Genomic DNA, 57,331 nt, shown 5'->3' with positions numbered 1-57,331 from the left:
CGCCTCGATGCCGGGTTTCTGTCCGCCCAGTTGCACGACCGGCTGGCGCCGGTGTTCCGTTGCTACGGCGTGGCGCCGTCGCCTGACGAACTGAGTACGCTCGTCGAGCGGGCGCTCGCCGACCACCGGCGGCTGCGTGCCGAGGTCGCCGATCTCGCCGCCGGTATGGCGGAGGAGGCGCTGGCGGAGGGGCGGCCGGTGGCGCTGGTGGTCGGACGCGAGTACATCCTCAACCCCGGTATCTACGACAGTCATATCCGTCGTCTGCTGCGCGACAAGCAGATGACCGTCATCCCGTCCTACGTGCTGGACATGGACCTGGACGAGGATTTCAGCCATATCTACTGGCGCAACCCGCATTTCATCGTGAGCCTGCTGAACGCGGTGGCGCACCGCAGTCTCCACCTGCGCCTGCGCCACGCGCGCCTGCGCGAGGTGTTTCGCCGCATCGAGACGGCATCCGCTGACAGCATGCTGCCGGTGGTGCAGGTCTCGACCTTCAGCTGCGGACCGGACAGCGTCACCGCGCACTACATCTCCGCGATCATGAAAATGCGGCCGTTCCTCTTGATCCAGTCCGATGCCGTCATCAAGGAACTCGCGCATCTCGAAAACCGCGTCAACACCTACGTGAAGCAGCTGGAGCAGGGCCTGCACGGCAGTCTGCAGGTCACCGGCGGCGAGGCCGGCTTCGAGATGCGCAAGATCGACAGCCTGTCCAGCCAGGCGCCGCTCAACCGCGAGACCGATGTCCTGTATTTCCCGACCCTGTCCGACAACCGGCCGCTGTGCGCCGTGCTGCGCGGCGCCGGTTTCACCTGCATCGACAACTACGACGACGACACCTATAACCTGCCGGAACTGGTCAAGCGCGGACGCCGGGCGGCGGGGGATGCGGTCTGTACCCCGCTGGCGAGCATGTATGCCGACCTGCTGCGTGCGCGGGAGGATTTTGTCCGGCGCAGCCAGGCCGGTGACCCGCGCGTGGCCGGTAAGCAACGCCTGCTGTTCTTCGACAGCCAGGGCGCTGGGCCATGCCGCCAGGGTCAATATCCCCACGTCCACAGGCTTCTCTACTACCAAGCGGCCAGGGTGGGGGACGGGGCGGCCGCGGACAATCCGGCCTGCAACGCGCTGCCGGGCGGGGGCATCATCCAGCTGTTGGTCGGCAAGGAGAACGAGGGTTACGACGCCGGGTTCGACGAGTGGGTGTTGCTGCGCGCCTACCAGGGGGTGATCCTGCAGGGGGTGCTGCACGGTTTGCTGTTCAGGGGCGGCGCGCTCTGCCGCGACTACGCGGAATACCGGCGCTTCCTCGCGGATTACCGCGCGCTCAAGCAGGAGATCTACCGACGGCTGGAATCCTTCCATGGCCCGGGGCCGACCGGCAGGCGCCTCTTGCAGACCGCCGGTGGCAAACTGGTGTTCGGCATGCCGCTCAGGTACCTGCTCTATCGCCTGCACGGCCGCGAGTTCAACGCGCCGCTGCGGCGTTTTGCCGATACCTGGATCGCATCACGCCCGCCACCCGCTGATCCCCTGAAGATCTGCATCACCGGCGAGGGCTACATGCGTGTGTCCCAGGCGGAGGACATCTTCAGGATCCTGCTGGCCACGGTCGGCTTCCGGCGTTTCAGCCTGGAACTCACGCCGCTGATGAGCTTCCTCGAATACCTGCTCGACGAGGCCGAGCTGAACAGCCGTGCCGCCATCGATGTCGCAGGTTCCGATGCCGCGGCCCTGGGCAGGGAAAAAACCCGGTTGCGGCGCATCCGGCTGCTCCGTGTCGTGCTGCGCCAGGTGCTCGCGCGGCCGCTCTATCGGGCGGCGCGGCTGGCGCGGCCGGGCGCCCGCGCCCGGCGGGTGGAGAACGCGCAGGTACGGCTGCCCCCCCAGCGGCCGCTGGGCGAACTGGCCCCCTACGTGGGCGAGGCACTGACCGAGCTGCGGCACGGCGTCGACGTGCTGCTGAACGTGGGACCGAACGGCTGCATGGTCTCATCCATGGGCGAGGTGCTGACACCCAGAATCGTGGAGGCGGCGGGCGCGGCCAAGGGCCGCATCCAGAACCTGTTCTCCGCCGACGGTGACGTTAACGAGGAGCTGCTGACCCTGGTGGTCCTGAAGGCGATGGGGCCGGAGCGCTTCTACAATGCACGGTTCGTCGCGCAGACCGCCTGAGGTGCAGGTCTGTTGCGGGCGTCCGGTGGTGCAGTGATGAAGTTCCCGGACTGTTCCGTCAGTCCTGCAGGGGCAGCAGCCAGCGCGTGTACAGGACATCAGCGACCTGCTGCGCGGCGCGGATGCGGACGTCGAGGTCGGCGCCCATCTGTGCCGCGCTCTGCACCGCCGGACCGGGCACCTCGAGTTCATGCCGGTACAGCTGTGCCCATTCGCCGACCATCGGCGCCAGCATCTCCACGTGACACTGCAGCGCCAGGGTGTTGCCGAGCACGAAGGCCTGGTTGGCGCAGTGTGCGCTTTCCAGGATGTGCTCGGCCTGCGGCGGGATGGAAAAGGTCTCGCCATGCCAGTGAAACAGCGTGACTGCATCAGGCACATCCTGCAGCCAGCGCTGTGCCGTCGCATTGTCGCGCCGCCTTACCGGATGCCAGCCGATTTCCTTCACCGGGTTGCGCGTGACCTCGCCGCCGAGCGCCTTGCTGATCAGCTGGCCGCCGAGGCAATGGCCGAGCACCGGCATGTCGACCGCCTGCGCCCGCCGGATCAGCTCCAGCTCCGCCGGGATCCAGGGCAGGGCATCGTTCACGCTCATGGTGCCGCCCATGAACACTAGGCCGGCGCAGCCGTCGATCGAGCCGGGAACGGCGGCGCCCGCATCGACCGCGATCAGTTCCCAGGGGATGCCATGCCGCTCCAGGACCCCGGCGAGGTAGCCCGGTCCCTCGCATTCGACGTGGCGGAATATATACAGGGGTTTCGGCATCGGTCGATGTAGGGTGATTAAGGTGAATGTCGTGAACCTGGCCCTGATTATACGCATCCCGGTGCTGTGTGCGCTGCTGGCGGCTGCAGCCGGGCTGCAGGCGTCGCCCGACGTGCGCGTCGTGGGCCTGTTCAGCGGGCGTGCCGTGGTGCAGATCGATGGCCGCCAGGCCGTATTGCGGGTCGGCGAGACCGGGCCGCAGGGTGTCAGGCTGGTCGCGGCGGACAGCGAGACGGCCGTGCTGGAGATCGACGGGCAGCGGCTCGAGGCACGGCTGGACGGGCGGGTGAGCGCGCGCCGGCGCGATCCGCAGGTGCAGGAGTTCCAGGTCTGGCGCAACAGCAGCGGCATGTACACCACGGTCGGCAGCATCAACGGCCTGCCGGTGCCGTTCCTGGTCGATACCGGGGCCACCGACGTGGCGCTGAATTCGGCCCAGGCACGGCGGTTGGGCATCGATTACCGCGTGAACGGCACGGCAGCCGCGGTCACCACGGCGTCAGGCGTGGAGCGGGCCTGGCGGGTGCGCCTGGACAGCGTCAAGGTCGGCGAGCTGGAAGTGCGCAACGTCAGTGCAGTCGTCATCGAGGGGGCGCAACCGGCGACGACACTGCTGGGCATGAGCTACCTCGGGCGGCTGGAGATCGTCAACAGCGGCCAGCTGATGACGCTGCGCAAGAAATACTGACGCGGTTCCGCCGGCGCCGGCCTTTCAGGGCGCGGTCTTGTCGTGGGCGATGAGCGCGTAGGCCGAGTGGTTGTGGATGGATTCGAAGTTCTCCGACTCCACGGTATAGGCGCTGATGCGGTCATCGTCGTTGAGGCGGGCGGCGACGTCGCGCACCATGTCCTCGACGAATTTCGGATTGTCGTAGGCCTTCTCGGTCACGTATTTCTCGTCGGGGCGCTTGAGCAGGCCGTAGAGCTCGCAGGATGCCTCCTTCTCGACCAGATCTATCAGGTCCTCGATCCACACGAAACCGTTGGTCTGCGCATTGACCGTGACATGCGAGCGCTGGTTGTGCGCACCGTAGCGGGAGATCTCCTTGGAGCAGGGGCACAGGCTGGTCACCGGCACGACGACCTTGATGTTCATCCGCGGTTTGCCGTCGCTGATCTCGCCGATCAGGCTGACGCTGTAGTCCAGCAGGCTCTGCACCCCGGAAATGGGCGCGGCCTTGTTGACGAAGTAACTGAAGTTCATCTCGATGTGACCTGATTCGGCCTCGAGCCGGTCGGTCATCTCGCGCAGCATTTCACGGAATGAATCCACCGTGATCTCGTATTCGTGCTGGTTCAGGATCTCCACGAAGCGTGACATGTGCGTGCCCTTGAAGTTGTGCGGCAGGTTCACGTACATGTTGAAGGAGGCGATGGTGTGCTGCTCGTGGCCGCTGCGATCCTTCACCCGGACCGGGTGGCGGATGTCCTTGATGCCGACCTTGTCGATCGGTATGCGGCGGGTATCCGCACTGCCCTGTACGTCGGCAATGGCCTGGGTGTCACCGTGCAGCATTTTTGATGTCTTCATTGCAGTGTCCGGTCTGAAGCGCGGATACGGTCGCAGGCCGGGTCGGGCGGTCCCGGCACCTGCCGGTCCGTCGTGCTGGCCGGGACGCAGTGTTCCGGGCGCTGATAATCCTGACTAATTTGCTCGGGATATTAACCGAGGGCGGGGGTATGCGCAATCCATCCGAATGGGGTGGAGCGGCGGTCAGCGCTCGCGCTCGATGACGTAGCCCGCGATCCAGCGCAGCGGATCGGCGCGCCCGTCGAAGCCGGACAGGCTGTCCATGGCCGCGGCATGCAGTTCGCGCGCGCGCTGGCGGGCCGCATCCAGACCCATCAGCGCGGGGTAGGTGGATTTGTCGCGCGCATGATCCATCCCCGTCTGTTTGCCCAGCGTGCGGGTGTCGCCCTCCACGTCGAGGATGTCGTCGCGGATCTGGAACGCCAGGCCGATGCACTTGGCGTAATGATCCAGGTGCTCCAGCTGGGCCGCGCTGGTATGGCCCGAGCACTGCGCGCCGAGCAGCACGCTGGCGCGGATCAGGGCGCCGGTCTTGTGGATGTGCATGTCTTCCAGTTCGGCGATATTGAGCACCTGCCCGGTGGCCGCCAGGTCGATCGCCTGGCCGCCGGCCATGCCGCGCGAGCCGCTTGCCAGCGCGAGTGTATCCAGCATGTGCAGCCGGGTCGTGTGATCGACCTCGTCCGGCACGGTGTGGGCCAGCACGTGAAAGGCGAGCGACTGCAGGGCGTCGCCGACGAGGATGGCCGTGGCTTCGTCGAAGGCGCGGTGGCAGCTCGGCTTGCCGCGGCGCAGGTCGTCGTCGTCCATGGCCGGCAGGTCGTCGTGCACCAGCGAATAGGCGTGGATCAGTTCCACCGCGCAGGCCGGGGCATCCAGGCACGCGGGTGCGGCATCCGTGGCTGCGCCCGCGGCGTAGACGAGGGTGGGACGGATGCGCTTGCCGCCGTCGAGCACGGCGTAGCGCATGGCCGCGTGCAGCCGGGCGGGGTGGGTTGTGGCCGGGGGCAGCCAGCGTTCCAGCGCCCGCTCGAGACGCGCGCGACAGTCGTCGAGGAACGCCGCCAGCGCGGTCTCAGGCGTCTTCACTGTCAAAGGGGACGATCTCTTCCTGGGCGTGCTTCTGTGTCAGGATCTCGACTTTCTGTTCGGCCTCACGCAGGGCCTGCTGGCAGGCGCGTGAGAGCTGCACGCCCTGCTCGAAATGCGCCAGCGATTCCTCCAGGCTGAGTTCCCCTTGTTCCATTCGTTCCACGAGCTTTTCCAGCTCCTGCAGGGACTTTTCGAAGCCGGCGGTAACGGCGCGTTTTTTCGTCATGTCTTGAATCTTCCGGGCAATCGGCCTACGGTACAACACCCCGGAGAGAAGGGTCAATTTAGGGGCCGGACGGCAGCGCATGCCTTGACGGCGCGGGGTTGGACGCGTATGTTTACCCCACATATAGACCGAGTCTAAATCCGTCCGGTGCGACCCCGGAAACATCACTTGCGACAAGAGGAATCAACATGGATCTCAAAGGCAGCTCAACCGAACAGAACCTGAAAGACGCGTTTGCCGGTGAATCACAGGCCAACCGCCGTTACCTGTATTTCGCAGCCAAGGCCGATGTCGAGGGTTACAACGACGTTGCCGCGGTATTCCGCTCCACGGCCGAGGGCGAGACCGGCCATGCGCATGGCCATCTGGAATATCTGGAGGCCGTGGGTGATCCGGCCACCGGCCTGCCGATCGGCGGTACCTCCGACAACCTCAAGGCCGCCATCGCCGGCGAGACCCACGAGTACACCGACATGTACCCGGGCATGGCCAAGGCCGCGCGCGACGAAGGCTTCGATGAAATCGCCGACTGGTTCGAGACGCTGGCCAAGGCCGAGCGCTCCCATGCCAACCGTTTCCAGAAGGCGCTGGACGGCATGGAAGACTGACCGGGCAACCGGCCGCTGCAATCCGCGCGGGGCCAGCCGGCCCCGCGCATCCGCCCGGGCTGCCCCGGATAACCCGCCACACGGATCAGGAGCGTATGGGATCGACGACCGAAGGTACGCGTGAAGGCAGCCTGGAGGCGCCGACCCGCCACCCGCTGGACTGGACCAACCCGGATTTCTACGACGAGGAGAGCCTGTTCCGCGAACTGGAGCGCGTCTACGACATCTGCCACGGCTGCCGCCGCTGCTTCAGCCTGTGCAACGCCTTTCCGACGTTGTTCGACGCCATCGACGCGTCCGACACCCTGGAGCTGGACGGGGTGCCGCGCCAGGTCTACTGGGAGGTGGTCGACCACTGTTACCTGTGTGACATGTGCTACATGACGAAGTGTCCCTACGTGCCGCCGCACGAGTGGAACGTCGATTTCCCGCATCTCATGCTGCGGGCCAAGGCGGTGCGGTTCAGGAAAGGCGAGGTGCGCCGGCGCGATCGCATCCTGACCGCCACGGACGCCGTAGGCGCCCTGGCCGCGATCCCGATCGTGACCCAGGTGGTCAACGCCACCAACCGCAGTCGCCTCGGCCGCAAACTGCTCGAGCGGGTGTTGGACGTGCATCCGGACGCCATCGTGCCGCAGTACCACGGCAGGACGCTGCGCCGGCGCGTGCAGCGGGACGGTGGCGAGGCTGCCGTGCCGGCCGGTCCGACCACCGGCAAGGTGGCGCTGTTCGCCACATGTTACGGCAACTACAACGAGCCGCAGATCGGCGAGGACCTCGTCGCCGTGTTCCGGCACAATGACATCGCGGTCACACTGGCCGGCCGCGAACAATGCTGCGGCATGCCGAAGCTGGAACTGGGCGATCTCGAGTCCGTGCGGCGTGCGCGCGATACCAATATTCCGCAGCTGTTGGAGCTGGTCGAGGCCGGCTGGGATATCGTCGCGCCGGTGCCGTCGTGCGTGCTGATGTTCAAGCAGGAGCTGCCGCTCATGTTTCCGGATGACGCGGACGTGCAGCGCATACGCGCCGCCATCTACGATCCCTTCGAATACCTGATGCTGCGCCACCGGCACAACCGGTTGAAAACGGATTTCAAGCATTCGCTCGGTGTCGTCGCCTATCACGTCGCCTGTCACCTGCGCGTGCAGAACATCGGCATGAAGACGCGCGATCTGCTGCAGCTGATACCCGGCACCAAGGTGGAGGCCATCGAGCGCTGTTCGGGACATGACGGCACCTATGCCGTCAAGCAGGAGTACCACGAGACCTCGATGAAGATCTGCCGGCCGGTGGTGAACCGGGTGCAGCGCGCCGCAGCCGATTACTACAGCAGCGACTGTCCCATGGCCGGTCACCAGATCGAGAACGGGCTGGACGGTGACAATGCGCCGGTGCATCCGCTGACGCTGCTGCGCCAGGCCTACGGCTTATAGGGCGCGCAGCCATGGACAAGCTCACGCGCCGCGATCTCTACAGCCTCGAACAGTACGCCGAGCACCGCGGCGACATCCGCGCGCGCGTGCTCGCGCACAAGCAGGACCGCAAGGTCCATCTCGGCCCCAGTGCCACCCTGTATTTCGAGGATCGCCAGACCATCCAGTACCAGATCCAGGAGATGCTGCGCGTCGAGCGCATCTTCGAGCCCGCCGGCATCGAGGAGGAACTGGCCGCCTACAATCCGCTGATCCCGGACGGCAGCAACTGGAAGGCCACCTTCATGATCGAGGAGGCGGATGTCGATAGGCGCCGGCAGTTGCTCGCCGGCCTGGTCGGCATCGAGGACCGGGTCTGGGTGCGCGTCGACGGTCATGCCCCGGTCTTTGCCATCGCGGACGAGGATCTCGATCGCAGCACCGCCGAGAAGACCGCCTCGGTGCATTTTCTGCGCTTCGAGCTGAGCGTCGCCATGGTGGCGGATATGAAGCAGGGTGCCGCGCTGAGCATGGGCATCGATCATCACGCCTACATCTACCAGCTCGAGCCGGTGAGTCCGGCCGTGCGCAACGCGCTGCTCGCCGATCTCGACTGAGCGTCCACGCAGCGCCGACTGTTCCCGCGGTGGTGCGGGGTGTGCGCCGTTTTCGATACCTGATCAAGCGCTTGGAGTTATCCGCGTCAACGTTTCCGGCGTTGCGGCGCAGGTGGCGCTGCCGCAATTGGCGCGGCCTGTGTTTTTCATTAAACTGCGCTCCCCATGTATAAAGTGACCTCGCTGCTGCTGCCGGGACTGCGTGCCGTGTACATCACACTGCTGGCGTGTCCGGTGGCGCCCGTATTTGCCGGTGTGTTGCCGCCCGAGGACGGGCCGGTCGGCAGCAGGCCGCCGCCGGCGGAGGTGCAGCCCGCCCGGGAACAGGCGCTGGTCCTGCCCGCCTACCCGGAACAGGCGCGCCTGCTGGAACTGGATATCGATACGGGGGCGAATCCCTTTCGCTACTATCTCGATCCCGCGTCCCTGAGCGTGGGCAAGGATCGGGTGGTGCGCTTCACCAGCGTGATCGTGTCGCCGAGCGGTGTGTGGAACGTGACCTACGAGGGCCTGCATTGCGGGGAAAATGCCCAGCGGCGCTTCGCCTACGGTGCCGACGGCAACTGGCATGTGCTGCCCGAGACGGACTGGGAACGCATCCGCGGCGAGGGCACGCAGCGTTATCGCAAGGTACTTTATGACAGATACATGTGTCCGGCGACCGAACCACCGCAGGCGCCGGAGCAGATCCTGCGTCGCCTGCGCAGTGCGCGGCCGGCGCTGGGAGACTGATTACCGATGCAGTTCCTGAGAGAGAGCCATACATGACCGCCGCCTATGACGCTTCCGCCATCGAGGTGCTGAGCGGTCTCGAGCCGGTGCGCAAACGCCCCGGCATGTACACCGACACCTCGCGCCCCAATCACCTGGCCCAGGAGGTGATCGACAACAGCATCGACGAGGCCCTGGCCGGCCATGCCAAACGCGTGGAAGTCACGGTGTACAGCGACGGTTCGCTCGCGGTCAGCGATGACGGCCGCGGCATGCCGGTAGACATCCATCCCAACGAGGGGGTCCCGGGTGTGGAGGTCATCCTGACGCGGCTGCATTCCGGCGGCAAGTTCTCCTCCAAGAACTACCAGTTCTCCGGCGGACTGCACGGGGTCGGCGTCTCGGTCGTCAACGCACTTTCGCAACACCTGGAGGTCTGGGTGCGGCGCGGCGGCAAGGAATACAACATGGCCTTTTCCGGCGGGGAGAAGGTTTCGGCGTTGGAGGAGGTGGGCAAGGTCGGTAGACAGAACACCGGTACCACGCTGCGTTTCTGGCCCGATCCGAAATATTTCGACTCAGCGAAGTTCTCCGTCTCGCGCCTGAAGCACGTGCTGCGTGCCAAGGCCGTGCTGTGTCCGGGCCTGCATGTCAGCCTCTACGACGAGGCCGGCGCGGAGCGGCTGGAGTGGTACTACGAGGACGGGCTGCGCGACTATCTGCGCAGTGCCCTGGGCGATGCCGCGACCCTGCCCGAGGAGCCGTTCACCGGCCGGATGGAGGGCAACAGCGAGGCCGCGGAGTGGGCCCTGGCCTGGCTGCCTGCGGGCGGCGAGGCCGTGGCCGAGAGTTACGTCAACCTCATCCCGACCATCCAGGGCGGCACCCACGTCAACGGGCTGCGCATGGGATTGACCGAAGCGGTGCGTGAATTCTGCGAGTTCCGCAACCTGCTACCGCGCGGCATCAAGCTAAGTCCCGAGGACGTGTGGGACAACTGCAGCTACATCCTGTCGGTCAAGCTGGAGGACCCGCAGTTCAGCGGCCAGACCAAGGAGCGCCTGTCATCGCGTGAATGCGCGGCCTTCGTCTCCGGTGTCGTGCGCGATGCCTTCGGGCTGTGGCTCAACCGCCATACCGAGGTCGGCGAGCGCATCGCCGCGCTGGCCATCGAAAACGCGCAGTCACGCCTGCGCGCGGGCAAGAAGGTGGTGCGCAAGAAGATCACCAGTGGCCCGGCGCTGCCCGGCAAGCTGGCCGACTGCACCTCGACCGACAGCGAGCGGACGGAGCTGTTCCTGGTCGAGGGCGATTCCGCCGGCGGCTCGGCCAAGCAGGCGCGCGACCGCACCTACCAGGCGATCATGCCGCTGCGCGGCAAGATCCTGAATACCTGGGAGGTCGATCCTGCCGAGGTGCTGGCATCGCAGGAAGTGCACGACATCTCCGTGGCCATCGGCGTGGAGCCCGGCTCGGAACGGCTGGATGCGCTGCGCTACAACCGCGTCTGTATCCTGGCCGACGCCGATTCCGACGGGGCGCACATCGCCACGCTGCTGTGCGCGTTGTTCCTGCGCCATTTCCGCGCCCTGGTCGAGGCCGGCCACGTCTACGTCGCGATGCCGCCGCTGTACCGCATCGATGCCGGCAAGGAGGTCTATTACGCGCTGGATGATGCCGAGAAACAGGGTGTGCTGGATCGTATCGCGGCGGAAAAGATCAAGGGCAAGGTCACGGTGCAGCGGTTCAAGGGACTAGGCGAGATGAATCCGATCCAGTTGCGCGAGACCACCATCGCGCCGGAAACGCGCCGGCTGGTGCAGCTGACGGTCGATGCCAGCGACGATACCTTTACCGTGATGGACATGCTGCTCGCGCGCAAGCGCGCCGCCGACCGGCGCAGCTGGCTGGAGTCGCGCGGTAACCTGGCGGAGGTCTGATCCGGCCCGTGCCGGCGGCTGGACTGTTCGCGGACACGGACCGCGCCTATGGATTTTATGCGCCGGCTGGCCGGCATGGGCCGGGGCACCGGCGGGGCCGTTTGCGGCCGCTTTATTACAGGCATGACAACCAGGTTCTGATTCCATGGAAACAATCGAACTCGACTACGAGGGCATCGAGCAGCTGCCGCTGAAGACCTTCACCGAGAAGGCCTACCTGGATTATTCCATGTACGTCATTCTCGACCGGGCGCTGCCGCACATCGGCGACGGCCTCAAGCCGGTGCAGCGCCGCATCGTCTATGCCATGTCCGAGCTCGGTCTTGCGGCGAGCGCCAAACACAAGAAGTCGGCGCGCACCGTGGGTGACGTGCTCGGCAAGTTCCACCCGCACGGCGACTCCGCCTGCTACGAGGCGATGGTGCACCTGGCGCAGGAATTCACCAGCCGCTATCCGCTGATCGACGGGCAGGGCAACTGGGGTTCGCCGGACGATCCGAAGTCGTTCGCCGCCATGCGCTATACCGAGGCGCGACTCGCACCCTATGCCGAGGTGCTGCTGGCCGAGCTGGGGCAGGGCACGGTCGACTGGGTGCCCAACTTCGACGGCACCCTGGATGAACCGGCATTGCTGCCGGCGCGCTTGCCGAACGTGCTGCTGAACGGTGCCACGGGCATCGCCGTGGGCATGGCGACCGACATTCCGCCGCACAACCTGCATGAGGTCGCCGAGGCGGCCATCATGCTGCTCGACAAACCGAAGAGCACGCTCGAGGACGTGTGCCAGATCATCCATGGGCCGGACTTCCCGACCGGGGCGGAGATCATCACACCGCGTGCCGAGCTGCTCGAGGCCTACCGCACCGGGTACGGCAGCGTGCGCCTGCGTGCCTGCTACGAGGTCGAGCAGGGCGAGATCGTGATCACCGCATTGCCCTACCAGACCTCGGGCAGCAAGGTGCTCGAGCAGATCGCCGCGCAGATGAACGCGAAGAAGCTGCCCATGATCGAGGACCTGCGCGACGAGTCCGACCACGAGAACCCGACGCGCCTGGTGATCGTCCCGCGTTCGAACCGTGTCGACGTGGATGCCCTGATGTCGCACCTCTTCTCCAGCACCGGGCTGGAACGCACGGTTCGCATCAACCTCAACATGATCGGACTGGACGGGCGGCCCAGGATCAGGAGCCTGCCGGATATCCTGCGCGAGTGGCTGGAGTACCGCACCGCCACCGTGCGGCGCCGCCTCGAATTCCGTCTCGACAAGGTCAACAGCCGCCTGCACCTGCTCGAGGGCCTGCTGATCGCCTTCCTCAATCTCGACGAGGTGATCCACATCATCCGTACCGAGGACCGGCCGAAGGAAGTGCTGATGGCGCGCTTCCAGCTCAGCGAGGAACAGGTCAATTACATCCTCGACACCCGCCTGCGGCAGCTGGCGCGGCTGGAGGAGATGAAGATCCGCGCCGAGCAGGATGCGCTGCTCGCCGAGCGCGACGGGCTGCAGGCCACACTGGGTTCGGAGAAGCGCCTGAAGACGCTGATCAAGAAGGAGCTGCGTGCGGATGCGGAGAAGTACGGCGACGCGCGGCGGTCCGTGCTCGTCGAGCGCGAGGCCGCGCAGGTGCTGGACGATACCGCGCTGATCCCGAGCGAGCCCGTGACGGTGGTGCTGTCGCAGAGCGGCTGGGTGCGTGTCGCCAAGGGCCACGACATCAACCCGGCGGAGATGAGCTACAAGTCGGGCGACGGCCTGCTCATGGCCGCGCGCGGGCGCAGCAACCAGCTCGCGGTGTTCATCGATTCCAACGGCCGTACCTATGCGCTGCCGGCCCACAGCCTGCCTGGCGCGCGCGGGCAGGGCGAGCCGCTCAGCGGCCGGCTCAAGCCCGCCGACGGTGCACGTTTTGCCGGGGTGATGCTAGGTGAGCCGGAGCAGCTCTACCTGCTGGCCAGCGATGCCGGTTATGGTTTCGTCGCGCGACTCGCGGACATGGTGACGCGCAACAAGGCCGGCAAGGCGGTGCTGTCGGTGCCGAAAGGGGCCGGCGTGCTGCCCCCGGTGGCGGTGCGCAGCCAGGCCGACGACTGGATCGTCGCGGTCACCACCGAGGGTTACATGCTGGTGATCCCGCTCGGCGAGGTGCCGCAGCTGCCGCGTGGCAAGGGCAACAAGATCATCAATATTCCCGCGGCGAAGCTGAAGAGCCGGGAGGAATACCTGGCAGCCATCGAGTGCATCCAGGACGGCGAGAAGCTTACCGTGCATGCGGGCAGAAAATACAAAACGATGAGCGCCGCCGAGGTGGACGCCTTCGCCGGTGAGCGCGGCCGGCGCGGCCTCAAGCTGCCGCGTGGCTACCAAAAGGTTGAGCGCCTGGAAGTCGTCCGTACCTGACCCCGCCGCCCGGCCGGTGACGGCATGCCTGCCGTCGCCGGGTGCGACAATTTGTCGCGCGACACATTGCCACATTCTCCCGCCCCCCCCGCGGGGTTATATTTTCCTCACAATCTCAATAATTAAGCGCATCATTCACGGTATTCCCCGATGGCTGGACCGGCTCACAGCGGCAGGTGGACAGAACGGCGCGGCTGGCTGGTCGCGTTCCTGCTCGCCGTGACGGTGCATGCCGGTGTCTATCAGCAGCTGACCCTTGCCGGCCATGCTGTGAGCCGGCCCGATGCGCCGCCCGTGGTTACGGTCTCGCTGGTGACCCGCATGGCGGCACCTGCCACACCGGCGCCGCCGCCACCGGCGGTTGCGCCCGCACCGCCCCCCGAACCCGCGGTGGCGCTGCCGCAACCGCGCCCGCAGCCAGTCAGATCGTCGCGCACGGTGACACCACGGCAGAAGCCTGCAGTACCGGTCCGGCGCGCGCCCGCGCCGGCAGCGGCACCCGCGCTGGCCGTCGCCAGTGCCGAACCGACGAGCCCGGTGCAGGCCGCGCCGGCATCCGCCCCGCTGGAACTGCCGCGGGCCGATGCCGCCTACCTGAAGAATCCGCCGCCGGCCTATCCCAGGCTGCTGCTGCGGCGCGGTGTCGAGGGCAGTGTGCTGGTGCGCGCGCAGGTACAGGACGATGGCCGCTGCAGCCAGGTGCTGATCAAGGAGTCCAGCGGCTACCGGCCGTTCGACGATGCCGCCCTGGCTGCGGTGAAAGGCTGGCGCTTCGTGCCGGCACGGCAGGGCGGACGCACGGTCGTGGCGTGGGTCGATGTGCCGATCGAATTCAGGATTACCCGTACCCAATGAACCTGCTCACCTCCGACGCCATCGTGCATCTGACGCTGTGGCTGCTGGCGCTGTTCTCGCTCGCGAGCTGGACCGTGATCCTGCTCAAGTCCTGGCTGTTCCTGCGCGCCGCGCTGCAGAACCGGCGCTTCGCCCGCGGTTTCTGGCAGGCTGACGACCTGGATGCAGCGGCGGCTGCCGCCGCGCAGGGGCGGGGGATGCTGGCGGCGGTGTCACGCCGCGGCTTTGCCGCCGTGCGGGCGCCCGCCGCCGAGGGTGCGCTGCTCGCGCGCACCGAGCATGGCCCGATGCTGCTGGAACGCGCCCTGCGCGACGAGGTGCAGCAGCAGCAGCGCCGCCTGGACAGCGGGCTGATGCTGCTGGCCAGCGTGGGCTCGACGGCTCCCTTCGTCGGACTGTTCGGTACCGTCTGGGGCATCATGCTGGCGCTCGAGGGCATCAGTGCCAGCGGTTCGGCCGCACTCGATGTCGTGGCCGGACCGATCGGCGAGGCGCTCATCGCCACCGCGGTGGGTATCGCCACCGCCGTGCCGGCGGTTCTCGCCTACAACCACGGCTTGCGCCAGTCACGCCGCCTGGGTATCGAGCTGGAAAACTTCGCCGCCGATTTTGTCGAACTGCACACGCGGGCCTGACATGGCATTGCGGACACGTTCGGAACAGGAGGCGATGAGCGAGATCAACGTGACACCGCTGGTGGACGTGATGCTGGTGCTGCTGGTGATCTTCATCGTCACGGCACCGCTGATGACGCGCGCGGTGCACGTCGAACTGCCGGAAACGGCCGCCACCGCGCCGGTCGAGCAGGCGCCGCATGTGCACGTGAGCATGGATGCGCAGGGCGCAGCGTTCATCGACAACCGCCCGCTGGCGCTGGAGGCCCTGGAGGCCGAACTGGCGGCAAGGCTGGCGGCGCAACCGGGGCTGACCGTGCAGGTGCACGGCGACGAACGCACGCCCTATGGCAGCATGGCGCTGTTGATGTCGGTGATCCAGCGTGCCGGTGCCACCCGGGTCGACCTGGTGACGGTGCCCCTGCCGCACTGACGCGGTGCGCGGCATGGCCGCGCCGGAGCGGGTCGGGTTGTGCGGGCGTGTGGCCGGGCGCGGCCGCTTGCTGCATACTTGCACCTCGTCTCGGAATGCCACGTGCACCGCCGCCTGGAAATCAGGCCTGGTGCTAACCACCTCAGCGATTCACACTCGGGAGCTGTCATGGCCAATCACCTGCGCCGCTGCGGAATGTTACTGCTGCTGCTGGTTCCCGTGCTCGCCCTGGCGCACACGGATGGCGGTGCCGGGGCCGGCGGCGGTCTGCGCAGTGGCCTGCTGCACCCGGTATCCGGCATCGACCATGTGGTTGCCATGGTGGCGGTGGGTCTGTGGGGGGCGCAGCTGGGTCTGCCCTCGCTGTGGGTCCTGCCCGTGGCCTTCCCGCTGATCATGGCGCTGGGCGGTGCCGCCGGCGCCGCCGGACTGCCGCTGCCGGCTGTCGAAACCGGCATCGCGGCCTCCGGGCTGGTGCTGGGTCTGGCCGTGCTGTTCAGCATACGGGTGCCGCTGTGGCTGGCGCTGCTGCCCGTGAGCGTATTCGCGATCTATCACGGGCATGCGCACGGCACCGAGATGCCGACGTACGGTTCGCCGCTGCTGTACGCGGTCGGCTTCGTGCTGGCGACCGGCGCCCTGCACCTGTGCGGTATCGGTATCGGGTTGCTGTGGCGCTGGCCGGCCGGTCAATGGGTGGTGCGTGCGAGTGGCGGCCTGATTGCCGGTGTAGGCGGTTTCCTGCTGCTGCAATGACTCCGGCCAGGGCCGGCTGTGCTGTGGCGCTCTGGCTGTTGCCGGCGCTGGCATGCGCGCACGGCTGGGGTGGAACGAATACGCCGCTGTATGACGGTCTCCTGCACCTGCTGCTCAACCCAGCATTCGACCTGCCGGTGGCCGGCGTGGCCCTGCTGGCAAGTCGCGGCGGACGCGACGGGCTCGCGCTGGCACAGCTGGTGCTGGCTGCCGGTGTGATCGCTGGCGCGGCTGTCGTCGGCGCCGGCTACGTCTGGGGCGGCGCCGTGCTCGTCAGCCGGCTGCTCATCATCGTCGCCGGACTGCTGGTGGCCGCGGCCGTGCCGTTGTCGCGCGTGGCGATCAATGCAATCGTGCTGCTCTGCGGATTCCTGACCGGTCACGAGTTGCTGAGCAGCGAACCGCCGGCCGGAAACCCGTACTGGTTCAGCCTCGGCGCCGTGCTCGGTGCCATGGTATTGCAAGGCGCTGTCGGTGCGCTGACCCTGGTGATGCGCGCGCCGTGGACAGTGATCGCGATCCGGATTGCCGGGAGCTGGATTGCTGCCATCGGTATCATCTACGCCGGGTTTCTGTTCATACCGGCGCGCTAGAGCCATGCTGCCAGTGCTGACGGCAGCGACCGTCACACCGCATCGGCTGCGGCAATCCGCCGCATCGCAATCGAAAATGCTATCCCGGATAATTTCCCTAGCCGTCCGACGGCAAAAAACAAGCAATTCGAAAATCCAGTCTCAAATCAAAAGTGGGGATACCATCGTGCTCGTCAGAAGAAAAACATGCGCAGCGGCCGGCTGCCTGCTCGTTCCGTTCGTCCTGTTTCCCGGCATCGCCCAGACCGCAGAGGAAGCGACCCGCCTCGGTACCGTGACCGTGACCGGCACGGCGGTCGAGGAAGAAAACAGTTACCAGCTCGACGCGGAGGAGGTGCCCGGCATCGCCCCGGACGCGGCCAGCCTGCTGCACAAGGTGCCTGGCGCCAACGTCAATCGCAACGGTGCGCTCACCGGCATCGCGCAGTATCGCGGCCTCTACGGTGACCGGGTCAACGTCAGGATCAACGGGATCACCGTGCAGGAAGGCTGCACCAACAGCATGGATCCGCCACTCTCGTTCATCTCCGGCACCCAGCTCGAAGGCCTCGAGGTCATCCGCGGCATCGCGCCCGTGAGTTCGGGGCTGGAGACGCTGGGCGGCACCATGCACGCGCGCTCGATCCGTCCCGCCTTCGGCGGCGGCGATGACATGGAGGCGCGCGGCTCGCTGCGGCTGTCGGGCGCTACGGTGAACGACGCCGGCGCCGCCGGCGTGCTGGCCGGAGTGACCAACCGTACCCACCGCTTCTATCTATCCGGCAGCCGCGAGCGGGGCGACGACATCGAATTCGATGGCGGGACCATCCGTCCCAGCCGGCATGAGCGCGACAGCTACGGACTCGGCTACGGCTACCGCCGCGACGGCCACGCGGCCGACGTGGACGTTGCGCATCTCGACACCGGCCCGACCGGGACCCCCTCGCTGCCCATGGACATCGAGATGTCCGACACCGACACGGTCAGCACCGAGTATTCCGGTTACCTCGGTGCCCATGCCGTGCACGGCCAGTTGTTCCATTCCGACGTCCATCACACCATGACGAATTTCCTGCTGCGGCCCGATCCCGGCGCCGCCAACCGGCGGCTCAGTACCTCGGATGGCACCGGTACCGGTTACCGTCTAGACGTCGGCCGTGCGCTGGGCGGGGGTAAGCTGCTGGTCGGTGTCGACGGCCAGCTGGCGACTCACGATGCCGTGATCACCAACCCGGCCAACCCGTCCTTTCTCGTGGTGAACTTCAACGACGCCGAGCGCAACGTGTACGGTCTCTTCGGCGAATGGGATGGCGCCATCGGCGCAGGCTGGCGCAGCGAGTTCGGTCTGCGTCTCAACCATGTGCATACCAATGCCGGCCCCGTGAGCAGCACCATGGCACCGATGGCGCCGCTGGTCGCCGCATTCAACAGCGCCGACCGCAGCCGGGACGACAACAACCTCGACTGGGTGGCACGCTTCAACCATGTCCTCTCCGACAGCACCGATTTCGAGCTCGGCTTCGCGCGCAAGACCCGTTCCCCGTCCTACCAGGAGCGTTACCTGTGGGCGCCCCTGGAGGCGACCGCCGGGCTGGCCGATGGCAAGACCTATCTCGGTGACATCGATCTCGATCCGGAGGTGTCGCACCAGGTCGAGCTGGCGCTCACCATGGCGGCTGCCGGCAGTTATCTGGAGCCACGCGTCTTCTACCGGGATGTCAGCGACTACATCCAGGGTGTGCCACCAACCGGTGCGGCGCCGTATGACCTGAAATTCAGCAATGTCGACGCCACGCTCTACGGCGCCGATGCGGCCTGGGGTTACCGGATCGACGCGCGCTGGCGCGTGGACGGGATCGTCAGCTATGTGCGCGGCAAGCGCGACGACGTGTCGGATAACCTGTACCGTATCGCGCCGCTGAACGGCACGCTGGGACTCACCTACATTGCACCGGCCTGGGAGGTGACGGCGGAAGGCGTGTTCTACGAGCGCCAAAACAAGGTCTCCGCCTACAATGACGAAACCCCGAGCGCCGGCTATGCGCTGATGAACCTGTCTGGCAAGTACCGGATTCAGCAGGACCTGACGCTCTCGGGCGGGGTCGGCAACGTGTTCGATCGGCGCTATGCGCCGCATCTGGCTGGCATCAACCGTGCCGCCGGCAGCGATGTGCCCGTCGGCGTACGCGTGCCGGGCGAGGGGCGCAATTTCTACCTCGCGCTGCAGCTCGACTGGTAGCCCCGCGCCCATGCCGAGCACCGGTGCCTGCCTGATAACGGCGGGCACCGGCCGCCGTCCGCTTTCCCGCAGCCGCGGCCGGCAGGCCAGCCACCCCTGCCGGTGCGGCGCTACCCCTCCCCACAATCGAACCGCGCTGCGCACCCGCACCCGCGATTGAAACATCGAAATATCAATGACATAAGTGCGTCAAGCGGTGCGGATGGCTGCCGATAACCTGTTGTATTTACAGGTTTTCACCCGAGGCGGACAGATGACAGGCATCCAGCGGACGCTGCCAGATCGATTCCCGAAGTCGGCGGCCTCTGTGCGTGCGCCGCACCGGTGCGCCGGCTTCCAGCTGATCGAGCTGATGCTCGCCCTCGCGATCCTCATGATCGTGATGGCGATCGCCGTGCCCGGCTATGGCAAGTACCGGGAGCGTGTGGACACTGCGAACGCGATCGTCGGCATCAATACCCTGGTGCACAAGATCGAGCTGTTCGTCGCGGACAACCTGCGCTTTCCCGACGACCTCGACGAAATCGGCATGGCCGGCTTCACCGATCCCTGGGGTAATCCCTTCGTCTACACGCGTATCCTGGGCGCGGGTCCGGGTGTCAATGGCAAGGTCCGCAAGGACAAGAGCCTGCACCCGCTCAACACCGACTACGACCTGCTGAGCATCGGCAAGAACGGCCTGACCTCCAAGCAGATCATCACGCCCAAGGCACAGGACGACATCATCCGCGCCAACAACGGCCGCTACGTGGGTCTGGCACGGGACTACTGAGGCGGGTTGTGCGCACTCCCGCCATCGACAACAGCTTCCTGCGCAGCCGTTTCGCGCGGCGCATGTTCCTGCTCTTCGTCCTCTCGGCGCTCGTGCCCGCCGCCCTGGCTGCCATGCTGTCCTACATGCAGACAGCCGTGCAGCTGCGCGAGCAGAGCAGCAGACAGCTGCTGATCACCGGCAAGAGCCTGGGACTCGAGGTGTTCCGGCGCCTGTCGGCCGCGGAGCGCGAACTCGTCGCCGTCGGGCAGGGCATGCTGCGGCAGCAAGCGGATGGCGGGGCCGGCTGGAGCGCAAGCGCAACCGGGTCGGCCTTCACTGCCGTCATCGCCATCCCGGGTAAGGACAGCGCAGTCGGCAGCGCCGGGGCTTTTCCGATGCTGACGGCAGTGCAGCGGCGCCAGCTGGAGGCCGGCCGTTCGGTGCTCGTGCTGCGCGAACGCACGGACGGCACCAGCGACATTATGCTGGTGCGTGCGCAGGTGCCCGGTGCCAGCGGCAGCGGCCTGCTGGCCGGTGTGCTGGATTACGACCGGCTCTGGTCGCTGGAGGATTTGTACACGGAACCCGATGGCCTGCTGGTGCTGTCGGATGACGGCAGTCTCGTGCACGGTACACCCGACAGCTACCGGCACTACCGCTCGGTCAACGGGGAGGGCCCGAGCAACGGGGCATCCGGTTACCAGACCTGGGAATGGGAAGGTGCCCGCTATCTGGCCGGCTACTGGACCTTGTTCACGCCGTCCGGCTTTTCCGGACCCGAGCTGGTGTTTGTCCTGAGCCGCCCCGAAGCGGCGGTACTGGCGCCCATCAGCAGTTTCCGGGCGCTGAACGGCGCGGTACTGCTGCTGTCAATGCTCGTGATCTCACTGGTCGCGGCGCGGACCATCCGCCGCAGGCTCCAACCGCTGGCAACGCTGCATACGGCGACCCGGCGCATAGCGAGGGGCGACTTCGGCGGCCGGGTCGAGATCGACAGCGACGACGAATTCACCGTGCTGGGCGATGCGTTCAACGCCATGACGACCCGGCTGGCCGACCAGTTCACCAGTATCTCGACCATGGTGGAGATCGACAGACTGATCCTCTCGTCCTTCGATGCCCGCTTCATCACGGCCACCGTGCTGGGGCGGGTCAGGGATCTCACGCCGTGTACCGCGGCGGCCCTGCTGGTACTCGACGAGGAAGTCGACGGTCGCGGTGCCGTTGCGTTCACTGCGGCCGCACCGGAGGCCGCCATTGCCGAGGCGGATGTGACCCTGTCGCAGCGCGAACTGGGCCTGCTGGCGGACAATCCGGACTGTCTGCTGCTGCAGCATGGCGGTCACGACCTGGCCTTCGTCGGCAGTCTCGCATGGCCGGATGTCGCCCGCATCCTGGTATTCCCCCTGTTCATCCAGCAGCAGCTGGCAGGCGCGTTCCTGTTCGGATACCGCGCGTTGCCGGAGGAACCGGAAGCGTGCGCGGGTCTGCGCAAGTTCGTCGACCACGTGGCCGTGGCGCTGTCCAACGCAGGTTGGGAGGAACGGCTGTACCATCAGGCGCACTACGACACGCTCACCAATCTTCCCAACCGGGCGTTGCTCAAGGATCGTCTGCAGCAGGCACTGGCGCGGGCGCAGCGCAGCCGCGGCATCGTCGGGGTCCTGTTTCTGGATCTGGACAATTTCAAGCTGGTCAATGATTCGCTCGGCCATGCCGTGGGCGACGCCTACCTGAAAAGCGTGGCCGCCGTGCTGCAGGGCAGTGTCAGAGAAGTCGACACCGTGGTGCGCTTCGGCGGGGACGAATTCCTCGTCATCGTTCCCGACATCGACGGCGTCGTCGACCCCGTCTCCGAACTTGGCCTGATCGCGGCCAAGATACAGCAGGCCGTGCAGCGGGAATTCACGATCGACGGCCACACCCTGCATACCAAGGTCAGTATCGGCATCGCCGCCTATCCCAAGGACGGTGCCGAGGTTGATGAATTGATTCGCAACGCGGATGCCGCGATGTATCTCGCCAAGAACAACGGCCGTTCACGGTACGAGTTTTTTGCCCCGGAGCTGAACGCGGTCGCGTCGCGGCGGCTGCAGGTGGAGCAGGAACTGCGTGCCGCGCTGGCGCGTGGCGAATTCGTCGTGCGCTATCAGCCCAAGGTGGCCGGTGGCAGTAGGGAGCTGGCGGGCGCCGAGGCGTTGATCAGCTGGAATCATCCGCAGCACGGCATGGTCGGCCCGTCCGAGTTCATCGGCCTGGCCGAAGAGACCGGCCTGATCGTTGACATCGGCGCTTGGGTCATCCGCAGCGTCTGTACCCAGCTCGCGGCCTGGCGCGATGCCGGCCTCGAGCCGAAGCCGGTGGCGATCAATGTCTCGGCACGCCAGTTCGGCAGCCCTGATTTCACCGCCAAACTGTTCGCCGCATTAGCGGACAGCAGTATCACCCCGGACCTGATCGAGCTCGAAATCACCGAATCGATGGTCATGAGCGACACGGATGATTCGATCGCGCGGCTTGCCGATCTCAGGTCGCGGGGGGTGCGGCTGTCGCTGGATGATTTCGGCACCGGCTATTCTTCGCTCAGCTACCTGCGCAAGATGCCCATCCATACCCTGAAGATAGACAAATCCTTCGTGGACGAGATCGTTACAGACCAGGACAGCTATGCGATCGTGGCGGCTACCGTATACCTGGCACACACGCTCGGTCTCGAGGTGGTCGCGGAAGGGGTCGAGAGCCCCGAGCAGTTCCGCCTGCTGCAGGGCATGAACTGCGATGTCATTCAGGGATACTACATCAGCCCGGCGCTGGATGCGGAGCTGTTCGCCACACGCTTCCTGGGACAGGGGCGCGATCTGCGTCTTGGCGGTCGGATGCCCTGAGCCGCGGCTTGCCGCGCTGCGGATCGGCGCAGGCCGGGTGCTGCCTACTTTAGCTGCTGGCGCTTCAGCTCCTCCAGATTGGCCAACACCTTGTTGGCGCGGTCGGTGCGCTCGCGCAACTCGATATTGTCCGGGTCCAGCGCCAGCGCTTCGGACCAGGTCTTCAGCGCCGCCTGGATCTTCTCGGCGCGGTACTGGGCATCGCCGGTCAGGATCAGCTGCTTGATCCGCGTGCTGACGGCCTGGTCGAGCGAATTCTGCACTGCGATGACCTCGCTATCCTGGCTGGTTGAGGGCGGGATCCGGGTGAATGCCTCGCGTGCATCGCGCAGCTTGTTGTCGCTTAAGGCCTTCTGCGTGGTGGCGAGCAGTTGCTGCGTGGCATGCTTGTCCTCGCGGTCTGTCTTGCGCTTGATCCGGGCGTTTCTGATGGTGGTGGCCTGGCGAACTGATTCCTGCTGCGATTTCTGCAGGCCCTCGAGTTCGGCTGCCACGGCGGCGGTATCGAGTGTGCCATCCAACTGGCGCGCGAGGGTGAGGCAGGTGTCCGCGATGACCAGTTCCTTGTCCGCCAGCGCGTCACGGGCGTGTACCAGCAGTTGATTGGCGAGTTCGACGCTTTCCTTCTCGAACTGTGCGTGTTCGCGCCGCTGCTCGTTGCTGGGCGTCTGCAGGTTGATCTGCTGCTGGTAGAGTCGCTCGTGATCGAGCAGGTACTCGGCGCGCGCCGTGAGATTGTTGCGCTCATTGATCCGCAGCTGGCGCAGACGTTCGGTCTCGAGTGCCGTACGCAGCCCGCGCAGCTCGGTATTGTGGGGAATCCTGCGCAATGCGCCGGTGAGCAGGTCGACAGCCTTCAGCAGCTCGTCGCCGTCCGCCAGGTCGCGGGCCTGAGTCAGCATGTCGTCCGCGTAGGCGGATTCGCGGGTGGCGATCCTGTCCTGCAACTCCCTGGTATCGAGTTCCGGATGATCCGTTGTCAGGTTGCGCACCCTGGCGAACTCGTTCTGCTCGAGCAGTGCCTCCATGTCGGTCGGCGAGTCCGGCATCATGCGAATGTTCTGTACCTGCGGGCAGCCGCCCAGCAGGGGCAGCACCAGGAATGCTGCACTCAGGCGCAGGATGGGTTTAAGCATGGATGGCCTCGTCTGCCTCGCTGGCGATGATGGTGTCGAATTGCCGGTCGAGTATTTCCTGGTTGTCGACGGTAAGCCCCTCGACACGATAGGTGCTGACCGGGTGTCTGATCCCGCGCAGGTGGATTGACTGGTACTCGCTGGCCAGCACCCGGCGCCGAATGTCCGTGCGCTGGTACATGTCGCGCGAAATGACGATCTCGTTGGCGTTGGTTATGCCGCACAGGCGCGACGCGAGATTCACCGTGTCGCCCACCACGGTATACTCCATGCGGTTCCTGGAACCCATGTTGCCGGCCAGCATGTTGCCGGTATTGATGCCGATCCGGAACTGCACGGGGAACAGGTTTCGCTCCTGGCGCAGACGGTTCTCGTGCTCTACCAGGCGCTGGATCAGCAGCGCGCAGGTGACAGCGTGGAAGGCGTGGTCCCGGTCCGGTTCTGGTGCGCCGAATACCAGCATGACACCGTCGCCCATGTACTTGTCCACGATGCCCTGGTTGATCTCGCAGGCACGGGTGACCAGCGTGAAGTAGCGATTCAGAATGCTGACCAGGTCCTCGGGTCGTATCGACTCCGAGATCTGCGTGAATCCCTTGATATCGGCGAACACGACCGTACCTTCCACGCGTTTGCCGCTGAGCCCGATGTCGTCCAGGTTGGACAGGATCTCGCGTGCCACGCTCGGGGAAACGTAGCGCGACAGGGCGTTCTTGACCTGCGATTTTTCCAGCATGCCCTGCGCCATTTCGTTGAAGGCTTCCATCAGCAGCCCGATCTCGTCCTTGCGGCAGTCCTTGAAGCGGAAAGTGTACTCACCGTTGCCGATGGCATGACTGGCATGCACGAGCTGGTCTATCGGCTGGGTGATGCGGCGGCCGAGAGCGAACGACATCGCGATGCCCAGTGCGATAATGAGAACCGTTGCTCCGACGATGGTCTGGATCGCCTGCCGGAGCGATGTGGTCATGCCAGCCTGACTGAAGGTGACCATGGCGTAACCGGCGGTCACATCCTGGAACGAGATCGGCTGGATGAATGACATGACCGTCTCGACCTGTGCTCCGCTCAGCCGTGTCCAGTGCCAGATGTGGGCCCCGGACCTGCTGCGGATGATGCGGCTGACATCCTTGATGGTGAGCGGATTGCGCTCCTCGAACATGGCGCCGGCCTGCGTGACCAGCTCGCCCTCGATGGTCGCAATCGCGGTGCCGAGCACACTGCTGCTGTTCGAAAAGCTGCTGGCGATGGAATCGAGTGCCAGCTTGTCCTCTGCCAGCAGCGGTTCGCGCGCGGACTTGGCCATCAGGCGCGCCAGCGTGTCGCCCTGTTCGCTGATCTGCGCCTCCAGCTGGCGTGACTGCTGTTGTACCAGGATGGTGCCGAGCAGCAACATGCAACTGACGATAGCCACGGTTATCAGAAAGGAAAACTTGAAGGCCAGCGGCATACGCTGGATCCTTTCGTGCGCCCCGCGCAGCCGCCGTAATACGGCGGCATGCAGGCGCTGCAGGCGGGCTGTCACCTTGCGGTACAGCAGCACAGGCAGATATCTGCCGCCGCGGTCCGCGGCAATGCCGGTCGAGTTTTCCGTAGTGATATTGTCCGGCTGTTCCGGGCGCTGGGTATCCATCAGTGCTCCGACCTGGCTGCGACAATCGCGGCGGCATCGCTGACCGTGTACAATGCGGCCATATTCATGATGACGACGGTATTTCCATGACCCTGATCAGACCTTTTGCCGCACTGCGACCGGTGTCCGGACACGCGGCAGACGTCGTGGCGCCTCCCTATGATGTGCTCAGCTCGGTCGAAGCGCGGGAACGTGCCCGGGGCCGCCCGCTGAGTTTTCTGCACATCTCGAAGGCCGAAATCGACCTGCCTGTCGGGACCGACCCTTATTCCGAGGCGGTCTACGCCAGGGCCGCGCAGAATTTGCAACGGCTGCTCGCCGACGGGGTGCTGATCCGGGACCCGGCACCCTGCTATTACGTCTACCGACTGGTGATGGGCGCACACAGCCAAACCGGCCTGGTGGCGGCAGCAGCGGTGGCGGCCTATGACAGCAACCGGATTCGCAAGCATGAGTTCACCCGCCCGGACAAGGAGGATGACCGGGTGCGCCAGATCGAGGCACTGGGGGCCCAGACCGGACCGGTACTGCTGGCCTATCGTTCCGAAGCGACGGTCGATGCCATGCTCGATGAAGTCACCCTGACCGCGCCGGCAGTCGATCTGGTTGCCGCGGACGGGATCGGACATACGCTCTGGGTGGTGCAGGATACGGCACTCATCGAACGCATCACGCAGGCGTTTGATGCCATGCGCGCCCTGTATATCGCAGACGGTCACCATCGCTCGGCCGCGGCCTCGCGTGTCGCGGCGCACCGCGGCGATGCCGACGGCGTTTTCCTCACCGTCATCTTCCCGCACAGCCAGATGCAGATTCTCGATTACAACCGGGTGGTGCGCGACCTGGCTGGCATGAGTGCCGAGCAGTTTCTCGCCCGCGTCAGCGCCGGTTGTCGTGTTGTGCCGGCGGGTAGTGCGGTACATCCGCAACGGCCCGGAGAATGCGGCATGTATCTGGCGGGACAGTGGTACCAACTGGATCTCGCGGCCGGCACCTTGCCGGACGATCCGGTCGAGCGGCTCGATGTCAGCCTGCTGGCCGACCGGGTGCTCGCGCCGGTGCTGGGTATCACGGATCCGCGCCGCGACAAGCGCATCGATTTCGTCGGTGGCATCCGTGGGTTGGGCGAGCTCGAGCGCCGCGTCGACAGCGGGGAAATGGCGGTCGCCTTCGCCCTCCACCCGACCCGCATGGAAGACCTGATGGCGGTCGCCGACGCGGGCGAAGTGATGCCGCCCAAGTCCACCTGGTTCGAGCCCAAGCTCGCGGACGGCCTGGTATCCCTGATGCTCGATTGAGCTGCAGCGGATGTGAAGCAGGTGCGCGCTGAGTGGCATGGTCATGTTGCGGCGGCGCTCAGGCGAGTTCGCTCTCGAATACATAGCCGAGTTCCCGGGACGGCTCCTGGATGAAATTGCCCTGGATGAAATGCATGCCGATTTGCCAGAGCCGGGCCAGACAGCCGGAGTCCTCGACATTCTCGGCAATGCATGACCTGCCGTTCTTCTTCGCATGCTCCATAATCGCCCTGACGGTGTCCTGAGCCTGCTTGTCGCCGGCAAGCTTCGCGATCAGGCTGCTGTCGATCTTGATGATGTCTACCGGCATGTGATTCAGTACCTGCAGTTTCCCCGTGCGGCCAACGTGCTCCAGCGCGACCTTGCAGCCCATGCCCTGAAGCGCCTCGGTACAGGTCATGGCGCCTCTGAGGTCGGCCGTAGCGGCCTGTTCTGCGATCTCGAACACCATACTGCTGACATCGAGCTCATGCTCACGTAGCCGGTCCCGTATCCAGGCCGGCATGTCGCCCGCGGCGAGCGTGGCGGCAGTCAGCTTGATGTAGAAGGTGGCGGCGCTGCTGCGCTTGCGCAGTTGCGCCAGATCGCTGCATGCCCGGTTGATGATCCAGCGGTCGATTTCGCTGCCATGCCCGGCCTTTTCCGCGATCGAGAGGAATTGCCCCGGCAGTATGGTCTGTCCTTTCTCGTCCAGTATCCTGAGCAGGACTTCGTAGCGCGGCTTCGTATCACCCTTGAGGCTGACGATAGGCTGGTAGACCAGGTAGAAGCGTTCGTTGGCAATGGTGTCGCTGACGATCTCGTCCCACTTGTCCTGCGCGTCATGATCCAGTCCGCTGCTAACCACGCTACTGTGGATGTGCAACTGGTTACCGCCCGAGGTGCGTGCAACCTCGCAGGCCATGTCCGCATATGAGATCAGCTTCTGTATGTCCTTCGTGTGCGGGCCGATGGCGCAGATGCCGAGGCTGGCGGTGATCGCGAAACTGCGGCCTCCGGCCTCCGGCAGATGGGCCGCAATATCCTTCAGCAAGCCGGTGCACGATCCTTCGATGGCGTCCTGGTCGGTATCCTGCTTGAGGATGGCGAAGCTGTAGTCGCCGAAGCGGGCCAGGGTATCCTCCTGGCCGCAGTGCCGCGCAATCAGGTCGGCCATGTCGCACAGCACCTGATCGCTGGTGGCGACGCCGGCCTCGTCGCGGATCACCTTGAAATTATCCAGGGTGAGATACACGAGTGCGCGCTGGCGGTTTTTCGGGAAGTGGGCGAGCCGCTGTTCGAGCATTTTCATGAAGTGCTGGCGGTTGACCAGGCCGGTCAGCATGTCCTGCTGCGACAGGGTCTTGATACGCTCTTCCAGCTCCGTATTCGTGGAATGCACACGCACCAGGATCTGCGTACAGGGCTCGCCCGCCATGCTCGCGGGGGAGCATTCCATGGTGCAGCTGAACCGGCCCTCGTGCGGGCTCACGCATTCGATATCCAGCGACGTGGTCTGGTCATCGCCTTCGATGACGTGCTTGAGCAGGTCACGGAAGCGGTCGTGTTCCGCGCTGCTGATCATGTCCAGGACCGGCAGCCCCTCGATTTCCTCAGCGGTTTCGATCGCGAACAGTTTCAGATACGGCGGATTTGCGTAGACATGCATGCCATCGTGAATGTACGCGATGGCATCGCTCGAATTCTCGATCAGTGCCTGGCAGCGGGACTCGCAGTCACGGAGCTTTTTCTCGAGCCTGATCGTGGCCTGCCGTATGCGGGCGTGTTCCGCAAGCCTGGCGAATGCCAGGCGCAGGTGCTCGGGATGGTCGTAGGAAACCAGCTCTGAGATGCCGTCCTTCCGAGCGCTGACGACGCTGTCCTCGTCGGCGCTGGCGGCGATGGCGATGACGGCGGGAGGGGTGTCATAGCGCGCGAGCAGGGTGCCGAGCTGGCGCGGATCCGGCAGGCCCGCGCCGCTGCCGCAGACGAGTATGTCGGGTAGTTGCTGTTCGAGGGCATGGTCCAGCGCCGCGGCGTCGGTGACATGCGTGCAGGCCAGGGCGTGGCCGGCATTCCTGAGTTCATTGGCCAGTGACTCGGCGTCTGATCCGCTTTCCTCGACGATGAGCAGGCGTAATGTTTCTCCAGCGGTCACTGCAGGCCTCTTTTCCGGACAATCCCAGGACAGCCAGCAGAGATTGAGCAGACCACATGCTAACCACTGGCCCCGACTGGAATTGTGTCGGCATAGCGGCTGCGGTCTTGAATGACACCTAATATATGCCGGCACTGCTGCCGGCCCCGACGCCCAGGCAAATCCGCGCCGGGTGTTTCCAGCCACGCTGATTCCTGATAGCATGCAAGTAACTGATAATCAGAATGTTTGCAGGTGCGGCGACCGGAAGGCCGGTGCCGCCCTGGCGATCCGGAGAGCCGCTATGCACCCTGTTACGGTAAGAACTGAAACCGCGGAGGATGTCCGCGCCATCGATGTGGTCCACATCAGTGCCTTCGGCGGCGAGGCGGAGGCGCAGCTGGTCAGTGCGCTGCGCGCTGCCGGCACCTACAACCGCGAGTTGTCGCTGGTCGCCGAGCTGGGCGGCCGCATCGTCGGACATGTGTTGCTGACGCGCGTGACGTTGCGTCGGGCCGGTACGGAGATGCAGGTGCTGGCCCTGGGTCCGATGTCGGTCGTGCCCTCGCAAAGCCATCGCGGTATCGGGTCGGAACTGATCCAGGCCAGTATCAAGCTGGCGCGCGAGAAGGGATATGGCAGTATCATCGTCCTCGGTCATCCCGAGTTCTACAGGCGTTTCGGTTTTATACCGGCCAGGGAGCGTCAGGTGACCTGCAATCTGCCGGCGCCGGAAGAGGCGCTGACAGTCTACGAAGTCGAATCCGGCAACCTGGCCGGTGGCGGCCACGTGGAGTACCCGGAGCCGTTCATCGCGCTGTACTGATAGAAACCCTGTACCGTCTTCGCCGCGCTGCAGATGCAGCGGCAGCGCCGCTGACGCAGCTGCCCGGTTTGAGGTCGGTTCGGGCCGGCGGGATCAGCTGCCGGCAGGCGTAAACTGGAACTGTGCGAAGCAGCCCGTGTTTTCGGTCTGGCGGGTGAGCACGATATTCTGCCTGTGCCCGTTCCGTTCCAGGATTGCAGCGCACCCGGCGCGGAACGGCAGTGACGGCAACAGCAGGGATGGCTCCTGTCCCAGTACCCTGATCTCGGGCAGCAGGATACCCTGCATGCGCTTGTCCGCGCGCGGATCGAGCCGGAATTCGTCATTGCAGGCATAAGCCCACACGGCCTCCCCGGACGGCGCCAGTAACTGCACTCCCAGTTCCAGCCCGCGTTCACTGGTGAACTTCATCCAGCGATTCACGCCGAGCTGCCAGCTGCCAGCGCTGGACTCGTCCTGCTGCACGATCGCCACCAGTTCACCGACGCGCGCGTTCGAGGCGACCGCATTGTCCCAGAGCAGGCAGTAACCGCCGGCACTGGTGTCGGCCATATGCCAGAGCTCGATACGTGGACCCGGTTCCGGGTCTGTCGAATAGGCGCCGCGCAGCAGCCGGTCAGCGCGCTCCGGCGGGATGGTGAGGTTGGTGCGGCTGTCGAAGGTGGGGTCAGGAAGATAATGGTGGTCCATGATCGCGTCGTCGTCCTCATGCGCTCCGGCGCCGGGGTCGGCGATCAGTCCGTGTATTGCATTGACGCCGCTTACCAGCTTGATCGACGCATGCCCCCGGTAACGCGGATACCGGCGTTTAGGCATTGCGCCCCAGGCGAGCATGAGCTGCTGCAGGGTGTCGGTGCTGCCGATGCCGGTGTGGTTCGCGCCCGGCACGTTATCGGATGACAGCACCGCGCGGAGCTGCCTGGTGGCTGCCGAGGTGTCCAGGATGCGTACATGCTTGTCCGCGCGTCGCACGGCGGACGGCGATCGGTAGGTGGGTGGGCTGTCGGATTGCTGGTCCAGCATGAACAGGCCGCCGGCGCGCTCAGCGCTGGCCGGTACCAGGCGGCAGAAGCGGGCCCAGTCGAGCAGCGCATTGTAAACGTAGTGGATCTCCTTCTGGGGCATGCGATACGGGCAGGCAAGCGACAGCAGCAGGATCTGCTTGTATATCGTGGCGATGGTGCTTGTTTCTTCCGTGGCCGCGGTCGGATCGCTGACCGGGAGCAGCGTGATGCCGCATTCCTCGGCCAGCGCGTACAGCGCGTGGATGCTTTTCCACAAATTGTCCGGATACTGGATGTAAATCTGGTAATGGATGAGCAGCAGTTCGCTCAGATAGCGCAGCGACCGGTGTAGCGCGGTCGCGAGCTGGGTGTCTTGATACGGTTTCCTCCCGAGGTCGTCCGCCAGAATGCGGTAACCCGTGGCCATGCTGTTGCAGATTTCCAGCGCCTCGACCGCTGCATTCATCTCGCCTTCCTGCAACGGCAGCGCCTTGCCGAGGAACTGCTTCCTGAGCGCATCGGTGACGCACAGTACCGATGTCGCCATCAGTTCCAGCGCCGCGTAGCGGTGTTCTGTCGGGATGTGCAGCGAGTTGACTTCGTTCAGCGCCTTGCCCAGCAGCTGGCGGGTGAGTTCGGTATTGAGCAGCGGCAGGTCATCGACCCAGCGCTTGACGGCTTCGGGAATGGTATTGAAGTTGTTGTGGGCCGGCTTCTTGCGTTCCGGGAGCTGGAGTTCCATGACCAATGCTGCCTGTGCTGCGTTACGTCACTGTGTGCGCTTGCGTGTCTGTCAGCGCGCAAGTATATGTAACGCGGCGGTTGCTGTCAGGTTCTGCAGACGGGCATCTTCCCCGGTTTTCCCGGAACTTCCTCGACGAGCCGCGGCACCAGATAACCGGGCAGTGCCGCATGCACGGCGTTGTACAGTGCGCAGGCACGTTCCGCAGCCACCTCGAAGTGTGCCGCTCCCTGCACGCGGTCGAGCCGGTGCAGGTAATACGGCAGCACACCCGCGGCGAACAGGCTTTCGCTCAGTTGCACGAGAGTGGCGGCGTCATCGTTCACGCCGCGCAGCAGCACCGACTGGTTCAGCAGCGTGACACCGGCGCGGGCGAGCTGTTGCAGGGCCGCGCGGACCGGGGCATCGATTTCGTTGGGGTGATTGCAATGTACCACCATGACCACCCTGAAGCGCAGCCGGCCGAGCCATGCCAGCAGGCCGGCATCGATACGTTCCGGCAGCACGATCGGCAGCCTGCTGTGGAGCCTCAGGGTGCGCAGGTGCGCAAGCGCGGACAGGCGCTCGGTGAGCTGCTGCAGCCGCTCATCAGGCAGGCTGAGCGGGTCGCCGCCGCTGAGTATGATTTCGTGGATGTCGGGGTGAGCTGCCAGGTAAGCGAGGGCCTGCTCCCAGTGTACGCCGGCCGGGTTCGCGTCCGCGTAGGGGAAATGGCGGCGGAAACAGTAACGGCAATGGATCGCACAGGCGCCGGTCAGCGTGAGCAGGGCGCGTCCGTGGTACTTGTGCAGCAGGCCGGGGCAGGGCATGGCGGCGGCTTCCTGCAGCGGATCGGGCAGGTAGCCTTCGATCGGCCGGGTTTCCTCGTCGACGGGCAGTACCTGGCGCAGCAGGGGGTCGTTGATGTCGCCCCGGGCCATGCGCGCGACGAAGCCGCGCGGGACCCGCAATGGAAATCCGCCGACCAGGGGGCGGACCGGGTGGCTGGCCGGATCGATATCGAGCAGGCGCAGGAGTTCGTCGACTGACCTGACCGACCGTGCCAGCAGGGCCTGCCACTCCGGCCGGTGTTCCGGGCCAGGTATTCCGGGTATCATAGCCGTCATTTTCCACTCATCTCTGTCCGAGAGTATACATGGCAACCTACAGTACCAATGAATTCAGGGGCGGCCTGAAGATCATGCTCGACGGCGACCCGTGCGCCATCATTGAAAACGAGTTCGTCAAGCCCGGCAAGGGGCAGGCTTTCAACCGCGTCAGGATCCGCAACCTCAAGACCGGCCGTGTCATCGAGCGGACCTTCAAGTCCGGTGAAACGGTCGAGGCGGCCGATGTCATGGACGTCGACCTGCAGTATCTCTACAACGACGGCGAGTTCTGGCACTTCATGGACCCGAATTCCTTCGAGCAGCAGGCAGCCGATGCCGCCGCGGTCGGCGATGCCACGCTCTGGCTCAAGGAGCAGGACATGTGCCAGGTCACACTCTGGAACGGCGTGCCGCTGGCGGTGACGCCACCCAATTTCGTCTACCTGACCGTAACCGAAACCGATCCGGGCGTTCGCGGCGACACGTCCGGCGGCGGCGGTAAACCGGCAACGCTGGAAACCGGCGCGGTGGTGCGCGTGCCGCTCTTCATCGAGATCGGCGAAACCCTGAAGATTGATACGCGCACCGGCGAGTATGTCGCCCGCGCCAAGGACTAGAACCGCACAGCTACTCCGTTCCGGACCGTGCAAGCGCAACAGGACTGGCAACCGACCGCGACGCTGGAGACCCTGAAACTCAGGGCCATGGTGCTCGCGCGCGTGCGCGCCTATTTCGCGCGCGCGGAGGTGCTGGAGGTCGAGACACCCATGCTCTCCGCGGCAGCCGCCACGTCACCGCACCTGGCGAGTTTTGCCACGCGCTACTTCGGTCCTGGCAAGCGCAGCGGGTCCACCCTGTACCTGCAGACTTCACCGGAGTACGCGATGAAGCGGCTGCTGGCGGCCGGCAGCGGCTCGATCTTCCAGCTTTGCAAGGTGTTTCGCGACGGTGAGTACGGGCCGCGGCACAACCCCGAATTCACCATGCTGGAGTGGTATCGCGTCCAGTACAACCATCTCGATCTGATGCAGGATGTCGAGCGTCTCGTGATCGAGGTGCTCGAAGGGATCTTCCCGATCAGAGGGGTCTATCACTGGCGTTACCGCGATCTATTCCGGGAATATGTCCAGCTCGATCCGTTCAATACCACGCCGGAGGCGCTGCAGGCCGTGCTTGCGTCCCGGGCCGGCATCGAGACGGTCGGTATGCAGGGGGCGGACCTGGATACCTGGCTGGAACTGGTCATGACCCATATCATCGAACCGCGGCTCGGTGCGGAACTGATCTTCATCCGGGATTATCCGGTAAGCCAGGCGGCGCTCGCGCGGCTGCGTCCCGGCAATCCTCCCGTTGCTTCGCGCTTCGAGGTGTATCTCAACGGCGTGGAGCTGGCCAACGGCTTCCACGAACTGGCGGACGTGCACGAGCAACGCATGCGCTTCGATCAGGAAAACCGGATGCGCGAGTACCACGGCCTGCCGGCGATGCCAGTCGATGAACACCTGCAGGCCGCGCTGGCGGCGGGGCTGCCCGAGTGCGCCGGTGTGGCGCTGGGTATCGACCGCCTGCTGATGCTCGCCACCAATGCAGCCGATGTCGCGGATGTCATGAGCTTTGGTTTCGAATCCGCGTGAGCTGACGGGCGGGGCTTGTATCAGGCCGCCATATCCCCGAGACTTGCCGCATGACTGATCCGGATGCCGGTCCAGCAACCGTCAGCACCGCCGCGGACGCACTGGTCTGCAGCGGCCGCTGGACCATCGGCAATATTGCCACGCTGCGCGCCGGGATGGAGGCGATCGCGCTGCCACCAGACCGCGAGGTGATCATCGACGGTGCCGCGGTCACCGCGCTCGACTCCGCCGGCGCCTGGCTGTTGCTGCAATTGGGCAGGCGCGTCGAGGCGGCCGGCGGCGAGATGCGCCTGCGGTCCTTCCGGCCGGCCTGGGAGCGGCTCGTCGAATTCATCGCCGCCGAGGCGACGGATGCGGAGCGCACGCTGGCACCGCGCCCGGCCACACCGCTCGCAGATCACATCGCCCGCATCGGCGACGACCTGGTCGGTTTCCTCGCCTTCATCGGATCGTCCATCCTCGCCCTGCTCGGGGCGCTGCGCCATCCGGGACGGGTGCGCTGGCAGGAACTCTTCGACGACATGTGGCTGACCGGTGTCAATGCGCTGCCTATCGTTGGCCTGCTGTCTTTCCTGATGGGCGTGGTGATCGCCTATCAGGGCGCGGTGCAGCTCAAGCTCTACGGCGCCAACATCTACATCGCCGATCTGGTCGGTTACTCCATGCTGCGCGAACTGGCGCCGCTGCTGACCGCCATCCTGGTATGCGGCCGGACGGGCTCCGCCTACGCGGCGAAGATCGGCACCATGCAGGTGCGCGAGGAGATCGCGGCGCTGCAAACCATCGGTATCCCGCCGGTCGACCTGCTGGTCCTGCCCAAGCTGCTCTCGCTGTTCGTGGTGATGCCGCTGCTCACCATCTTTGCGGATGTGCTGGCGGTGTTCGGCGGCATGTTCATGGCCAACGCCCAGCTGGGTATCGGCTACCACGCCTTCATCGACCGGCTCGAGGAAGCCATAAGTTATTCGACATTCATGATCGGCGTCGGCAAGGCGCCGGTATTCGCGGCCATCATCGCCATCGTCGGCTGTTACCAGGGCTTCCGGGTCGAGGGCAGCGCCGAGAGCGTCGGTCGTCATACCACGGTCAGCGTCGTACAATCGATCTTCCTGGTGATCATCGTCGATGCCATGTTCTCCATCCTCTTCAGCCTGATGGGCGTGTGAGCGGGATGACGTCCGGGACAGCCACGGTCGGGGACCAGCCGGCAGCGTCAGCGCGCGAGGTCATCATCAGTCTGCGCGGGGTGCGCACGGTGTTCGGCAACCGGGTCATTCATGACGGCATCGACCTCGATGTGTATCGTGGCGAGGTACTGGCGCTGGTCGGCGGCAGCGGCAGCGGCAAGAGCACGCTGATGCGCGAGATGATCATGCTGCAGGTGCCGGATGGCGGGTCCGTGCGCCTCTTCGATACCGAGCTGATCGGTATCCGCGAGGCCGCGGCCAACGCGCTGCGGCGGCGCCTCGGTGTGTTGTTTCAGCAGGGGGCCTTGTTCAGCGGTCTGACGGTGCTGCAGAACGTCGGTTTCCCCCTGCGTGAGCATACCCGTCTGGACGGGCGCATGATCGATGCCCTCGCGCGGGTCAAGCTGGCCCAGGCCGGACTGAAACCGGAAGCAGCCATGCTCTACCCGAACGAGCTCAGCGGCGGCATGATCAAGCGCGCCGCGCTGGCCAGGGCGATGGCGCTGGATCCGGAGATCCTGTTCCTGGACGAACCGACCTCGGGTCTGGACCCGACCAGTGCCGGCCAGTTCGACCAGCTCGTGCTCAAGCTCAAGGACATGCTCGGCCTGACCGTGCTGATGGTGACGCACGATCTCGATTCGCTGTGGGATGTGGCCGACCGGGTCGCCGTGCTGGGTGATGGTAAACTGCAGGGCGTCGATTCCATGGAGGCACTGTCCAGATCGACGCAGCCGCACATCAGGCAGTATTTCGAGGGGCCGCGGGCCCGCAGCGCAAGGGAGCGGAAATGGGAAAACGGCTGAACAATGCGCTGGTAGGCCTGTTCGTGATCCTGCTGGGTCTGGTCTGGATGGGTGTGACCCTATGGCTGGCGCTGGGCGATTACACCACGCATTACACCACCTACCGGGTCTATCTGGACGAATCGGTATCCGGCCTTTACCTCGACGCCCCGGTCAAGTATCGCGGCGTGGACGTCGGCAAGGTGACCGGTATCGGGCTGAATCCCGAGGTGCCCGACCAGGTACAGCTGACACTGGACGTGGTGTCGACCGCGCCGATTCGCGAGGATACGCAGGCGGAGCTGGCGGTGCAGGGGCTGACCGGCATCGCTTTCGTCGACCTCAAGGGCGGCAGCCTCGACTCGCCGGTGCTGGTGGCGAAGGAGGGCGAGGAATATCCGGTCATACGCTCGGCGCCGTCCTTTTTCGAGCGCCTGGACATGAGCGGTACCGAACTGATGGGCAACCTGAATATACTCATCAGCAACCTGGCGCGGCTGCTCGACGCCGAAGGCCGGCAGAATCTCCGGCAGGTCATCGCCAATATAGAAGCCGTGACCGGCACGCTCGTCGCGCGCAAGGCCGAACTCGGCCGCATGGTAGAGGACGGCGCCCGCACCCTGCACAGCAGCGCGGCGGCCGCCGCCCGGCTGGATCCCCTGCTCGCGCAGCTGGAACAAACGGCGCGCGCGGTAGCGGGTATGGCGGACAGGATAGCGGCTGTGAGCGAGCACCTCGATCGCTATGTCGCGGGCAGCGGCGTGCAGCAGTTCAGCCGGCAGACACTGCCGGAAGTGGGTTCGCTGGTCGGCGAGCTGCGTACCCTGACTGATACCCTGAAGGGTGTCAGCGAACAACTCGAGAACGACCCCCGTGCCCTGCTGTATGGTCGGGAGCTGGAGGCGCCGGGGCCGGGAGAATAGTTATGGTGTCGTCTAGGGGAAAATTGCTCTGCAGTCTTGTCATGGTGCTGCTGCTGGCGGCGTGCTCCATACTGCCTGAGCCGAAACCAGCGGCGCTGGACAAGTATCTGCTCGAATATACACCGGCTGCGATACGCACTCCCGCTGCCGGCGTGCCGGTGCTGCTGATCGCGCGGCCGCGGGCGCATGGCGCCTACGACACGACGCGGATAGCCTACATGCAGCAGGAGTTCGGCCTGCGCTATTACACGCGCAGCAGCTGGGCCGATACCCCGGCGCGCATGCTGGCCCCGCTGCTGGCGGAGGCGTTCAACGCCAGTGGACGCTATCAGGCGCTGTATGCCAGCCCCGGGCAGGTAACGGCCCAGCTGCGCCTCGATTCCGAGCTGCTGTCCTTTTATCAGGATTTCACCCGCCATCCTGCCGAAATGCACGTGACCCTGCGCGCCCAGCTGGTCGATCTCGATGCGCACCGCGTGGTCGCGACACAATTGTTCGACATCCGTGAGCCGTCGGCTTCCGAGGATGCCTATGGCGGGGTCCAGGCGGCCAACCGCGCGGTCACCCGCCTGCTCGAGGATTTGGTCGCATTCTGTCTCGGACAGTCCACCTGATGCCGGCGACCCATGCTAGATCGCATCCGCGTGGTATTGAGTCATACCAGCCATCCCGGGAATATCGGGGCGGTGGCGCGGGCCATGAAAACCATGGGCCTGACCCGGCTCTACCTCGTGCAGCCGAAGCTCTTCCCCCACGCAGAGGCCACGGCGCGGGCATCCGGCGCGGATGACGTGCTTGCCGCCGCGCAGGTTTGCGCCAGCCTGGCGGAAGCAACGCAGGAGTGTGTTCTGGTACTCGGTGCCAGCGCCAGGACGCGCAGTCTGCCCTGTCCGGTGCTGAGTCCCGCTGAATGTGCCCGGCGTGCCTGTGCGGAGAGCGCGCACAGTGAGGTGGCCGTGGTGTTCGGCTGCGAGCAGTCGGGGTTGAGCAACGCCGAGATCGATCGTTGCCAGTACCTGGTGCGGATACCGACCAACCCGGACTTTGCCTCACTGAATCTGGCGGCGGCCGTGCAGATCATCGCCTATGAAATACTGGTGGCGCAGGGCCCGGCAGCGGCCGACGCGCCGGAACAGCTGCCCGTCAGTGCCGGGGAGATGGAGCGGTTTTACACGCACTTGGAGGAGACGCTGCTCGAGCTGGCCTTTCTCGATCCCGACAACCCGCGCCAGCTCATGCGCCGGCTGCGGCGGCTGTACAGCCGCGTCAGGCCGGACGAGAACGAGATCAACATCCTGCGCGGTATCCTGGCAGCCGCGCAGCAGGCCGTCAGACGGGGCCGCTAGCGGCGGTATCGCTGTCCCCGCGAGTGGGTCTGTCATACACTGTGGGATGCAGGTATCCCGAACTGACAGAAGCGTATGTTTGACAGAATCCGAGAAGATATCCGTTGCGTATTCGACCGTGACCCGGCGGCACGCAATACCTTCGAAATCCTGACTACATATCCGGGTATTCATGCGGTGCTGATGCACCGCTGGAGTCACTGGCTCTGGACGCACGGCCTGAAATGGCTGGCGCGGGTGTTTTCCAACATCGCGCGCTGGTACACGGGGATCGAGATCCACCCGGGGGCGGTGATCGGCCGACGCTTCTTCATTGACCACGGCATGGGTGTGGTCATCGGGAAACCACCGAAATCGGCGACGACTGCACGCTCTATCACGGTGTCACGCTGGGCGGCACCAGCTGGGACAAGGGCAAGCGCCATCCGACCCTGCGCAACAATGTCGTCATCGGTGCCGGCGCCAAGGTGCTCGGGCCGATCACCATCGAGGACGGCGTTCGCATCGGTTCGAACGCCGTGGTATTGAAAGGCGTGACGGCGGGCATGACGGTGGTCGGTGTGCCGGGGCGGCTGGTGAGGCCGCACCCCGAGCCGGACGAAAAGCGCCAGGCCATTGCCAGGAAGATGGGTTTCGATGCCTACGGCACCACGAGTGATATGCCGGATCCGGTCGCGACCGCGGTCAACGGTATCCTCGATCACATTCATGCCATGGACCAGCGTCTGGAAGAGATGTGCCGGGGACTCAAGGAACTCGGCGCGGAGATCGGCGATATCAAACTGCCGGACCTCGGCCCGTGCGCGCTCAAGCATGTGGACGAGGAGGAAATCGATACGGCATTCGACCTGCACGAACCGCATGGCAAGTCTTCTTCCGAATCTTGACGCGGCGGCGGGCTTGTGACACTTTCGACGCTGATGGCGGCGCGGGAACAACGGCATGAAATTGACCAGTAAGGGACGCTACGCAGTTACCGCTATCCTCGATCTTGCATTCCACGAGCAGGCGGGTCCGGTCAGCCTGTCGCATATCTCGCAGCGCCAGGATATCTCGTTGTCCTATCTGGAACAGCTGTTCACGCGCCTGCGCAAGAACGACCTCGTCAAAAGTACGCGCGGCCCCGGTGGTGGCTATTCGCTCAACCACCCGCCACGGCGTATCGCGGTGGCCGAAGTGATCGCCGCAGTCGACGAGCCGATTGATACCACCCGCTGCAGCGGTGCTGGTAACTGCCAGGACGGGGAGCAGTGCCTGACGCACGATCTCTGGACGGACCTCGGCCGGCGCATCCACGCCTTTCTCGGCGAGATCACGCTGCAGGATCTCCTGGACGAGGAGGGGATCAGGCGTGTTGCGGCGCGACAGGATTCACGCACGCAGCTCGACGAAGTCTTGCCGCCGGCCACGGCCCGCAACCGCGGCCATCTGCCGCAGGAATGATGCAGCGCGCGGGTGGCAATCGCCCGCTGTCCGCGCTGTAACCCGCCATGCCGTGTTTTCTGCCTGAATTGCGATACCGCTCACACCCGTAACAGGTGCGCGTCACGGATATTTGGCCGGCGCTGCCGATAAGCTAGCAACAGTGGTTGGGATGTTGCAGGAGCGAAGGCATGAACAGGATATTAGGCGTTGCTGTCGTGATCTATCTACTGGGCGATCCCGGGCTGTCCCTCATCGAAGGGTTGCATCTGACCAAGGAGTACGTGGTGGCCATCGCCCTGGCACTGGTAACGATCCCCTGGGTGACTTCACAATTCGATAATTGACCTCACTATCTGGCGGCCCCGACACCGTCATTTGTGAAGTTTCCCGCTGCCGGCCCTGGTGCGAACCAGGGCCGGTTTTTTATAGCTGCCGTGCGGCTGTCTCCTGCATCCTGCCGGTCTTGCGCCAGACCAGCAGGCGGTTGTTGACCGGCATCTCGTGATCATCCGCTAAATGCATGCCGTGGCGCCGCGCCAGGGCATCGAGATCCTCGAAATTCCTGATGCCGCTGGCCGGGTCGCGTGTTTTCAGCCAGTCATCGAAGCGCGCATTGCTCGCGCTGGTGTAGGCGTTGCCGTAATTGAACGGACCGTACAGGCAGAACACGCCGGCCTGCTCCAGCAGACCGCCGATGCCGGCAAACATGGCGCAGACTGCCGGCCAGTGCATGATGTGGGTGGTATTGGCGCTGAATACGCCATCGTACGCCTGGAGTGGCCACGGCCCGGTCGTGACGTCGAGCGCCAGGGGCGGTGCGAGGTTGGCCAGCGGGTTGTCCGCGATCCAGGCGTTGATGCTCGGGTGGCTGGCGCTCAGGTCGCTCGGCTGCCACTGCAGGTGTGGCAGGTGGCGGGCGAAATGGACGGCATGCTGGCCTGTTCCGCTGCCGATTTCGAGCACCCGGCGCGTACTGCCGAACGCACCGCGCAGGACGGCGAGGATGGGCGCCTTGTTCTGCTCGCAGGCCTCGGAGAACTGCTTCATGCGATCGCGCAACCGCCAGCTGCGTGCGCGGCCGCGTATCGTCCCGCGACCGCGCACACCCCGGCAGCGTGTTAGCTTACACTGATCCTGCGGGCCTGCAGCTGTGCCTGCTTCGGAATCTCGATCTGCAGGACGCCGTCCTTCACCGTGGCGCTGATGCTCGCACTGTCCACGCTGTCAGGCAGGGTAAAGCGGCGCAGGAACCCCCCATGCCGGCGTTCGCGATGGCGCCAGCCGCCGGCAGCGTCGGCGGACGGCCGCTGGCGTTCGCCCTTGACGGTGAGCACACCGTCCTCGAGGGAAATATCGATGTCCGTGCGTGCCACGCCGGGTATGTCCGCAAACAGAACGAAGCGGTTGTCCTCTTCGCGTATGTCCACCGTCGGTACCCAGCCGCGCGCTTCCTTGGCGCGGTCGCCGGCGAGAAAGTTGCTGAAATCCCTGTTAAAACGACCAATCATCCTGATCGGTTCGTAGCGTACCAGCGTCATGGCAGTGCCTCCTGTAGGGTGTGTCGTATGACCATACCACCCAGATGAGGGTGCGACGGGGTATTACAAGGCCGGGCAGAGCGGGTCCGGCACCTGCCGCAGCATACTGCGTGCGCCAGCTCAGCCGCGACCGTGCGGGCTCGTGCACCAGGTTCTAGTAACCCAGTGCGCGCGCACCCTGGTAGAAGGCGAAGGACACGAACCAGGCGAGCGCCAGCGACCAGGCCAGGCTGATGCCGGTAAAGCGCCAGCTGCGCGATTCGCTCAGTTGCGTGGCCAGCGTCGACAGGCAGGGGGTGTACAACAGCACGAACAGCATGAAACTGACCGCCTGTACCAGATCCATCTGGGTGGCCAGGTAGCCGTTGAGGGCGGTCCCTTCCAGTCCGGTCATGGCGACCATCGCACCGATCACGATCTCCTTGGCCACGAATCCGAACAGCAGGACGACCGACATGGCGGCGCCGATGCCGATTGGATCGAGTACCGGTTTCAGCCAGCTGCCCAACATGCCAGCCCAGGTGTCGGCACCGCCGGGTGTGGCGCCGGCCGGATAATGTGTCAGCAGCCAGACCAGTACCACGCCGCTGATGATGAACGTGCTGGCGCGCCGCAGGAAGTGAGAGATTTCGTGCCAGCCACGCAGCAGTACCTGTTTCAGCAGGGGCGCCCGGTACGGCGGCAGTTCGAGCACGAATGGCTCGTCGCTCTTGAGACGCCTGCCGAACACCGCGGCCGTCACGAACGCGGCAGCGAAGCTGGCCAGGTACAGGAAGAACAGCACCACCGGTGCCTGGTGCGGTGCGAACAGGGCGGTGGTGATGAAGACGAAGACCTGCAGGCGCGCCGAGCACAGCGAGAACGGTATCACCAGCATGGTCAGCCAGCGCAGACCGCGGCTGCGCATCACGCGCGTGCCCATCAGCGCCGGCACATTGCAGCCAAAACCCATCAGCAGCATGACGAATCCCCTGCCATCCAGGCCCATGCGTGCCATCAGGGAGTCAGTGAGAAAGGCCGCGCGTGCCAGGTAACCGCTGTCCTCGACGACGGCCATCATGAAGAAGAACAGGATAATCACGGGTACGAACGACGCCACGGTGCCGATACCGTCATAGAGGCCGTCGATCAGGAAGCCATACAGCGCCGCCGGCAGGATGCCCTGCAACGGCAGCAAGGCGCTGATCTTGATCTGTTCGAGCACGTAAGCCACCGCATCCTGCAGCGGGCTGCCCAGCGTATATACGGCCTGGAAGACCAGGAACATTACGGCGAAAAACAGTGGCAGGCCGAACACCGGATGCAGCAGGACCCGGTCGATGCGTTCCGTGACTCGGCGCACCAGTTTGCCGGGCGCGGACACGTAGCGGCTGATCAGCGCATCCGAGCGCTGGACGATTTCATCATCGGCGTGCAGGTGGTTGCGCATGTCGGCAAGCGGCGTTGGCCGTGCCGATCCGAGGCAGTTTGTAAGCGTTTCGCGTACCGCGTTGAAGCCGGTGCCGTGGCGTGCGCTCATGACGTGCACCGGGCACTGCAGGTCTGTGGCGAGCGCCGCGGCATCGATCCGGATGCCGAGCTGGTCGGCTTCGTCGATCATGTTGAGCAGTATCACCGGCTGGATGCCGAGCTTGCCGATCTGCAGCGCCAGAGGCAGCTGGTGGTCGAGCTGGCTGGCATTCAGGATGACACCGATCAGATCGACCGGGTTGTTCTCCAGGAAGTTGCGGACGATCTGTTCGTCCTCGGAGAATCCGTGCAGGTCGTAGATGCCGGGCAGGTCGACCACCTCGACGGCCTCGCCCCCCAGCACAATGCGCGCGCTCAGCAGGTCGATGGTGACGCCGGGCCAGTTGCCGACACGGGAGGAGGAGCCGGTGATGCGATTGAAAAACGTCGATTTGCCCGTATTGGGCATGCCGACAATGGCAAAGCGTTTCACCGGACGGCAGTGATGGCAACGCACGCCGCGTCACGGCGGCGCATGATCAGGTGGACGCTTCCTACACGGATCTGCATGGGACCGAGCCTGGGGCTGCGGATGACTTCAGCCTCGCGCCCGGTGCGAAGTCCCATCGACTGCAGGCGCTGACGCACGCTGTCCGGGGCGTGGATCCCGGTGATATAGGCCCGTTCGCCGATGCCGAGATGGGATAGATTAATCATGTCATTCAGTAACATACAGAGATATTCTCAAAGATTCGTAAGTGAGAATGGTTCTCATTATTACTCCGATTCGGCTGCCGGTCAAGGCCATGATGCGCCTTGGCCAGGTTGCGTGATTTGATATGGATCAGGAATTGGTAATTTACTTAAATTGCGATAGGCCATCGGACCGCTCCGGCCGGACTGCAGCCGGATGCGGCTGCAGTCCGGTATGCCCGGGCAGGGGGGCGTGTTCCGACGCCGCCCACCCGATCCCAGGCGGCAGCGCACGGACGGGGGTTCAGACGTGCGCGCGGCAGGCAGTACCGGACTGCCGGCGTCTGGCGCAAGCGGCCAGCCCCAGCATGCCGGAGCCAAAGAGCCAGAACGCCGGCGGCAGCGGGACGGTGCTGATCTGGCCGGAGTACAGCAGGCCAAACGGATTGTCGTGGTTCGTCGTGCCGCTACCGACCTGGAAGGTGGTGAATAGCAGATAGAATTCGCCGGTGCCGGCGAGGGCGATGTCGGCCGGTGTGAACACGTATTCGATTCGGGCGCCTTCGCCGGGCTCGCAGCCGATCGGGCCGTTCGTGCAGTAGTGGTCCTGCGTGAAGTTGGGGGCGAACAGGGTAGTGAGCTGGGCGCCGGTGAATTCCCCGGAACCATCATCGTATCGCAGCGCGATGTCGGCCGTATCGTCCGCCCAGACGTTCAGGATCAGGCGAGCGCCGGCAGTGACGCCGGTAATCGACTCGCGAATCTGCATGACGCTATTGGTCACGTCGCCGCCGGGCGCTACTGCGAGGGTCGAGCCGAGATAGCCGGTGTCCGCATACGAGATCCACTGGGCGCCGTTCCCCATCGGGTTGTTCGGTTGCCAGCCGGGATGCAGGGTCACGTTTTGGGCGGTGCAATTCGGGCCTGCGCCGGGCAGCAGTGGGGAAAAGCATGCCTCGTCCCCGTCGCCGGATATGAGCGCGGCGTTTGCAGGTGACAGTCCCGCCAGGAGAATGCAGCCGAGTAATGTTGCCACGAGTGATCGGTATTCCATTGTTGTTCTCTGCGTTGTTATTGTTGGGGCGCCGGTGGCGCTGTCCGCGGACCGTTTCGCTGTGACCCTGCCGGGGCGTGGCGAACGTTCTGCAGCGTTCCGGCTGACACGTGCAGGGATGCTGCACCATGCAATGTCGGGCCGGCCGGTTAGGTCAACCGTGTGCTGCCGAAGTGAGGGTTGGCGACACACGAGCCGGAATACCGGGTACGATTTCTTTATACCTCCCGGGTGTCGGGCTGCACATTGTACGGAGGTGCAGGGATGTGGTTGCCGGGGCTCACGTCGACGCGCCGGCCGGGCATCGCAAGGTAAGACGGAATTCACATGCGCTGATGCCCGCGGCCGCGGTGGCGTGGCAGGTTGTCACGGGTGTGGCCGAATAGCCGGAGACGAATGTCACATATGCTGAAGACGCCAGGGGGCAGACTCGATCGACTCGTCAACACCGGTACGAATCAAGGGAATCTGCCCCCATTCATGCTGTATTCAGAACGGACCGGGAATTTCCGGGCGGCTGAACTCGGTATATCTTGTGATAGCACTTGGTCCGGTCACGACATCGTATGACTCCGCCGCAAAACCGGCATCCACGCTGCCGGGGATGGGGCGAACGGAGAAATAGTCTCCGAAGCGGGTGCGTGCGGTATCGCCGACACCGTCCCCATCCGTATCGACCAGGAACGATTGCGTCGCGGTGGTGGCGGTCACGGTGTACACGATGAAATCGTCCTTGTAGCCGACCGCGAACTGCGGGTAACCGATCGTGCCGCCGCCGACGGCGAGTCCGAGGCCGATCTCCATGCCCTGGGTTCCGAGTGCAGCCATACCGAAGGCATAATCGGTATTCCAGATATCGTATTCATCTGATGCGAAGACGAAGGGGAAACCCAGGATCGGCACGGTATCCGGTGTAACCGTTTCGAGCCGGACGTAGGGCCGCGGCCTGCCTGCGCCATTGATGCCGCCATCGAAGGCGAAGATATATTTCCCGTCGCGCCAGGTGGCCCCGGTGATGTTCCCCGGGAAGGATGCCGCGTACCAATCGATACCGTCGGGCGCCGTCTCGGTGTAGCTGGTGGTGATCGAACTTATACCCGTGGTCCAGGCAGAGGCAGATCCGGCGCTGTCTTCCCAGGTATAGACCCGTAGACTGCTTGTGTTGTCGAGTCCGGCAAGCACCATGCGATCCGGGGCCCCTTGCACGAAATGGGACTTGTTCAGGCCGTTGCCGGGGTATTCATTATAGTTGTAGTTCACCTCGGTCGACGCCGGATCTGCCATCTGCGCCAGATTCAGCCTGGCGACGATGCGTCGATCAGCGTAGATGGAGCGTGGTGCATTGGGCCAGCCGCGGTCGACGCCGACGTACAGAAATTGCCCGGAGTACGCCAGGTCAGGATAGTCGAGATGTTCGTTGGCAGCCGTCCCCAGGCCGGAGGAAACGCCTGGCACGGCCGTCGCCGTGAGATCGCCGAACCTCCAGGCGTTGAAGAAATCCGTCGCGATCGCTTCCGGTGTCGCCCAGGCGATGCGCAGACGGCTCGATTGCGTGATCGTCGTGGTCTGCGTACCGTCAGGATTCGTCGTGGTCACGGAGACTGGCCAGTACTGCAGCAGCCAGACGAATAGGTTGTACTGTGGCACGTAGATGACGATCTGGTCGCAGCACAGGCCGCCATCGCTTTGCGGGAAGAACGTGGTTCTCCACGGTTGCCCGGCAACCGGGATGAACAGGTTGACGTCCGTAAAGCTGGCACCGCCATCGAGCGAGTAACTGATACCGGTATTGAACGTTGCCAGCACCACACCGTTCACGCTGCCGATACCATCGGCACTGCGCGCAGCGTTGGGGTCCGGCGGGATACCCGCATTCCTGCTGCTCGAATTGCTGTTCTGGTCGATGTCCACCAGGGCGCCACCCGCTGGCGCCGCTGCGGCGGGGGTGGACGTGGGGGTGGGCTGGAACAGCTGGCGGAACGGTCCGGGCGGGATCAGGATTGGCGACTCATCGTTGAATTCCTCCGCCTGATCGATCTCGGGCGGTTGCGGATAGTCTGCATCTGCCGGAGTAAGCACGCTCATGGTCCCGTCCTTGCCCGGGAAGATATCGCCATTGCCAGCTCTGCGAGGAGCAACAAATCCCTTGACCGTGAACTGGCAAACACGTGACAGACTGCTGTAGTGGCCGTGTACTATGACGCGATACTTACCCTGCAGTTGGCCATCGATATCCTTGACCTGTGCATTGACGAGTTTGAGTTCCTCCGTGCTGACGTCCCCGAGCGCCACCTCCGCGGCCGGATCCTTCGTGACGGCGTTGGCCACCTTGACCTCGGTTACGACCACGTCATGCAATGGGCCCGCAGATTTATTTTCGATTGGAATTACCAGCCCGATGGTTCCGTCTTCCCAGACCGAACTTGCGATTCCCGTAGGAGGTATCTCGAATATCGAATTGTCTTCGTCGCTTTTACACAGGTCATGATGCGGACCCGTTGCATGTCCGTGATCATCATAGCGGTGCCGACGCTGATCGTGCTCGCTCGTATTGCGGTCATCGTGGTTGTGGGCGGAATCCCGGCGGGATGAATGTTCAGAGTCTTGTGCGTGCCACGATTCGGAAAACCGCTTATCCCCGAGTGCGGGTGCGGCAGCGCAGACCAGCAGCAGTAACCAGGCCAGCGGATTTGACCACCGTATGCGTTTCATTCAGGTACCCTCCATGCAGGACCAGGTGCTATGACGCACCGGTGACACGAGGCGAATAGCGGCTGCTTCTGTTAAGTCTTTATATTCGGTATAAAAATGTTACGGACCGGTCACAATTGCCTGGCTATTACCCAGCCGCGCTCTGCACGCGCTGGCTGGCTGGCGGGGAGAGGTGATTCGGTTTGCCGCTGTGTGGGAGTCCTTGAATGCGCACCCGCTTCGCCCTGGAGGACGCTTGCCAACCGCAGGGATCAGCCGCAGTTGGAGGATTTCCTTGGCGTCTGAGGGTCCGTCCGCATGCCGCCAACTCAGGATTAGACCGGACTCAGAGATGAATATTCCTGCGCAATCTAGGGCATGGTTGTTTTTTGAGCGTTGCGCCCCGGGAACGACTGACTGGTGTATCTTTTCGGTACGCACTGTCCGGTTTGATTTAAGGCGGGGAGCCGCTCCCGGCCATCCCTGGCCTGCGCGGCACCTGCAGATCCCTGTGCACTGGAAACTCACCCGCTACGCGGGTCCGCTTTCCGGTTGCTTCGCGCATTAACGAAAAAGCCACCCGCAGGGGGTGGCATTTTCGTTTAATGGTGGAGGCGGCGGGAATCGAACCCGCGTCCGCAAGTCCTCTGCCATCGGCTCTACATGCTTATCCCGGTCTATTAATTTAACTGGCTGCTACCCGACGGGCAGGGAAGACAACCAGCGATTCCGGTAAGGTTTTAACGACTCGGCCCCGGACGTGCGTTGTCGCGATCTTGTGAGAGTCGACGCCTGAGTGCCCCGAGGGGCGCCGGACGCACAAGCACGGCTCCGGTCAGACGGCACCCTACTGGGTTTTAAGCAGCGAGTGCGTAGTTGTCGTCGTTGGCAACTATAAGTTTGCAGCTGGATTAACGAGGTCCTCTGCGCCTCGGCATGCACCTCAGGTTTCGCAACCCACGTCGAAGCCAGGTCGCCCCCTAAAGCTGATGCTAAGATAGCACACTCGGCGAAAAGTTCCGCCCTTGAAATACGACTGGACTTCCCATATCTGGCTGCTGAGGCGGGAATTATTCCCGGCCCGGACTGTCTATCCGGACACACAGCGAGGTGACCGACCATGATGCGCATATTTCTGTTCCTGGCGACCAATGCCGCGATACTCGTGGTGGTTAGCGTGGTTTTCCAGCTCCTGGGCCTGGAAGGTGTGCTGGCGCAGAACGGCGTGGATCTCAACCTGCAGGCCCTGCTGGTGATGTCCGCGGTGATCGGCTTCACCGGCTCCTTCATCTCGCTGGCGATGTCCAAATTCCTGGCCAAGCGCTCCATGGGTGTGCAGGTCATCGAGCAGCCGTCCAACAGGACGGAACAATGGCTGGTCGATACCGTCCGGCGCCAGGCGCAGCAGGCGGGGATCGGCATGCCGGAGGTGGGCATCTTCAATGCGCCCGAGCCGAACGCCTTCGCGACCGGCATGAACCGCAACAGCGCGCTGGTGGCGGTGAGTACCGGCCTGCTCGCCAGCATGGACGCCGACGAGGTCGAGGCGGTGCTGGGTCATGAGATCAGCCACGTCAGTAACGGCGACATGGTGACCATGGGGCTGCTGCAGGGCGTCGTCAATACCTTCGTGATCTTCCTGTCGCGTACGGTCGGCCACGTGGTAGACCGCGTGGTGTTCAAGACCGAGCGGGGATACGGGCCGGCCTACTACATCACCTCGATCGTGGCCCAGATCTTCCTTTCGATCCTGGCATCGATGATCGTCATGTGGTTCTCGCGCCGGCGCGAGTTCCGGGCGGATGCGGGCGGCGCGACGCTGGCCGGCCGGCAGAAGATGATCGGCGCGCTGCAGGCGCTGCAGCGCGCGCAACAGCCGCATGACCTGCCCGGCGAATTCGCAGCCTTCGGTATTGCCGGCGGCATGAAAGCCGGCCTGAGCCGCCTGTTCCTGAGTCATCCGCCGCTGGAGGAGCGCATCGCCGCGTTGCGGGAGGGCAGCTAGCGCGTCCGGTAACTGCTGCCTGCGCCGCGGGTCGTCTTGGCCGGCGGCGGTGCGCTCAGGTGTTACGTTCCCGCAGTACCGGTTCGTCCGGGAACAGCAGCCGCAGGTCGGCGTGGGTGAGCGCCTCGCCCTTTTCCTCGAACCGCTGCCAGATGCGTTCCCAGCGCGTGTCGTCAAAATAAAAGCCTGCCGGCAGGATGCAGACCGGCTCGCGGCGATGGTCGGTGATGACCCGGGGTTCTTTCAGTTTTCCTTTCATTTACAGTTATTTGAAGCGGCGTTGGACTTTGGTCGAGGTTGCCCGCGACGTTCGGCCTGATAAGATTCAGTATACCGTAACACCCCCGCGCCGTGCGGGGCGGGCCGCAGTCCTGCTGTGCACCGGCTTTGCAACAAGAAGAACACTGTCATGAGAAGACTGAAACCGCAGTTGTTGTATCCCGTAATCCTGTGCTGGACGCTGCAGGCGTCCGCCATCGCGCTGGCTACCGGACCCGGTCCGGCAGAGATGCTGCAGGATGTCACCAATGTGCTCCTCGCCGAGATTCGCAAGGATCCGGATCAGTTGCGGGACGTCAGGCGGGTGCGTGCCCTGACGGATCGCTATATCCTGCCGCACATCGATTTCCAGGCCGCCGCCCAGTGGGTGCTCGGCAAATACTGGCGCAGTGCCAGCGACACGCAGCGCGCGCGTTTCGTCGGCGAATTCCGCCAACTGTTACTCAATACCTACGTGCGCTCCATCAGCGACTATCGGGAAAACAAGGTCACCATCGGACCGGCGCGCGGTACCCTGGCTTCGGGCCGGGCTGAGGTCGACGCCGAGATCGAACGGCCGGGCGGCCCGCCGGTGCGACTCGGCTTCCGCATGCACAGGCCGGGCGAGGACTGGCTGGTCTACGACATCTCGGTCGAAGGCGTGAGCCTGGTCGCGACCCATCGTTCGAGTTTCGCCCGCGAGATCCATGACAAGGGTCTGGACAGCCTGCTGGAGCACATCGCCAGCATGAACGGCTCCGGACAGACGGGCAACATCACCGGAGATGCCGGCGGCGCCACGGCGCCCTGAGCCCGCGGGTCCTCGTGCGCCCGTTCAGCGCTTGCGCAGCAGGCGCTGTTTCTCGCGTTCCCAGTCGCGGCTCTTTTCCGCCGCCCGCTTGTCGTGGCTGTGCTTGCCGCGGGCCAGCGCGATCTCGAGTTTGGCCCGGCCCTGCTTCCAGTACAGCGCCAGCGGTATCAGGGTGTAGCCCTTGCGCTCGACTGCACCGATCAGGCGATCGAGTTCGCGCCGGTGCAGCAGCAGTTTGCGCGTGCGGGTCGGGTCCGGGGTGATGTGGGTCGACGCGCTGAGCAGCGGGGCAATGCGAAACCCCAGCAGCCAGGCCTCGTTGTTCTTGACGATGATGTAACTGTCGGTCAGCTGCACCCGGCCTTCCCGCAGACTCTTGACTTCCCAGCCCTGCAGCGCGAGACCCGCCTCCAGGCGGTCCTCGATGAAGTAGTCGTGCCGAGCCTTCTTGTTGAGCGCGATCGTGCTCGACCCGGTTGTGGATTTCTGCTTGGCCATGGATGCAACTTTCCGTGATCAGACCGCATCTTACCGTGCCGGATGCGGTTGTGATAGCCGGGCATTTCTTGGACAATGCCGGTGCTGCCCGATGCACGGGGGACCGGAGAAGCACAATGGCAACCAAGCGCGAACCCATACACGGTCAATGGTCCGGCCGGCTGGCGTTTATTCTGGCGGCAACCGGTTCCGCCGTCGGTCTGGGTAACATCTGGAAATTTCCCTATATCACCGGCGAGAACGGCGGCGGCGCCTTCGTGCTGGTCTACCTGCTTTGCATCGCCATCATCGGCATACCCATCATGATGGCCGAAGTGCTGATCGGTCGCCGCGGCCGGCGCAGCCCCATCAACACCATGCGTCACCTCGCCGTCGAGGAGCAGGCCAGCCGGCACTGGGAGTGGCTGGGCTGGGCCGGTGTCCTGGCCGGAGCCCTGATTCTGTCCTACTACAGCGTGATTGCGGGCTGGGCACTGGCTTACGTGTTTCGGGCCGCCAGCGGCATGTTCACCGGGCTCACGGCCGATGGCGTGCAGAGCATCTTCGACGACCTCGTGGGTACTCCCGAGCGCCTGCTGACCTGGCACACGCTGTTCATGGTCATGACCATGGTCGTGGTCGCGCGTGGCGTGCGTAGCGGTCTTGAGCACGCGGTACGCCTGTTGATGCCCGGGTTGTTCCTCATCCTGCTGGTCCTGGTAGGCTATGCCTGGAACAGCGGTGCCTTCGAGCAGGGCGTCAGCTTTCTATTCCATGCCGATTTCAGCAGGCTCTCCGCCAACGGCGTGCTGATCGCCATGGGCCACGCCTTCTTCACGCTGAGCCTTGGCATGGGCGCCATCATGGTCTACGGCTCCTACCTGCCGGAAAAGATCTCCATCGCCAGGACCTCCATTACCGTTTCGCTGCTGGATACCATGGTCGCCCTGCTGGCCGGCATGGCCATCTTCCCCATCGTCTTCGCCAACAATCTGGAACCCGGGTCCGGGCCGGGTCTGATCTTCCAGACCCTGCCGATCGCCTTCGGTCACATGCCCTACGGCGCCTTCTTCGGCATGCTGTTCTTCATCCTGCTGGTGTTCGCAGCCTGGTCCTCGTCCATTTCGCTGATCGAGCCTGCGGTGGCCTGGCTGGTCGAGAACAAGGGCATGAACCGGGTGTCCGCCTCGGTACTGGCCGGCTTCGCGACCTGGGCCTTCGGCCTGCTGACGGTGTTCTCGTTCAACCTGTGGTCCGGGTTCAAGCCGCTGTCGATGATACCGGTGTTCCGGGACAGCACGATCTTCGACCTGCTCGATTACCTGACCGCCAACATCATGCTGCCGCTGGGCGGCCTGCTGATCGCGGTGTTCGCGGCCTGGATCATGTCGCGGGAGTCGACCATGGAGGAGCTGCACATGGGCAACCGTTTCTTCTACCCCCTGTGGCGATTCCTCGTCCGCTACATCACGCCGGTTGCCGTCACTATCGTGTTCGTGCGCGCAATAGGTATCATCTGAATACATGTCGGACAGGTGCAGGACTTGGAACACATCTCACGCTCGGCGCTGGTGCCCTACACCCAACAGGAAATGTTCGCCCTGGTCAGCGACGTCGATACCTATCCGCAGTTCCTGCCCTGGTGCAGCGATGCCGAGACGCTGTCACGCGCGGATGACGAGGTGCAGGCGCGGATCGCCTTCGCGGTCAGCGGGGTATCGAAATCATTCACCACGCGTAACCGTCTGGTCCGCAATGAGGCCATCCATATGCATCTGGTCGATGGGCCGTTCAGCCGGCTCGAGGGCAGCTGGCGCTTCGAGCCGCTGGGCAATGCCGGCTGCAAGATCTCCCTCAAGCTGGAATACGACTTCTCGAGCAAGCTGGTGAGCATGGCGACCGGACCTGTGTTCAACAAGATCGCCAACTCGCTCGTCGATGCGTTCCAGCAACGCGCGGTGGAGGTCTATGGCAAGCGCTGAGCGCATACCGGTCGAGGTGGCCTATGCGCTGCCCGGCAAGCAGGTCATCCTCAAGCTGATGGTGGCGCCGGCTGCGACACTGGAGGATGCCATCCGTGCCTCCGGCATACTGGAGCAGTTTCCAGACATCGATCTGGCGAGCAACAAGGTCGGCGTGTTCGGCAAACCCGGCCGGCTCGGTGATACCCTGCACCCAGGCGATCGCGTGGAGATCTACCGGCCGCTCATCGCCGATCCCAAGGAGGTCAGGAAACAGCGCGCCGCCGCCGGCAAGGTGATGCGCAAGGGCGCGGCCGCTGCGGAGGATGCGGAGCCGCACGATAGCTAGCGAGGTTGCCCGTGGCCGCGCCGGGCCGCGGGGCGGTGCTAGTTCACGCCGCTCTCATCCAGCTTGCGAAAGGTGATCCAGTGCCAGAGACGGTTGAGCAGACCGGGTGGTATGCGTTCCTCCGGCGGCACGACCAGGGTGACCTGCTCGCGTGCGGCCGATCCGGCGTCGCCCGGCACGGGTTCCGGGTGCAGGCTGCCGCTGACGCGCGTGAGTAGGTCGTCCTCGAAGAACAGCGTGACATGCTCTTCCGTGACGGTGCCCTTGCCTGGCTGCATGCGGTAGATGTAGTCCCAGCGGTCCTGGTGAAAGACGTCGGCGACCATCGGGGACCCCATCACGAACTGTACCTGCCGGCGCGTCATGCCGGGGTGCAGCTGGTTGAGCGCGGCCTGGTCGATCACATTTCCCTGCTGCACGTCGATGTGGTGCACCAACCGCCAGTCGGCGAGCGAGCAGGCGGTAAGCGACACGCAGGCAAAGGGGGTTATAATAATGAGAAGCTTTTTCATCAACTGACCAGGGAGCTTGCCGGGCACCGGCCGCATGATACCCCAAGTCCAGACCCGTTGGCATCTAGCAGAGAGGAGGTTAGGCATTGGAATCCAGTGAATTACGCAAAGCCGGTCTGAAGGTCACTCTGCCGAGGATGAAGATACTGGACATCCTGGAGTCGAGCAGCAGCCGCCACCACAGTGCCGAGGACGTCTACAAGGCGCTGCTCGAGGAGGGCGAAGACATCGGTCTGGCCACGGTCTACCGGGTGCTGACCCAATTCGAGTCTGCCGGTATCGTCAGGCGTCATCATTTCGAAGGCGGCCACTCCGTTTTCGAACTCGACGAAGGCGGGCACCATGATCATATCGTGTGCCTTAAATGCGGGCGGGTCGATGAATTCGTCGACGAGACGATCGAGAAGCGCCAGCGCGCCATCGCCGCCGAGCACGGCTACGAAATGACCGATCACTACCTCTACATGTACGGTATCTGCGGGAACTGCCGGGATAAGTGAGCCGCCCGCAGCTAGTGGTAGAGGCTGTTCTGCGAGTGCAGCTCGCGCAGGCGGGTCGCCAGTGTGCCGTAGCCGCGCAGCCATAGTTCCGCGATCTCGTTCCTGATCTCGTATTCCTGGTTCAGGAGTGCCAGCCGTTCCGGCACTGCAGCAATATAGAGCGGGGCCAGCTGCTCGAGCAGCAGCATATGGATGCCGTGTGATGCCATGTCTGGCTGGCGTTCGAAAGTCGACCAGCTGATCAGCCCGGCCGCTGCGGCATCCTCGCCGAGCAGGTCGGTCAGGTAGGCGCGCTGATAGTTGAGTTCAGTGAAGGCCGTCGAGCTGCAACTGCCCGCGATCGCGCGCAATTCCCCGGGCGAGAGTGCATACCAGTCGAACGCGGGATCGGTGCACGCGGGGTGCTCTGCGGCAGCGCAACGGCTCACCGCCGTCAGCCAGAGGGCCAGCAAGCATGCCGATCTACCGTTCATACCCTGTCTCCCTTGGCGCCGGCCGGGCGGGCTGTCGGGCCGCTCCTATCAGGATAGACGGCAGCGTCGCTGTCCGCTTTAGCCGGTCGCGCCGGGCTCCAGGCGCTCAGCGTCTGGGCTGTGCCTGTCCGCCGCTGTCGGCTGTAACGGCCGGTGACAGTGCGGGCATACCCCCGATCGCAGCAGCTCCTCGCGCGCCATGCGGGCGAAGATCTGCCCGGCATCCTCACTGCTGAGGCCGAGTCGGATCCGGGTTGCCTCCATGTTCGCCCGTTCCTGTGGGGTAATCATGCCGTCGGCGAGTACCGACTCCGCAAGATCGCGGTACTGCATGCGGCGCTTGCGCAATTCCTCGGAGAAGGCCGAGGCCAGGATGCCCGCCGGCAGGGCGACCATGCCGATACCGATGATCATGATGAAGATGCCGAAGATCTTGCCGCCGGTCGTGATCGGGGTGACGTCACCATAACCAACCGTGGTCAGGGTCGCGACCGACCACCAGGCTGCCTCGGGGATGTTGCTGAAGGCTTCGGGCTGGGCCTTGTGCTCGAACAGGTATACACCGCTCGAGGCAATGATCATGATGATGAACAGGATGAGGAAGGCCGCGCCGAACGATTGCGCCTCGTCGCGCAGCACCTGCAGCAGGGTCGACATCGCGGTCGAGTAGCGGGTGAGCTTGAAGATACGCAACAGGCGCAATGCCCGCAGGAAGCGCAAGTCGAGGGTGTAGATCATGCCGAGGTAAAAGGGCAGGATCGCGCACAGGTCCACCAGGGCCATCGGGGTCAGCGCGAAGCGCAGCCGTCCACGCAGCGGGTGCCGGAAGCGCTGGTCCGCCGCCTCGACACAAGACCAGATGCGCAGCAGGTACTCGACGGTGAAGACGCCGACCGAGAACACCTCGAACCAGAAGAACAGCTGCACGTGGTGGCGGTGGATCTCCTGTACCGATTCCAGTACCAGCGCCAGGATATTGAGCGAGATCAGCGCCACGATGAAGATGTCGAAACGGCGGCTGGACCGGTCGTCGGGCTGCGCGAGTTCCAGAATTTGGTGGATGCGCCTGCGCACGTAACAGCTTCCTTGCGGTAGATGAGAGGGCTCTGCCTAGGTTTTCGACCGGGACGCTAACTTCTACATCCTGCCGCAGTGCCGGCCGCCCCGGCCCCGCTCGCCGATGCCGCTCAGTCCGTGGCCTGTGCGCGCGGTCTGCGGCCGCGCGGCCGGCGCCCGGCCGGCAGATCCGCGCCCGCCTGGGCGATCATTTCCCGCGCATGGTCGCGGCTCTGGCGGGTGATGGTGACCCCGCCGAGCATGCGGGCGAGTTCGTCGATGCGTTCTCCCTCGTCCAGCGCGCGAATACGGGTCAACGTGCTGTCCTCGCGGGTGGTCTTGCTGACCTGCAGTTGCTGCTGCGCCTGTGCCGCCACCTGCGGCAGGTGGGTGACGCACAGCACCTGGTGGCCGCGGGCCAGGGCGCGCAGTTTGCGGCCGACGATCTCCGCAACACCGCCGCCAATGCCGCTGTCCACCTCGTCGAAGATGAGGGTGGGGATGGTGCAGCTGTCGGCGCTGAGCGTCTGGATGCACAGGCTGATGCGCGAGAGTTCACCACCGGATGCCACCCGGGCAAGCGCCTGCAACGGCTGACCAGGGTTGGCGCTGACCCGGAACTCCACCGCGTCCATGCCATGCTGCGAGAACTGCGTATCGCGGCGCGTGCCGACGTCGACCTCGAATACGCCGCCGGCCATGCCCAGTGTCTGCATGGCCGCGCTGATCTCGCGGCCGAACGTGCCGGCTGCCTGCCGTCGCTGCGTCGTGAGCTTCCGCGCACTGGCCAGGTAGTCGTGTTCCAGCTGTGCGAGTCGCGCCACGAGCTGTTCGCGCAGGCGGTCGGCATGCTCGAGCGCGTCGAGTTCCGTGCGCAGCCGCGCCTCGACCTCCGGCAGTTGGGCCGGCTGGCAGCGGTGCTTGCGCGCGAGGTCGTGCAGCACGCCGATGCGTTCCTCCAGCCAGAGCAGGCGTGCGGGGTCGATGTCGAGATGCTCGGCGTAATGGCGCAGGGCGTCGATGCCTTCTCGCAGCAGCAGCGCGGACTCCCCCAGCAGCCGGGCGGATTCCTCCAGCGCGGGGTCCAGCCGGGTCAGTTCACTGATTTCGTCGAGCGTGCGGGACAGCAGGCTGGCGGCGGCATCGCCGTCCTCGCTGTCGAGTCGCTCCAGGCCGCGTTGTGCGGATTCCAGCAGCCTGCCTGCATTGGCGGCCCGGGCGTGTTCCTCGTCGATGGCCTCGATCTCGGCGCGTTCGAGTGCGAGGGCTTCCAGTTCGTTGAGCTGATATCGCAACAGGTCGAGGCGCGCGTCGCGGTCATGCTCGGCGGCGCTGGCGGACTCGAGCGCACTGCGGGTCGTCTGCCACTCGCGGTACAGGTTTGCGACCTCGCCGAGCAGGGCGGGATGGCCGCCGTAGGCATCCAGGATCGCGCGCTGCACGGCGGTACGCAGCAGCGACTGGTGTTCGTGCTGGCCGTGGATGTCGACCAGCTGCTCGCCCAGTTCGCGCAGCGACTGCATCGGCACCGGCTGGCCGTTGATATAGCCGCGTGAGCGCCCGTCGCGGCCGATGACGCGCCGTAGCTGGCATTCGCCGTCCAGGTCGAGATCGTGGGCCAGCAGCCAGGCGCGGGCCACGCTGCCGGCGCCGAGGTCGAAGCTGGCGGCGATTTCCGCGCGTTCGGCGCCATGCCGGATCGCGTTGACATCGGCGCGGTCGCCCAGCACCAGCCCGAGCGCATCGATCAGGATGGATTTGCCGGCAC

General features: G+C 64.7%; 54 protein-coding genes, 1 other RNA gene and 1 pseudogene (2 of these 56 only partly in view). 34 read left to right on the top strand and 22 right to left on the bottom strand.

The annotated features are described in order from the left end of the window. A protein-coding gene (locus R3F42_14220; GenBank protein MEZ5543174.1) for an acyl-CoA dehydratase activase-related protein crosses the window boundary here: on the top strand, positions 1-2,181 show its 3' end. It extends 2,598 nt beyond the left edge of the window; the window shows 2,181 of its 4,779 coding nt (coding positions 2,599-4,779); the start codon falls outside the window, past its left edge; its stop codon occupies positions 2,179-2,181. Between the two features lie 58 nt (positions 2,182-2,239). Here R3F42_14220 and R3F42_14215 read toward each other — a convergent pair whose 3' ends face one another. Continuing rightward, positions 2,240-2,947, bottom strand: coding sequence for a type 1 glutamine amidotransferase (locus tag R3F42_14215; protein ID MEZ5543173.1), 708 nt, complete (start codon positions 2,945-2,947; stop codon positions 2,240-2,242). A gap of 46 nt (positions 2,948-2,993) precedes the next feature. Between R3F42_14215 and R3F42_14210 the strand changes: the two genes are divergently transcribed. Next, the gene (locus R3F42_14210) at positions 2,994-3,635 is read left to right on the top strand and encodes a TIGR02281 family clan AA aspartic protease (GenBank protein ID MEZ5543172.1); all 642 of its coding nucleotides are present in this window, start codon (positions 2,994-2,996) and stop codon (positions 3,633-3,635) included. Between the two features lie 24 nt (positions 3,636-3,659). On the opposite strand, the gene folE2 is transcribed toward R3F42_14210, so the two are convergent. The 3 genes from folE2 to R3F42_14195 all read right to left on the bottom strand — a co-directional run bounded on the left by folE2 (position 3,660) and on the right by R3F42_14195 (position 5,796). Beyond that, positions 3,660-4,463: a GTP cyclohydrolase FolE2 gene (gene folE2 / locus R3F42_14205; GenBank protein MEZ5543171.1), complete on the bottom strand. Its 804-nt coding sequence runs from the start codon at positions 4,461-4,463 to the stop codon at positions 3,660-3,662. A 198-nt stretch (positions 4,464-4,661) separates the two neighbouring features. Next, complete coding sequence (ispA, locus tag R3F42_14200; GenBank protein MEZ5543170.1) at positions 4,662-5,573, bottom strand: (2E,6E)-farnesyl diphosphate synthase; 912 nt, start codon at positions 5,571-5,573, stop codon at positions 4,662-4,664. Beyond that, a complete protein-coding gene (locus R3F42_14195; protein ID MEZ5543169.1) occupies positions 5,554-5,796 on the bottom strand; it encodes an exodeoxyribonuclease VII small subunit in 243 nt (80 codons plus the stop codon). The genes ispA and R3F42_14195 overlap by 20 nt, the downstream gene beginning before the upstream one ends. 188 nt (positions 5,797-5,984) lie before the next feature. Here R3F42_14195 and R3F42_14190 point away from each other — a divergent pair, with 188 nt between their 5' ends. From R3F42_14190 to R3F42_14125, 14 genes are all read left to right on the top strand, one after another. Then, positions 5,985-6,404: a rubrerythrin family protein gene (locus tag R3F42_14190; GenBank protein MEZ5543168.1), complete on the top strand. Its 420-nt coding sequence runs from the start codon at positions 5,985-5,987 to the stop codon at positions 6,402-6,404. A 95-nt stretch (positions 6,405-6,499) separates the two neighbouring features. After that, complete coding sequence (locus tag R3F42_14185; GenBank protein ID MEZ5543167.1) at positions 6,500-7,840, top strand: heterodisulfide reductase-related iron-sulfur binding cluster; 1,341 nt, start codon at positions 6,500-6,502, stop codon at positions 7,838-7,840. Positions 7,841-7,851: 11 nt separating this feature from the next. After that, positions 7,852-8,436 carry a DUF3501 family protein gene (locus R3F42_14180; GenBank protein MEZ5543166.1) on the top strand — a complete coding sequence of 195 codons (585 nt, stop codon included), beginning with the start codon at positions 7,852-7,854 and terminating at the stop codon, positions 8,434-8,436. 165 nt (positions 8,437-8,601) lie between these two features. Further along, entirely contained in the window at positions 8,602-9,168 is a 567-nt protein-coding gene (locus R3F42_14175) for a CNP1-like family protein (GenBank protein MEZ5543165.1), read from the top strand. A 32-nt stretch (positions 9,169-9,200) separates the two neighbouring features. Then, positions 9,201-11,087 (top strand): DNA topoisomerase IV subunit B, encoded by a 1,887-nt coding sequence (parE, locus tag R3F42_14170; protein MEZ5543164.1) that lies wholly within the window; start codon positions 9,201-9,203, stop codon positions 11,085-11,087. Between the two features lie 145 nt (positions 11,088-11,232). Next, positions 11,233-13,485, top strand: coding sequence for a DNA topoisomerase IV subunit A (gene parC / locus R3F42_14165; GenBank protein ID MEZ5543163.1), 2,253 nt, complete (start codon positions 11,233-11,235; stop codon positions 13,483-13,485). A 150-nt stretch (positions 13,486-13,635) separates the two neighbouring features. After that, positions 13,636-14,340 (top strand): energy transducer TonB, encoded by a 705-nt coding sequence (locus R3F42_14160; protein ID MEZ5543162.1) that lies wholly within the window; start codon positions 13,636-13,638, stop codon positions 14,338-14,340. Then, complete coding sequence (locus R3F42_14155; protein MEZ5543161.1) at positions 14,337-14,975, top strand: MotA/TolQ/ExbB proton channel family protein; 639 nt, start codon at positions 14,337-14,339, stop codon at positions 14,973-14,975. Before R3F42_14160 ends, R3F42_14155 begins: the two co-directional genes overlap by 4 nt. A 1-nt stretch (position 14,976) precedes the next feature. Further along, on the top strand, positions 14,977-15,387 hold the full coding sequence (locus R3F42_14150; GenBank protein ID MEZ5543160.1) for a biopolymer transporter ExbD: 411 nt from the start codon (positions 14,977-14,979) through the stop codon (positions 15,385-15,387). A gap of 168 nt (positions 15,388-15,555) precedes the next feature. Continuing rightward, a complete protein-coding gene (locus R3F42_14145; GenBank protein MEZ5543159.1) occupies positions 15,556-16,143 on the top strand; it encodes a HupE/UreJ family protein in 588 nt (195 codons plus the stop codon). A gap of 23 nt (positions 16,144-16,166) precedes the next feature. Next, the gene (locus tag R3F42_14140; protein MEZ5543158.1) at positions 16,167-16,736 is read left to right on the top strand and encodes a HupE/UreJ family protein; all 570 of its coding nucleotides are present in this window, start codon (positions 16,167-16,169) and stop codon (positions 16,734-16,736) included. Positions 16,737-16,902: 166 nt separating this feature from the next. Further along, entirely contained in the window at positions 16,903-18,954 is a 2,052-nt protein-coding gene (locus R3F42_14135) for a TonB-dependent receptor (GenBank protein ID MEZ5543157.1), read from the top strand. A 253-nt stretch (positions 18,955-19,207) separates the two neighbouring features. Further along, complete coding sequence (locus tag R3F42_14130) at positions 19,208-19,726, top strand: prepilin-type N-terminal cleavage/methylation domain-containing protein (protein ID MEZ5543156.1); 519 nt, start codon at positions 19,208-19,210, stop codon at positions 19,724-19,726. A gap of 8 nt (positions 19,727-19,734) precedes the next feature. Then, on the top strand, positions 19,735-22,593 hold the full coding sequence (locus tag R3F42_14125) for an EAL domain-containing protein (protein ID MEZ5543155.1): 2,859 nt from the start codon (positions 19,735-19,737) through the stop codon (positions 22,591-22,593). A gap of 44 nt (positions 22,594-22,637) precedes the next feature. Here R3F42_14125 and R3F42_14120 read toward each other — a convergent pair whose 3' ends face one another. Together R3F42_14120 and R3F42_14115 are read right to left on the bottom strand one after the other, a co-directional pair. Then, positions 22,638-23,729, bottom strand: a complete 1,092-nt coding sequence (locus R3F42_14120) for a hypothetical protein (protein MEZ5543154.1) — start codon at positions 23,727-23,729, stop codon at positions 22,638-22,640. Next, entirely contained in the window at positions 23,722-25,362 is a 1,641-nt protein-coding gene (locus R3F42_14115; protein ID MEZ5543153.1) for an adenylate/guanylate cyclase domain-containing protein, read from the bottom strand. Before R3F42_14115 ends, R3F42_14120 begins: the two co-directional genes overlap by 8 nt. Before the next feature lie 86 nt (positions 25,363-25,448). Here R3F42_14115 and R3F42_14110 point away from each other — a divergent pair, with 86 nt between their 5' ends. Beyond that, the gene (locus R3F42_14110) at positions 25,449-26,660 is read left to right on the top strand and encodes a DUF1015 family protein (GenBank protein MEZ5543152.1); all 1,212 of its coding nucleotides are present in this window, start codon (positions 25,449-25,451) and stop codon (positions 26,658-26,660) included. A gap of 58 nt (positions 26,661-26,718) precedes the next feature. Here R3F42_14110 and R3F42_14105 read toward each other — a convergent pair whose 3' ends face one another. Beyond that, positions 26,719-28,797 (bottom strand): EAL domain-containing protein, encoded by a 2,079-nt coding sequence (locus tag R3F42_14105; protein ID MEZ5543151.1) that lies wholly within the window; start codon positions 28,795-28,797, stop codon positions 26,719-26,721. Positions 28,798-29,080: 283 nt separating this feature from the next. On the opposite strand from R3F42_14105, the gene R3F42_14100 reads away from it, so the two are divergent. Continuing rightward, positions 29,081-29,602, top strand: a complete 522-nt coding sequence (locus R3F42_14100; protein MEZ5543150.1) for an N-acetyltransferase — start codon at positions 29,081-29,083, stop codon at positions 29,600-29,602. A 93-nt stretch (positions 29,603-29,695) separates the two neighbouring features. Here R3F42_14100 and R3F42_14095 read toward each other — a convergent pair whose 3' ends face one another. Both R3F42_14095 and epmB read right to left on the bottom strand, forming a co-directional pair. Continuing rightward, positions 29,696-31,348 carry a hypothetical protein gene (locus tag R3F42_14095; protein MEZ5543149.1) on the bottom strand — a complete coding sequence of 551 codons (1,653 nt, stop codon included), beginning with the start codon at positions 31,346-31,348 and terminating at the stop codon, positions 29,696-29,698. 86 nt (positions 31,349-31,434) lie between these two features. Beyond that, entirely contained in the window at positions 31,435-32,454 is a 1,020-nt protein-coding gene (epmB, locus tag R3F42_14090) for an EF-P beta-lysylation protein EpmB (protein MEZ5543148.1), read from the bottom strand. Between the two features lie 29 nt (positions 32,455-32,483). On the opposite strand from epmB, the gene efp reads away from it, so the two are divergent. The 10 genes and pseudogenes from efp to R3F42_14040 all read left to right on the top strand — a co-directional run bounded on the left by efp (position 32,484) and on the right by R3F42_14040 (position 40,080). After that, the gene (efp, locus tag R3F42_14085; GenBank protein MEZ5543147.1) at positions 32,484-33,053 is read left to right on the top strand and encodes an elongation factor P; all 570 of its coding nucleotides are present in this window, start codon (positions 32,484-32,486) and stop codon (positions 33,051-33,053) included. Between the two features lie 27 nt (positions 33,054-33,080). Further along, positions 33,081-34,070: an EF-P lysine aminoacylase EpmA gene (epmA, locus tag R3F42_14080; protein ID MEZ5543146.1), complete on the top strand. Its 990-nt coding sequence runs from the start codon at positions 33,081-33,083 to the stop codon at positions 34,068-34,070. A 50-nt stretch (positions 34,071-34,120) separates the two neighbouring features. Next, positions 34,121-35,236: an MlaE family lipid ABC transporter permease subunit gene (locus R3F42_14075; protein ID MEZ5543145.1), complete on the top strand. Its 1,116-nt coding sequence runs from the start codon at positions 34,121-34,123 to the stop codon at positions 35,234-35,236. A 5-nt stretch (positions 35,237-35,241) separates the two neighbouring features. Next, positions 35,242-36,063, top strand: coding sequence for an ATP-binding cassette domain-containing protein (locus tag R3F42_14070; GenBank protein MEZ5543144.1), 822 nt, complete (start codon positions 35,242-35,244; stop codon positions 36,061-36,063). Beyond that, on the top strand, positions 36,048-36,965 hold the full coding sequence (locus R3F42_14065; GenBank protein MEZ5543143.1) for an MlaD family protein: 918 nt from the start codon (positions 36,048-36,050) through the stop codon (positions 36,963-36,965). Before R3F42_14070 ends, R3F42_14065 begins: the two co-directional genes overlap by 16 nt. Before the next feature lie 2 nt (positions 36,966-36,967). Then, positions 36,968-37,579, top strand: a complete 612-nt coding sequence (locus tag R3F42_14060) for an ABC-type transport auxiliary lipoprotein family protein (GenBank protein MEZ5543142.1) — start codon at positions 36,968-36,970, stop codon at positions 37,577-37,579. A gap of 12 nt (positions 37,580-37,591) precedes the next feature. Beyond that, entirely contained in the window at positions 37,592-38,311 is a 720-nt protein-coding gene (locus R3F42_14055; protein ID MEZ5543141.1) for an RNA methyltransferase, read from the top strand. A 75-nt stretch (positions 38,312-38,386) separates the two neighbouring features. Beyond that, a pseudogene (cysE, locus tag R3F42_14050) lies at positions 38,387-39,198 on the top strand (serine O-acetyltransferase). Between the two features lie 55 nt (positions 39,199-39,253). Then, positions 39,254-39,754, top strand: a complete 501-nt coding sequence (locus R3F42_14045; GenBank protein ID MEZ5543140.1) for a Fe-S cluster assembly transcription factor — start codon at positions 39,254-39,256, stop codon at positions 39,752-39,754. A gap of 170 nt (positions 39,755-39,924) precedes the next feature. Further along, on the top strand, positions 39,925-40,080 hold the full coding sequence (locus R3F42_14040) for a hypothetical protein (GenBank protein MEZ5543139.1): 156 nt from the start codon (positions 39,925-39,927) through the stop codon (positions 40,078-40,080). A 79-nt stretch (positions 40,081-40,159) separates the two neighbouring features. Here the strand turns inward: R3F42_14040 and R3F42_14035 are convergent, their stop codons facing one another. The 7 genes from R3F42_14035 to ssrA form a co-directional block, all read right to left on the bottom strand. Next, complete coding sequence (locus R3F42_14035; protein ID MEZ5543138.1) at positions 40,160-40,783, bottom strand: DUF938 domain-containing protein; 624 nt, start codon at positions 40,781-40,783, stop codon at positions 40,160-40,162. Positions 40,784-40,854: 71 nt separating this feature from the next. Next, positions 40,855-41,274, bottom strand: coding sequence for an Hsp20/alpha crystallin family protein (locus R3F42_14030; GenBank protein MEZ5543137.1), 420 nt, complete (start codon positions 41,272-41,274; stop codon positions 40,855-40,857). 154 nt (positions 41,275-41,428) lie between these two features. Continuing rightward, positions 41,429-43,216, bottom strand: a complete 1,788-nt coding sequence (feoB, locus tag R3F42_14025; protein ID MEZ5543136.1) for a ferrous iron transport protein B — start codon at positions 43,214-43,216, stop codon at positions 41,429-41,431. Continuing rightward, positions 43,213-43,440, bottom strand: a complete 228-nt coding sequence (locus R3F42_14020; protein ID MEZ5543135.1) for a FeoA family protein — start codon at positions 43,438-43,440, stop codon at positions 43,213-43,215. The genes feoB and R3F42_14020 overlap by 4 nt, the downstream gene beginning before the upstream one ends. Positions 43,441-43,720: 280 nt before the next feature. Then, positions 43,721-44,452: a VPLPA-CTERM sorting domain-containing protein gene (locus tag R3F42_14015; GenBank protein MEZ5543134.1), complete on the bottom strand. Its 732-nt coding sequence runs from the start codon at positions 44,450-44,452 to the stop codon at positions 43,721-43,723. Between the two features lie 507 nt (positions 44,453-44,959). Further along, positions 44,960-46,819 (bottom strand): hypothetical protein, encoded by a 1,860-nt coding sequence (locus tag R3F42_14010; GenBank protein ID MEZ5543133.1) that lies wholly within the window; start codon positions 46,817-46,819, stop codon positions 44,960-44,962. A 948-nt stretch (positions 46,820-47,767) separates the two neighbouring features. After that, positions 47,768-48,142, bottom strand: a transfer-messenger RNA (tmRNA) gene (gene ssrA, locus R3F42_14005). A gap of 139 nt (positions 48,143-48,281) precedes the next feature. Between ssrA and htpX the strand changes: the two genes are divergently transcribed. Continuing rightward, positions 48,282-49,166, top strand: a complete 885-nt coding sequence (htpX, locus tag R3F42_14000) for a protease HtpX (GenBank protein MEZ5543132.1) — start codon at positions 48,282-48,284, stop codon at positions 49,164-49,166. 55 nt (positions 49,167-49,221) lie between these two features. Here htpX and R3F42_13995 read toward each other — a convergent pair whose 3' ends face one another. Next, positions 49,222-49,425 (bottom strand): hypothetical protein, encoded by a 204-nt coding sequence (locus R3F42_13995; GenBank protein MEZ5543131.1) that lies wholly within the window; start codon positions 49,423-49,425, stop codon positions 49,222-49,224. A gap of 150 nt (positions 49,426-49,575) precedes the next feature. Here R3F42_13995 and R3F42_13990 point away from each other — a divergent pair, with 150 nt between their 5' ends. Next, entirely contained in the window at positions 49,576-50,235 is a 660-nt protein-coding gene (locus R3F42_13990) for an ABC transporter substrate-binding protein (GenBank protein ID MEZ5543130.1), read from the top strand. A gap of 24 nt (positions 50,236-50,259) precedes the next feature. Here the strand turns inward: R3F42_13990 and smpB are convergent, their stop codons facing one another. Further along, positions 50,260-50,733 (bottom strand): SsrA-binding protein SmpB, encoded by a 474-nt coding sequence (gene smpB / locus R3F42_13985; protein ID MEZ5543129.1) that lies wholly within the window; start codon positions 50,731-50,733, stop codon positions 50,260-50,262. A gap of 116 nt (positions 50,734-50,849) precedes the next feature. Here smpB and R3F42_13980 point away from each other — a divergent pair, with 116 nt between their 5' ends. From R3F42_13980 to R3F42_13970, 3 genes are read left to right on the top strand one after another with little or no spacing between them, the layout of a single operon-like run. Beyond that, entirely contained in the window at positions 50,850-52,232 is a 1,383-nt protein-coding gene (locus R3F42_13980; protein MEZ5543128.1) for a sodium-dependent transporter, read from the top strand. Between the two features lie 24 nt (positions 52,233-52,256). After that, on the top strand, positions 52,257-52,694 hold the full coding sequence (locus tag R3F42_13975; protein MEZ5543127.1) for a type II toxin-antitoxin system RatA family toxin: 438 nt from the start codon (positions 52,257-52,259) through the stop codon (positions 52,692-52,694). Then, positions 52,681-53,022 carry an RnfH family protein gene (locus tag R3F42_13970; protein ID MEZ5543126.1) on the top strand — a complete coding sequence of 114 codons (342 nt, stop codon included), beginning with the start codon at positions 52,681-52,683 and terminating at the stop codon, positions 53,020-53,022. Before R3F42_13975 ends, R3F42_13970 begins: the two co-directional genes overlap by 14 nt. A 38-nt stretch (positions 53,023-53,060) precedes the next feature. Here R3F42_13970 and bamE read toward each other — a convergent pair whose 3' ends face one another. Further along, on the bottom strand, positions 53,061-53,534 hold the full coding sequence (gene bamE / locus R3F42_13965; protein ID MEZ5543125.1) for an outer membrane protein assembly factor BamE: 474 nt from the start codon (positions 53,532-53,534) through the stop codon (positions 53,061-53,063). Between the two features lie 86 nt (positions 53,535-53,620). Between bamE and fur the strand changes: the two genes are divergently transcribed. After that, positions 53,621-54,034, top strand: coding sequence for a ferric iron uptake transcriptional regulator (gene fur / locus R3F42_13960; GenBank protein ID MEZ5543124.1), 414 nt, complete (start codon positions 53,621-53,623; stop codon positions 54,032-54,034). Between the two features lie 11 nt (positions 54,035-54,045). On the opposite strand, the gene R3F42_13955 is transcribed toward fur, so the two are convergent. The 3 genes from R3F42_13955 to recN form a co-directional block, all read right to left on the bottom strand. Beyond that, a complete protein-coding gene (locus R3F42_13955) occupies positions 54,046-54,507 on the bottom strand; it encodes a hypothetical protein (protein ID MEZ5543123.1) in 462 nt (153 codons plus the stop codon). 78 nt (positions 54,508-54,585) lie between these two features. Next, positions 54,586-55,581, bottom strand: coding sequence for an ion transporter (locus R3F42_13950; GenBank protein MEZ5543122.1), 996 nt, complete (start codon positions 55,579-55,581; stop codon positions 54,586-54,588). A gap of 113 nt (positions 55,582-55,694) precedes the next feature. Beyond that, positions 55,695-57,331, bottom strand: partial view of a DNA repair protein RecN gene (recN, locus tag R3F42_13945; GenBank protein MEZ5543121.1) — the 3' portion only. The gene runs 94 nt beyond the window's last position; only the last 1,637 of its 1,731 coding nucleotides appear in the window; the start codon falls outside the window, past its right edge — the gene reads right to left on this strand; it ends in the stop codon at positions 55,695-55,697.

The organism is Pseudomonadota bacterium, from assembly GCA_041395565.1.
In the GTDB taxonomy this organism is placed as follows: domain Bacteria; phylum Pseudomonadota; class Gammaproteobacteria; order UBA9214; family UBA9214; genus UBA9214.
The sequence above is the reverse complement of the archived record's forward strand: the minus strand, read 5'-3'. Positions and strand labels throughout refer to the sequence as shown.

Bases quoted from the DNA above. Each gene is read 5' to 3' on its own strand.
- R3F42_14095 (MEZ5543149.1), bottom strand. From the start codon at position 31,348: ATGGAACTCCAGCTCCCGGAACGCAAGAAGCCGGCCCACAACAACTTC.
- R3F42_13955 (MEZ5543123.1), bottom strand. From the start codon at position 54,507: ATGAACGGTAGATCGGCATGCTTGCTGGCCCTCTGGCTGACGGCGGTG.
- R3F42_14070 (MEZ5543144.1), top strand. From the start codon at position 35,242: ATGACGTCCGGGACAGCCACGGTCGGGGACCAGCCGGCAGCGTCAGCG.
- htpX (MEZ5543132.1), top strand. From the start codon at position 48,282: ATGATGCGCATATTTCTGTTCCTGGCGACCAATGCCGCGATACTCGTG.
- R3F42_14110 (MEZ5543152.1), top strand. From the start codon at position 25,449: ATGACCCTGATCAGACCTTTTGCCGCACTGCGACCGGTGTCCGGACAC.
- R3F42_13995 (MEZ5543131.1), bottom strand. From the start codon at position 49,425: ATGAAAGGAAAACTGAAAGAACCCCGGGTCATCACCGACCATCGCCGC.
- R3F42_14195 (MEZ5543169.1), bottom strand. From the start codon at position 5,796: ATGACGAAAAAACGCGCCGTTACCGCCGGCTTCGAAAAGTCCCTGCAG.
- efp (MEZ5543147.1), top strand. From the start codon at position 32,484: ATGGCAACCTACAGTACCAATGAATTCAGGGGCGGCCTGAAGATCATG.
- R3F42_14130 (MEZ5543156.1), top strand. From the start codon at position 19,208: ATGACAGGCATCCAGCGGACGCTGCCAGATCGATTCCCGAAGTCGGCG.
- R3F42_14075 (MEZ5543145.1), top strand. From the start codon at position 34,121: ATGACTGATCCGGATGCCGGTCCAGCAACCGTCAGCACCGCCGCGGAC.
- R3F42_13970 (MEZ5543126.1), top strand. From the start codon at position 52,681: ATGGCAAGCGCTGAGCGCATACCGGTCGAGGTGGCCTATGCGCTGCCC.
- R3F42_14215 (MEZ5543173.1), bottom strand. From the start codon at position 2,947: ATGCCGAAACCCCTGTATATATTCCGCCACGTCGAATGCGAGGGACCG.
- R3F42_14185 (MEZ5543167.1), top strand. From the start codon at position 6,500: ATGGGATCGACGACCGAAGGTACGCGTGAAGGCAGCCTGGAGGCGCCG.
- R3F42_14155 (MEZ5543161.1), top strand. From the start codon at position 14,337: ATGAACCTGCTCACCTCCGACGCCATCGTGCATCTGACGCTGTGGCTG.
- R3F42_14030 (MEZ5543137.1), bottom strand. From the start codon at position 41,274: ATGACGCTGGTACGCTACGAACCGATCAGGATGATTGGTCGTTTTAAC.
- R3F42_14045 (MEZ5543140.1), top strand. From the start codon at position 39,254: ATGAAATTGACCAGTAAGGGACGCTACGCAGTTACCGCTATCCTCGAT.
- R3F42_14120 (MEZ5543154.1), bottom strand. From the start codon at position 23,729: ATGCTTAAACCCATCCTGCGCCTGAGTGCAGCATTCCTGGTGCTGCCC.
- folE2 (MEZ5543171.1), bottom strand. From the start codon at position 4,463: ATGCTGCACGGTGACACCCAGGCCATTGCCGACGTACAGGGCAGTGCG.
- R3F42_14150 (MEZ5543160.1), top strand. From the start codon at position 14,977: ATGGCATTGCGGACACGTTCGGAACAGGAGGCGATGAGCGAGATCAAC.
- R3F42_14020 (MEZ5543135.1), bottom strand. From the start codon at position 43,440: ATGATTAATCTATCCCATCTCGGCATCGGCGAACGGGCCTATATCACC.
- R3F42_14145 (MEZ5543159.1), top strand. From the start codon at position 15,556: ATGGCCAATCACCTGCGCCGCTGCGGAATGTTACTGCTGCTGCTGGTT.
- epmB (MEZ5543148.1), bottom strand. From the start codon at position 32,454: ATGACGGCTATGATACCCGGAATACCTGGCCCGGAACACCGGCCGGAG.
- R3F42_13980 (MEZ5543128.1), top strand. From the start codon at position 50,850: ATGGCAACCAAGCGCGAACCCATACACGGTCAATGGTCCGGCCGGCTG.
- R3F42_14055 (MEZ5543141.1), top strand. From the start codon at position 37,592: ATGCTAGATCGCATCCGCGTGGTATTGAGTCATACCAGCCATCCCGGG.
- smpB (MEZ5543129.1), bottom strand. From the start codon at position 50,733: ATGGCCAAGCAGAAATCCACAACCGGGTCGAGCACGATCGCGCTCAAC.
- R3F42_14175 (MEZ5543165.1), top strand. From the start codon at position 8,602: ATGTATAAAGTGACCTCGCTGCTGCTGCCGGGACTGCGTGCCGTGTAC.
- R3F42_14060 (MEZ5543142.1), top strand. From the start codon at position 36,968: ATGGTGTCGTCTAGGGGAAAATTGCTCTGCAGTCTTGTCATGGTGCTG.
- R3F42_14115 (MEZ5543153.1), bottom strand. From the start codon at position 25,362: ATGGATACCCAGCGCCCGGAACAGCCGGACAATATCACTACGGAAAAC.
- bamE (MEZ5543125.1), bottom strand. From the start codon at position 53,534: ATGAAAAAGCTTCTCATTATTATAACCCCCTTTGCCTGCGTGTCGCTT.
- R3F42_14035 (MEZ5543138.1), bottom strand. From the start codon at position 40,783: ATGAAGCAGTTCTCCGAGGCCTGCGAGCAGAACAAGGCGCCCATCCTC.
- R3F42_14190 (MEZ5543168.1), top strand. From the start codon at position 5,985: ATGGATCTCAAAGGCAGCTCAACCGAACAGAACCTGAAAGACGCGTTT.
- R3F42_14065 (MEZ5543143.1), top strand. From the start codon at position 36,048: ATGGGAAAACGGCTGAACAATGCGCTGGTAGGCCTGTTCGTGATCCTG.
- parE (MEZ5543164.1), top strand. From the start codon at position 9,201: ATGACCGCCGCCTATGACGCTTCCGCCATCGAGGTGCTGAGCGGTCTC.
- R3F42_14040 (MEZ5543139.1), top strand. From the start codon at position 39,925: ATGAACAGGATATTAGGCGTTGCTGTCGTGATCTATCTACTGGGCGAT.
- R3F42_14160 (MEZ5543162.1), top strand. From the start codon at position 13,636: ATGGCTGGACCGGCTCACAGCGGCAGGTGGACAGAACGGCGCGGCTGG.
- R3F42_14100 (MEZ5543150.1), top strand. From the start codon at position 29,081: ATGCACCCTGTTACGGTAAGAACTGAAACCGCGGAGGATGTCCGCGCC.
- parC (MEZ5543163.1), top strand. From the start codon at position 11,233: ATGGAAACAATCGAACTCGACTACGAGGGCATCGAGCAGCTGCCGCTG.
- R3F42_14180 (MEZ5543166.1), top strand. From the start codon at position 7,852: ATGGACAAGCTCACGCGCCGCGATCTCTACAGCCTCGAACAGTACGCC.
- R3F42_13990 (MEZ5543130.1), top strand. From the start codon at position 49,576: ATGAGAAGACTGAAACCGCAGTTGTTGTATCCCGTAATCCTGTGCTGG.